Origin of the sequence: Chryseobacterium candidae, assembly GCF_004916905.1 — a bacterium.
GTDB lineage: Bacteria > Bacteroidota > Bacteroidia > Flavobacteriales > Weeksellaceae > Chryseobacterium > Chryseobacterium candidae.
The window spans coordinates 1-57,671 of record NZ_SDLV01000030.1; the positions used below are offsets into that span (position 1 = coordinate 1).

Annotated in this window: 56 protein-coding genes and 1 pseudogene (1 of these 57 running past the window's edge); 41 read left to right on the top strand and 16 right to left on the bottom strand. The window is 36.7% G+C overall.

Annotated elements, in window-relative coordinates; genetic code table 11:
- Window positions 1-50 precede the first annotated feature (50 nt).
- The 9 genes from EK417_RS14585 to gldB all read right to left on the bottom strand — a co-directional run bounded on the left by EK417_RS14585 (window position 51) and on the right by gldB (window position 7,208).
- Entirely contained in the window at window positions 51-1,469 is a 1,419-nt protein-coding gene (locus EK417_RS14585; RefSeq protein ID WP_110366803.1) for a CCA tRNA nucleotidyltransferase, read from the bottom strand.
- Between the two features lie 37 nt (window positions 1,470-1,506).
- Complete coding sequence (locus EK417_RS14590; RefSeq protein ID WP_110366802.1) at window positions 1,507-1,851, bottom strand: nuclear transport factor 2 family protein; 345 nt, start codon at window positions 1,849-1,851, stop codon at window positions 1,507-1,509.
- A 107-nt stretch (window positions 1,852-1,958) separates the two neighbouring features.
- Window positions 1,959-2,507 (bottom strand): L-threonylcarbamoyladenylate synthase, encoded by a 549-nt coding sequence (locus tag EK417_RS14595; protein WP_047378653.1) that lies wholly within the window; start codon window positions 2,505-2,507, stop codon window positions 1,959-1,961.
- 273 nt (window positions 2,508-2,780) lie between these two features.
- Complete coding sequence (tnpA, locus tag EK417_RS14600) at window positions 2,781-3,209, bottom strand: IS200/IS605 family transposase (RefSeq protein WP_110366800.1); 429 nt, start codon at window positions 3,207-3,209, stop codon at window positions 2,781-2,783.
- 271 nt (window positions 3,210-3,480) lie between these two features.
- Window positions 3,481-3,993 carry a DinB family protein gene (locus tag EK417_RS14605; RefSeq protein WP_076596146.1) on the bottom strand — a complete coding sequence of 171 codons (513 nt, stop codon included), beginning with the start codon at window positions 3,991-3,993 and terminating at the stop codon, window positions 3,481-3,483.
- 80 nt (window positions 3,994-4,073) lie between these two features.
- Window positions 4,074-4,526, bottom strand: coding sequence for a GNAT family N-acetyltransferase (locus EK417_RS14610; RefSeq protein ID WP_136522554.1), 453 nt, complete (start codon window positions 4,524-4,526; stop codon window positions 4,074-4,076).
- Window positions 4,527-4,593: 67 nt separating this feature from the next.
- Window positions 4,594-5,736 carry a cystathionine gamma-synthase gene (locus EK417_RS14615; RefSeq protein WP_262709824.1) on the bottom strand — a complete coding sequence of 381 codons (1,143 nt, stop codon included), beginning with the start codon at window positions 5,734-5,736 and terminating at the stop codon, window positions 4,594-4,596.
- Between the two features lie 132 nt (window positions 5,737-5,868).
- On the bottom strand, window positions 5,869-6,192 hold the full coding sequence (gldC, locus tag EK417_RS14620) for a gliding motility protein GldC (RefSeq protein ID WP_076596144.1): 324 nt from the start codon (window positions 6,190-6,192) through the stop codon (window positions 5,869-5,871).
- Window positions 6,193-6,224: 32 nt separating this feature from the next.
- Window positions 6,225-7,208 carry a gliding motility lipoprotein GldB gene (gene gldB / locus EK417_RS14625; protein ID WP_083688849.1) on the bottom strand — a complete coding sequence of 328 codons (984 nt, stop codon included), beginning with the start codon at window positions 7,206-7,208 and terminating at the stop codon, window positions 6,225-6,227.
- Between the two features lie 52 nt (window positions 7,209-7,260).
- On the opposite strand from gldB, the gene EK417_RS14630 reads away from it, so the two are divergent.
- From EK417_RS14630 to EK417_RS14665, 7 genes are all read left to right on the top strand, one after another.
- Window positions 7,261-7,899, top strand: a complete 639-nt coding sequence (locus EK417_RS14630; protein ID WP_136522556.1) for a leucine-rich repeat domain-containing protein — start codon at window positions 7,261-7,263, stop codon at window positions 7,897-7,899.
- A gap of 11 nt (window positions 7,900-7,910) precedes the next feature.
- Window positions 7,911-8,441, top strand: a complete 531-nt coding sequence (locus tag EK417_RS14635) for a GNAT family N-acetyltransferase (RefSeq protein ID WP_076596142.1) — start codon at window positions 7,911-7,913, stop codon at window positions 8,439-8,441.
- A gap of 256 nt (window positions 8,442-8,697) precedes the next feature.
- Window positions 8,698-9,489: an NAD(+) synthase gene (gene nadE, locus EK417_RS14645; protein ID WP_136522557.1), complete on the top strand. Its 792-nt coding sequence runs from the start codon at window positions 8,698-8,700 to the stop codon at window positions 9,487-9,489.
- Window positions 9,490-9,515: 26 nt separating this feature from the next.
- On the top strand, window positions 9,516-10,019 hold the full coding sequence (locus tag EK417_RS14650) for a ribonuclease domain-containing protein (RefSeq protein ID WP_076596140.1): 504 nt from the start codon (window positions 9,516-9,518) through the stop codon (window positions 10,017-10,019).
- A gap of 51 nt (window positions 10,020-10,070) precedes the next feature.
- Entirely contained in the window at window positions 10,071-10,379 is a 309-nt protein-coding gene (locus tag EK417_RS14655; protein ID WP_076596139.1) for a GIY-YIG nuclease family protein, read from the top strand.
- 115 nt (window positions 10,380-10,494) lie between these two features.
- Window positions 10,495-11,076, top strand: coding sequence for a Zn-dependent protease (locus EK417_RS14660; RefSeq protein ID WP_136522558.1), 582 nt, complete (start codon window positions 10,495-10,497; stop codon window positions 11,074-11,076).
- The gene (locus EK417_RS14665; RefSeq protein WP_136522559.1) at window positions 11,073-11,384 is read left to right on the top strand and encodes a barstar family protein; all 312 of its coding nucleotides are present in this window, start codon (window positions 11,073-11,075) and stop codon (window positions 11,382-11,384) included. The genes EK417_RS14660 and EK417_RS14665 overlap by 4 nt, the downstream gene beginning before the upstream one ends.
- A gap of 216 nt (window positions 11,385-11,600) precedes the next feature.
- Here EK417_RS14665 and EK417_RS14670 read toward each other — a convergent pair whose 3' ends face one another.
- Entirely contained in the window at window positions 11,601-12,083 is a 483-nt protein-coding gene (locus EK417_RS14670) for a cytidine deaminase (protein ID WP_076596136.1), read from the bottom strand.
- Between the two features lie 101 nt (window positions 12,084-12,184).
- Here EK417_RS14670 and namA point away from each other — a divergent pair, with 101 nt between their 5' ends.
- From namA to EK417_RS14750, 17 genes are all read left to right on the top strand, one after another.
- Window positions 12,185-13,237, top strand: a complete 1,053-nt coding sequence (gene namA, locus EK417_RS14675; protein WP_136522560.1) for an NADPH dehydrogenase NamA — start codon at window positions 12,185-12,187, stop codon at window positions 13,235-13,237.
- A gap of 30 nt (window positions 13,238-13,267) precedes the next feature.
- Complete coding sequence (locus EK417_RS14680) at window positions 13,268-13,546, top strand: DUF2752 domain-containing protein (RefSeq protein ID WP_076596134.1); 279 nt, start codon at window positions 13,268-13,270, stop codon at window positions 13,544-13,546.
- A gap of 271 nt (window positions 13,547-13,817) precedes the next feature.
- On the top strand, window positions 13,818-14,222 hold the full coding sequence (gene tssD, locus EK417_RS14685) for a type VI secretion system tube protein TssD (protein WP_002977458.1): 405 nt from the start codon (window positions 13,818-13,820) through the stop codon (window positions 14,220-14,222).
- Between the two features lie 148 nt (window positions 14,223-14,370).
- The gene (locus tag EK417_RS14690; protein WP_136522561.1) at window positions 14,371-16,302 is read left to right on the top strand and encodes a type VI secretion system Vgr family protein; all 1,932 of its coding nucleotides are present in this window, start codon (window positions 14,371-14,373) and stop codon (window positions 16,300-16,302) included.
- Between the two features lies 1 nt (window position 16,303).
- Complete coding sequence (locus tag EK417_RS21145; RefSeq protein ID WP_156106421.1) at window positions 16,304-16,474, top strand: hypothetical protein; 171 nt, start codon at window positions 16,304-16,306, stop codon at window positions 16,472-16,474.
- Window positions 16,475-16,535: 61 nt separating this feature from the next.
- On the top strand, window positions 16,536-17,510 hold the full coding sequence (locus EK417_RS14695; protein ID WP_228457943.1) for a DUF2931 family protein: 975 nt from the start codon (window positions 16,536-16,538) through the stop codon (window positions 17,508-17,510).
- 35 nt (window positions 17,511-17,545) lie between these two features.
- Window positions 17,546-18,958: a phospholipase effector Tle1 domain-containing protein gene (locus EK417_RS14700; RefSeq protein WP_136522563.1), complete on the top strand. Its 1,413-nt coding sequence runs from the start codon at window positions 17,546-17,548 to the stop codon at window positions 18,956-18,958.
- 61 nt (window positions 18,959-19,019) lie between these two features.
- Window positions 19,020-20,063 carry a hypothetical protein gene (locus EK417_RS14705; protein WP_136522564.1) on the top strand — a complete coding sequence of 348 codons (1,044 nt, stop codon included), beginning with the start codon at window positions 19,020-19,022 and terminating at the stop codon, window positions 20,061-20,063.
- A 28-nt stretch (window positions 20,064-20,091) separates the two neighbouring features.
- Entirely contained in the window at window positions 20,092-20,580 is a 489-nt protein-coding gene (locus EK417_RS14710) for a DUF4280 domain-containing protein (RefSeq protein WP_136522565.1), read from the top strand.
- 11 nt (window positions 20,581-20,591) lie between these two features.
- Window positions 20,592-23,384 carry an OmpA family protein gene (locus tag EK417_RS14715; RefSeq protein WP_136522566.1) on the top strand — a complete coding sequence of 931 codons (2,793 nt, stop codon included), beginning with the start codon at window positions 20,592-20,594 and terminating at the stop codon, window positions 23,382-23,384.
- Window positions 23,385-23,394: 10 nt separating this feature from the next.
- The gene (locus EK417_RS14720) at window positions 23,395-23,982 is read left to right on the top strand and encodes a hypothetical protein (protein WP_131797511.1); all 588 of its coding nucleotides are present in this window, start codon (window positions 23,395-23,397) and stop codon (window positions 23,980-23,982) included.
- Window positions 23,983-23,985: 3 nt separating this feature from the next.
- Entirely contained in the window at window positions 23,986-24,756 is a 771-nt protein-coding gene (locus tag EK417_RS14725; protein ID WP_136522567.1) for a hypothetical protein, read from the top strand.
- Between the two features lie 68 nt (window positions 24,757-24,824).
- Window positions 24,825-25,607 carry a hypothetical protein gene (locus EK417_RS14730; protein WP_136522568.1) on the top strand — a complete coding sequence of 261 codons (783 nt, stop codon included), beginning with the start codon at window positions 24,825-24,827 and terminating at the stop codon, window positions 25,605-25,607.
- Complete coding sequence (locus EK417_RS14735; RefSeq protein WP_136522569.1) at window positions 25,607-26,167, top strand: LemA family protein; 561 nt, start codon at window positions 25,607-25,609, stop codon at window positions 26,165-26,167. Before EK417_RS14730 ends, EK417_RS14735 begins: the two co-directional genes overlap by 1 nt.
- A complete protein-coding gene (locus EK417_RS14740; RefSeq protein ID WP_136522570.1) occupies window positions 26,148-26,528 on the top strand; it encodes a hypothetical protein in 381 nt (126 codons plus the stop codon). The genes EK417_RS14735 and EK417_RS14740 overlap by 20 nt, the downstream gene beginning before the upstream one ends.
- A 19-nt stretch (window positions 26,529-26,547) precedes the next feature.
- On the top strand, window positions 26,548-27,201 hold the full coding sequence (locus tag EK417_RS14745) for a hypothetical protein (RefSeq protein WP_136522571.1): 654 nt from the start codon (window positions 26,548-26,550) through the stop codon (window positions 27,199-27,201).
- Window positions 27,202-27,302: 101 nt separating this feature from the next.
- Entirely contained in the window at window positions 27,303-28,019 is a 717-nt protein-coding gene (locus tag EK417_RS14750; protein WP_110366782.1) for a hypothetical protein, read from the top strand.
- A 93-nt stretch (window positions 28,020-28,112) separates the two neighbouring features.
- Here EK417_RS14750 and EK417_RS14755 read toward each other — a convergent pair whose 3' ends face one another.
- The 3 genes from EK417_RS14755 to EK417_RS14765 form a co-directional block, all read right to left on the bottom strand.
- On the bottom strand, window positions 28,113-29,903 hold the full coding sequence (locus EK417_RS14755) for an endonuclease (protein ID WP_110366781.1): 1,791 nt from the start codon (window positions 29,901-29,903) through the stop codon (window positions 28,113-28,115).
- Between the two features lie 369 nt (window positions 29,904-30,272).
- Window positions 30,273-30,800: a DUF4136 domain-containing protein gene (locus tag EK417_RS14760; RefSeq protein WP_076596120.1), complete on the bottom strand. Its 528-nt coding sequence runs from the start codon at window positions 30,798-30,800 to the stop codon at window positions 30,273-30,275.
- A 1-nt stretch (window position 30,801) separates the two neighbouring features.
- On the bottom strand, window positions 30,802-30,984 hold the full coding sequence (locus EK417_RS14765; RefSeq protein WP_047434227.1) for a C1orf53 family protein: 183 nt from the start codon (window positions 30,982-30,984) through the stop codon (window positions 30,802-30,804).
- Between the two features lie 40 nt (window positions 30,985-31,024).
- On the opposite strand from EK417_RS14765, the gene EK417_RS14770 reads away from it, so the two are divergent.
- The 5 genes and pseudogenes from EK417_RS14770 to EK417_RS14790 form a co-directional block, all read left to right on the top strand.
- A complete protein-coding gene (locus tag EK417_RS14770) occupies window positions 31,025-31,351 on the top strand; it encodes a hypothetical protein (protein WP_076596161.1) in 327 nt (108 codons plus the stop codon).
- A 246-nt stretch (window positions 31,352-31,597) separates the two neighbouring features.
- Window positions 31,598-32,506, top strand: coding sequence for a 1-aminocyclopropane-1-carboxylate deaminase/D-cysteine desulfhydrase (locus EK417_RS14775; protein ID WP_136522572.1), 909 nt, complete (start codon window positions 31,598-31,600; stop codon window positions 32,504-32,506).
- Between the two features lie 15 nt (window positions 32,507-32,521).
- Window positions 32,522-33,580: a glucosaminidase domain-containing protein gene (locus tag EK417_RS14780; RefSeq protein ID WP_076596118.1), complete on the top strand. Its 1,059-nt coding sequence runs from the start codon at window positions 32,522-32,524 to the stop codon at window positions 33,578-33,580.
- A gap of 76 nt (window positions 33,581-33,656) precedes the next feature.
- Window positions 33,657-34,946, top strand: a complete 1,290-nt coding sequence (gene hemL / locus EK417_RS14785; RefSeq protein WP_136522574.1) for a glutamate-1-semialdehyde 2,1-aminomutase — start codon at window positions 33,657-33,659, stop codon at window positions 34,944-34,946.
- A gap of 660 nt (window positions 34,947-35,606) precedes the next feature.
- Window positions 35,607-36,287, top strand: a pseudogene (locus EK417_RS14790) (amidohydrolase family protein); the annotation flags it as partial.
- 443 nt (window positions 36,288-36,730) lie between these two features.
- Here the strand turns inward: EK417_RS14790 and EK417_RS14795 are convergent.
- Both EK417_RS14795 and EK417_RS14800 read right to left on the bottom strand, forming a co-directional pair.
- Complete coding sequence (locus tag EK417_RS14795) at window positions 36,731-38,140, bottom strand: beta-helix domain-containing protein (protein WP_136522575.1); 1,410 nt, start codon at window positions 38,138-38,140, stop codon at window positions 36,731-36,733.
- A 44-nt stretch (window positions 38,141-38,184) separates the two neighbouring features.
- Window positions 38,185-40,974 (bottom strand): TonB-dependent receptor, encoded by a 2,790-nt coding sequence (locus EK417_RS14800; RefSeq protein ID WP_076596114.1) that lies wholly within the window; start codon window positions 40,972-40,974, stop codon window positions 38,185-38,187.
- 325 nt (window positions 40,975-41,299) lie between these two features.
- Between EK417_RS14800 and EK417_RS14805 the strand changes: the two genes are divergently transcribed.
- The 11 genes from EK417_RS14805 (at window position 41,300) to EK417_RS14855 (ending at window position 56,110) form a co-directional block, all read left to right on the top strand.
- The gene (locus EK417_RS14805) at window positions 41,300-41,974 is read left to right on the top strand and encodes a response regulator (protein ID WP_076596113.1); all 675 of its coding nucleotides are present in this window, start codon (window positions 41,300-41,302) and stop codon (window positions 41,972-41,974) included.
- Between the two features lie 48 nt (window positions 41,975-42,022).
- On the top strand, window positions 42,023-43,054 hold the full coding sequence (locus EK417_RS14810; protein ID WP_076596112.1) for a sensor histidine kinase: 1,032 nt from the start codon (window positions 42,023-42,025) through the stop codon (window positions 43,052-43,054).
- Between the two features lie 134 nt (window positions 43,055-43,188).
- The gene (locus EK417_RS14815) at window positions 43,189-43,785 is read left to right on the top strand and encodes an IS1096 element passenger TnpR family protein (RefSeq protein ID WP_076596111.1); all 597 of its coding nucleotides are present in this window, start codon (window positions 43,189-43,191) and stop codon (window positions 43,783-43,785) included.
- Between the two features lie 227 nt (window positions 43,786-44,012).
- Entirely contained in the window at window positions 44,013-45,362 is a 1,350-nt protein-coding gene (locus EK417_RS14820; protein WP_136522576.1) for an alpha-amylase family glycosyl hydrolase, read from the top strand.
- 130 nt (window positions 45,363-45,492) lie between these two features.
- Window positions 45,493-45,933 carry a hypothetical protein gene (locus EK417_RS14825; RefSeq protein ID WP_136522577.1) on the top strand — a complete coding sequence of 147 codons (441 nt, stop codon included), beginning with the start codon at window positions 45,493-45,495 and terminating at the stop codon, window positions 45,931-45,933.
- 135 nt (window positions 45,934-46,068) lie between these two features.
- Window positions 46,069-46,863: a thymidylate synthase gene (locus tag EK417_RS14830; RefSeq protein ID WP_136522578.1), complete on the top strand. Its 795-nt coding sequence runs from the start codon at window positions 46,069-46,071 to the stop codon at window positions 46,861-46,863.
- A gap of 227 nt (window positions 46,864-47,090) precedes the next feature.
- Window positions 47,091-47,309: a hypothetical protein gene (locus EK417_RS14835; RefSeq protein ID WP_136522580.1), complete on the top strand. Its 219-nt coding sequence runs from the start codon at window positions 47,091-47,093 to the stop codon at window positions 47,307-47,309.
- 25 nt (window positions 47,310-47,334) lie between these two features.
- On the top strand, window positions 47,335-49,845 hold the full coding sequence (locus EK417_RS14840; protein WP_136522581.1) for a M1 family metallopeptidase: 2,511 nt from the start codon (window positions 47,335-47,337) through the stop codon (window positions 49,843-49,845).
- A 170-nt stretch (window positions 49,846-50,015) separates the two neighbouring features.
- Complete coding sequence (locus tag EK417_RS14845; RefSeq protein WP_136522582.1) at window positions 50,016-51,344, top strand: hydroxymethylglutaryl-CoA synthase family protein; 1,329 nt, start codon at window positions 50,016-50,018, stop codon at window positions 51,342-51,344.
- Between the two features lie 495 nt (window positions 51,345-51,839).
- Window positions 51,840-54,635, top strand: a complete 2,796-nt coding sequence (locus tag EK417_RS14850; protein WP_123279376.1) for a SusC/RagA family TonB-linked outer membrane protein — start codon at window positions 51,840-51,842, stop codon at window positions 54,633-54,635.
- 14 nt (window positions 54,636-54,649) lie between these two features.
- Window positions 54,650-56,110, top strand: a complete 1,461-nt coding sequence (locus EK417_RS14855) for a RagB/SusD family nutrient uptake outer membrane protein (RefSeq protein ID WP_136522583.1) — start codon at window positions 54,650-54,652, stop codon at window positions 56,108-56,110.
- A 63-nt stretch (window positions 56,111-56,173) separates the two neighbouring features.
- Here the strand turns inward: EK417_RS14855 and EK417_RS14860 are convergent, their stop codons facing one another.
- Window positions 56,174-57,097, bottom strand: coding sequence for an AraC family transcriptional regulator (locus EK417_RS14860; RefSeq protein WP_136522584.1), 924 nt, complete (start codon window positions 57,095-57,097; stop codon window positions 56,174-56,176).
- Window positions 57,098-57,280: 183 nt separating this feature from the next.
- Between EK417_RS14860 and EK417_RS14865 the strand changes: the two genes are divergently transcribed.
- Window positions 57,281-57,671 carry the beginning of an aldehyde dehydrogenase family protein gene (locus EK417_RS14865; protein WP_136522586.1) on the top strand. Its footprint extends 1,139 nt past the window's final position, so 391 of the gene's 1,530 nt are visible here — the first part of the coding sequence; the start codon lies at window positions 57,281-57,283; the stop codon falls past the right edge of the window.

Consider the following 57,671-nt stretch of genomic DNA (forward strand, 5'->3'; position numbering starts at 1 on the left):
AGCCCGGCGGGATGGAACATCCCGCCGGGCTTGTTCGTATTTGTATTGAATTAGATTGTCAGTCCCAATTTTTTTGCTTCAGCAATAACAAATTTTGTCGCTTCTTCTTTTTCATTAGGAATTTCACCCTCAAGAATAGCTTCTTTCACTTTCTCTTTCAAGATACCAATTTCACGGCCCGGTTTAAGGTTAAACATTTCCATAATCTCTTCTCCGGTGATGGGCGGCTGGAAATTTCTTACCTGATCCTTTTCTTCTACTTCTTTGATTTTTACCGCTACATATTCAAAGTTTCTTTTGAATTTCTCCTGCTTTTTAGGGTTTTTAGTGGTAATATCTGCCTTGCAAAGCGTAAAAAGATCTTCCAGATTTTCTCCGGCATCAAATAAAAGCCTTCTCAACGCAGAATCTGAAGCATCATCAGTAATCAAAGCAATTGGTCTTGATGAAAGCTTTACCATTTTCTGCACATATTTCATATCACTTCCCAAAGGTAATTTTAATCTTTGAAAAAGCGTTTTTACCATTTTTGAACCTAAAAATTCATGTCCGTGAAATGTCCATCCCGTTCCTTCTACAAACTTTTTAGTTGGAGCTTTTCCTATATCATGGAGTAGGGCAGCCCAGCGAAGCCAAAGATTATCCGTATTCACAGAAATATTATCTACAACTTCTAGCGTATGGTAAAAGTTATCCTTATGGGTTTGTCCTTCTACTTCTTCTACGCCTTTCAGTTCGATTAATTCAGGAATAATCAGCTTCATAAGACCGGTTTGTTCCATCAGTCTCAGTCCGATAGATGGTTTTTCAGAAAGCATGATTTTATTGAATTCCACCATGATTCTTTCCATAGAAACAATCTTGATTCTTTCTGCTTCCTGCTGGATAGCTTTCAGAGAGTCTTCCTCGATTTTAAAATTTAAAGTAGAAGCAAAACGCACTGCTCTCATCATCCTCAAAGGATCATCAGAATAGGTTTGCGCCGGTTCTAAAGGTGTTCTTAAAATCTCATTTTCAAGATCTCCGATTCCGTTAAACGGATCAATCAGTTCTCCGAAATTATTTTTATTTAAAGAAATAGCCATCGCATTGATGGTAAAATCTCTTCTTTTCTGGTCATCTTCCAGGCTTCCGCCTTCCACTTCCGGCTTCCGGCTGTTTTCTGTATAGCTTTCCTTTCTTGCTCCCACAAACTCAAGTTCAAGTTCTTTATACTTGATCATGGCCGTGCCGTAAGTTTTGAATACAGAAACCTTTAATTTAGGATCTATATCCTGAGCTACGTTCTGAGCAAGCTCAATACCGCTTTGTTCCGTTACAAAATCTATATCCGTAGAAGCTTTTCTGTTCATCAGAAGGTCTCGTACATAACCGCCCACAATGTATACGGACTGGTTATTCCTTTCTGCCGCTTCAGAAATGATTTTAAATAGTTTTAAATTCTTATTTTGATTAAGATTAATTTTCATCGTTAATAATAGTGACAGTTTCTATGTATGTTACCCATTAATCATAATGAGCATACATTCTACTAATTTTTCCCTCTTCATTAAAAAACATGACTTCAACAGCATTTTTATTCATAATCGACTTATAAAATAATGCTGCCGAATCTACTCCCGCAGTGGAATGTATCAGATCAAAATGAAGATCCGGAAATTTATCCAATGCCTTTCTCCAGTATTCACGAACTGCCTCTTTTCCTTTTAAAGAGCTTTCTTTACCGCCGGTAGCCAGTGCGATCATAGGAGTGGTGATCTCAATATCATCCGAATAATGGGAAAGTATATCCTCCAGATCATGAGAATTCCATGCATTAATCCACAGTTGAGCAAATTCATGATGATCCATAGCAAATAGTTTATGAGTTGAGTTTGCAAAGATAGAATTAAAAAAAAGAAATCCTGCCGATATAAACTGACAAGACTCTAAAAAATTAACATAAAAGTTCAGAATTCTTATTCTCTAAGAACTTTTATCCTGTTGTCATTCCATATTTTGATTACTGATGAACCTGAGTATTTTGAAACCTTTTCTCTGTCTTCTTCCACTGCGTAATCTACAAGGCTGATCATCTCCTCAGAAATATCGGAGAATTTTAGCGGACTTTTCTCCCCACTGAAATTGGCAGAAGTAGATACTAAAGGTCTGTTCAGTTTTGTAATCAGTTTTTTACAGAAATCATTTTTTACCAATCGGATTCCGATGCTTCCGTCTTCTGCAAGAAGTTCTTTGGGTAAACCTCTGGGGTTTTCATAAACAATCGTTACCGGCTTTTCACTCAGATCAATGATTTCCCATGCCATTTCAGGAACATCCACCAGATCCTGTAGTCTTTTTTCAGATTCTACAAGGATAATCATGGATTTGTTTTTTTCACGCTTTTTGATGTCAAAAATTTTATTGACAGCTTCTATATTGGTAGCATCACAACCAATTCCCCATATCGTATCTGTAGGGTAAAGAATGGTTCCGCCGGATTTTAATATTTCAATAATATGTTCCATAATTGTATGTGAATTCAATCAGTGGATAAAGGTAGAAAATCTATGAATTTCAGGCAAAAAATAAGGATATAAATGTGCCCGTATTGATAGGTTTTGGCTAAAGCCAATGGAATGATATGTAACATAAAAACGGGCTAACGCCCGTTCCTACTGATGTTTTTTATTAATCAGTGGAATATTAAAAAAAAACATCGAATATCTAATTCAATAGTAATGGGCTTTAGCCCATTTAAATAAAAAGAGACAAATCCTTAGACTTTAGCCAAAACCTACTCATATCTTAAAACTATATTTCTCAATAAACTCTCTATATTCATCACTAAAACTTTTTTTCTGATGATGCTTCTCCTGATTCTTAATGTAATTTCTTACAGAATCTACCATAGATTCAGAAACGGAGACTGCAAAATATTCATCCTGCCATGAAAACTTTCCTTTTACAAGATCATTCTTATTAATCCAATGTGATGATTCTCCCTTTATTAATTGTACAATTTTTTCAATGTTCTGATTAGAACCCAGAGAAATAAGACAATGACAATGGTCTGAATATCCATTAATCATATCTAAAAATATCCCTTTTTCTGTAGCATATTCTTTAATATGTTTCCAGACCTTAAGACGTATGTTAAATGTATTGAGAAATGGATCTCTATTTCTTGTAGAAAAGACAAGATGAATATAAATTTTGATAAAAGCCATTTGTGTTGTTTTATCAAAAGTAATGTTTTTTAAGTTTCGGCTAAAGCCAATGGAATGGTATGTAACATGAAAACGGGCTAAAGCCCGTTCCTATTGATGTTTTAATGATAAATGTATTATGTTTTGTATAGTGTCATTAAGATATGACTTCATGAATTATTAGAGCTGTTATTCTATTCAATAGAAATGGGCTTTAGCCCATTTAGATAAAAAATTACAAACCTTCTGACTTTAGTCAAAATTTATAATAATTAAAAATCTTTTTAATTTCCTACATCCATCCCAATTTCGATAAATACCTTTCCTCAATAATATTCAGGTGGTGATAATTGTGACCTACAATAAGCTTTCCGATGGTTTCTACCGTAATTTCATGGCCATTGGCTGTACCTGTATTTTGTAGAGCAGAAGGTTGAAGCGTTTCCAGTAGAATCTGAGAAGATTTTCTTACCAGTTTGTATTCCTCCAGAAGAGACTCAAGAGTTCTTTCACTGGCAAAAGATTGGTCTGCATATTCATTCTCGTCAAATCCCGGAAGGTTGTTTTTCTCTCCTCTTGCGAAAGCTAATATTCTATACTGGAAAACTCTTTCTGTATCGGATAAGTGGAGTAGAAGTCCTTTCAATGTCCATTTTCCTTCTGCATAAGAAAAATTAGATTGTTCTTCGGTAAGATTGGAATAAATTCCAATGGTTTTGTCGGCAGATATCTGCAGTTCGTTGATCCAGTTTCCTGATGGAATCTGATCTAAGTATCTTTGAATATATTTTTGAAAGTCGGTCATATCATTTTTTCTTTTTGGGGTACGGGTTTTCTAGTTTCTAGATTCGGCATGGTGAGTGTAATGTATAAATTACTTATTACTCATTGCTCATGATTAGTCCACTCGTAGAAATTTACGGAGTCATACAGTTCAAAGCCACAGGCTGGATAAAGCTGATTTCCGATATCATTGCTTTTTCCTGTTTCTAAAAGAATACCACATGCTTTTGATGAACGGCAGTGTTCTTTAGATTCTTCAATCAGCTTTTTAGAATAGCCTTTTCCTCTGTGGTTTACATTGACGTAAAGGTCGTTCAACAGCCAGTAACGCTGCATTCTTGTAGATGAAAATATGGGATATAGCTGTACAAAGCCTGTCAGGATTCCGTTTTCTTCTGCAACAAAAATTTCGGAGTCCTTATTTTCCAGTCTTTCCTGAAGAAAATTGGCAGCTGCGGGAATATCTGATGTTTTATGATAAAATATTCTGTACTGATCAAACAATTCCGCCAGTTGTGGTAAGTCGGAAAGAACAGCTTTTCTTGTATTTTTCATAGTATTGGCGGTGTTATAATAAAATGAGAAAGATGATGTAATCCTTCTCATTTTAATGTATGGTATGTTAAGAAAAAGCTTTCTCAAGATCTGCAATAAGATCTTCTGCATCCTCAATACCTACGCTTAAACGAACAAGGTCATCGGTGATTCCCAGTTCAGCACGTTTTTCTGCAGGAATTGAAGCATGTGTCATCAAAGCAGGATGATTGGCCAGAGATTCTACTCCTCCTAAAGATTCTGCTAAGGTGAATACTCTTACTTTTTCCAGGAATTTGATCGCATCTTCTTTCTTTCCTGATTTGAAAGTGAATGACACCATTCCTCCGGATTCCTTCATCTGAGATTTTGCCAATGCATATTGAGGGTGAGATTCCAATCCCGGATAAATTACTTTATCTACCGCCGGATGAGTTTCCAAATATTTTGCTACTGCAAGACCGTTATCAGAGTGTCTCTGCATTCTCAATGCCAATGTTTTGATTCCTCTTAATACAAGATAAGAATCGTGAGGTCCCAAAATACCACCACTTGCAAACTGGATAAAGTGCAGCTTTTCTCCCAGCTCAGCATCTTTAGCAATAAGAGCTCCTGCAATCACATCGGAGTGTCCTCCTAAATATTTTGTTGCAGAATGCATTACAATGTCAGCTCCCAAATCAATAGGTCTCTGGATATAAGGCGTAGCAAAAGTATTGTCTACAGCTACTAAAATATCTTTTCCTTTTGCAATATCTACAACCGCTTTGATATCTACTAATTTCATCAAAGGATTAGTTGGAGTTTCTACCCAGATCAGTTTTGTTTTATCCGTGATAACATCAGCAATTTTAGAAGCATCGTCAAAATTCACGAAGGTAAATTTCAGCTGGTATTTTTCAAAAAGTCTGGTGAACATTCTGTAAGTTCCTCCGTAAAGATCATCTACAGCAATCACTTCATCACCTGGATTTAATAATTTCAAAACACAGTCGATCGCAGCAAGACCAGAACCGAAAGCTAAACCTCTCGCTCCGTTTTCAATACTTGCCAAAGAATCCTCTAATGCCTGTCTTGTAGGATTAGCAGCTCTTGAATATTCATATCCGGAATGTATTCCCGGGCTTTTCTGTGCAAACGTAGAGGTTAAAAATACAGGTACATTTACAGAACCAGTTGCAGACTCGTGGTGCTGCCCTCCATGAATTACTTTTGTGTTAAAATTCATAATTTTTTGCTTTAGGCTTTGAACATTAAGCAGATATATCTATTGATTAATGTTCATTGTTTTTAATAAAAGTTGCTCTAGCTGAATGCAAAAAGCTTACCGCTTACTGCCTCCTGCTTATTGCAATTGTATTTTTTACTTAATAGCAGATTTTACCGCAAATTCTTCTGCAATTTCCTCCATCCACTGCGCTACATCCTCTTCTCCGGTTGCTCTCTGATACGTGCTTCCTAAAGATATTAAAATCTGGTGGATAAACATCTTCATCTGGTCTACAGGCATTTCCTTGGTCCAAAGATCAATTCTTAATGCTTCTCTTGTTTTATCATCCCATACGGAAATCATGGTAGCTTTGGTATCTTGTTTTTCTATACCACCATCCTGAGCATTCCATGTAATATTTTCCGGTACGTGATTTTCATCAAGCTCTACATCTATCGTAATCTGAGTCTTTCTCATTTTTCTATTTTTTCTAAATTCTAAAATTTTCTTTATTTAAGTTTCGGTTTATAACCGGATTGATTAAAAATTGTGGTAGCATCCATTTTCAGGAACTCTGTTAACTTCGTTTCAGGTTTTTCCTTAAGATATGCTTTACAGATCTGCCATCCTGTAAAAATCCCGATTTGCGGGGAAGATTCATTGTCGATTTCTGTATAAAACTTCGAGAATGGTCCGGGTGAAATAAAACGTTCTCCCAGTCTAGGATCATCGCCGAAGATCAGATTACTTTCTACAAAATAATTCCAGATATTCGCCTCATTACCGGCAGCCCATTCATATTGCTTCTGAGTATAATTCATTTTCAGATAATCAGGCGTATCCGGAAGAAAAGCATCCTGAAGAATCATTACTTTTCCGTTCAGAATAATCTGATCAATGAATTTCTGATGATCAGGAGATTCTGTGACAATATTTTCTGCAAAAAGCTGTGATACCTTCGGAACAATATTCTGCGGGTTCATCGATTTTTGAAAATACAGCTCCAGTCCTTTATAATTGGGATTTCCATCACCCATAAAACCGGTAACATCTATAAATAAGAGATTCCCTTTTTCATCATAAAATATCGGATCCTGAACCATCTGTAGGGCAGATGAAAACAGATATACTTTGGGATTTTTAAATTGTGGGAAATAATACTTGATGTGCGAAAATAAACTCTGAAGCTCATTTTGCAGCTTTGTCTGATCTATTTTTCCAATAGCTTCCTTGTAGATTTTTATCTCTTCAGCATCCGCTCTTCTTTTTCCAAAATCAGCATCAGAAACACTTCCCTGAAACCACGGGAACTTAGCTTTAAACTGATCCAGAGGAATATCCGGATTGTAAAATTCTTTGGAAATATCTGTGATGTCAACTTTTTGGGCAGTTTGTTTTACTTCTACCTTCCATTGATTTTCAGGTTCTTTTTTGCAGGAAATAAGTCCGGCAGCTAAAAGAGAAGAAAGTGCAATATATCTAAAAATCTTCATTATTTTTACATGGAATTTAAGTTTACAAAAATAAGGATTAAATACACAATTAATGATGAAAATAAAAATATTTACAACCGTTTGCCTTATTTCAGGACTTCCTTTTTTCTATGGACAATCACTTGAATTTAAAGATAAAAACTTTGAAAAAGCAGTACTCGAAAATTTTGACGTGAATAAAAACGGAGTGCTTGAATCCACTGAAGCTGGTATGATTACGAATCTGTTTCTTGTTAAAAAGGGAATTACTACCACAGAAGATCTGCATCTTTTTAAAAATGTAAAAATGATTGTCCTTGATGATAATATGATCCCGAATATTGTAGTAAATAATCTTGATCAGCTGGAATTGTTTTCGTGCACACAATGTAAAATATCCTCATTCAAAGCAGAAAACCTGAAAAATTTAACCTCATTATACCTGGATAATAACCTGTTGGAAAGTATTTCGCTGACAGGAATTCCAAAAATTGATCAATTAACATTATCTTTAAATCAATTAAAAACAATAAATCTGCTTCAGTTTAAAGTATTAAGAAAACTGAATGTAGAACATAATAAGCTTCAGCAAATTGATATTTCCGGTAATTCTGCCTTACAAACCCTTAATATAGCAGGGAATAAGATAAGAAAAACAGATATAAAAAAAAGCACAAAAGCAGAGGTGACCATTTTTGGAGCTGAAGAATAAAACTAATCATTATGAAAATAGAAACTGAACGACTTATTTTAAGAAAGCTCGAAGATGATGATTTTGAACGCGTATTTCTGCTGGATTCCAATCCTGAAGTCATGAAATACATTGGTGTACCGGTTTTGAAGGATATCAATGAATCAAAAAAGGTCATCAGCATGATTCAGAAACAGTATGAGGAAAATGGAGTCGGAAGATTTGGAGTGGTGGAAAAAGAAAGCGGACTTCTGATAGGTTGGAGCGGGTTGAAATTACTTACCCATGAAACCAATGGGTACAAAAATGTATTGGAACTGGGATACCGTTTTCTGCCGGAATCATGGGGAAAAGGGTATGCCACGGAATCTGGAAAAGCTTCTCTGGAGTATGGTTTTAATGATCTTAATGCAGAAGTTATTTATGCGTATGCTCATTCCGAACATGATGCTTCCAACCATATTTTAAGAAAATTAGGATTTGAAAAAACCAGTGAATTTGAAGAACCTGACGGAATTTGCTTCTGGTACGAACTGAAGCGGGAAAACTATAATAAAAAATGATAACAGTATAACAGGAAGAGAAAAAGACGACCAAACAGATTTTTCAATTGGCAGAAGAAGCTTTCATAGAAATGAAACCTGCGAGATTGCCGTGCATATTCTCTTTACAAAAAAACAAGTAATTTTGGAATTTCTTTTCCATTCGATATTCCGGAAGAAAACGGAATGGCTGTAGAATTGGTAAAAGACAGATTAAAAGATAAAAAAAGAGGAGCGAATACCCTCATGAATTTGAAATAGACTAAAAAAATAAACGATGCAGACACAAAAAGTAATAGATCACATTGTAAACTGGTTAAAGGATTATGCTACAAATGCCAAAGTAAAAGGATATGTAATTGGAGTTTCCGGAGGAGTAGATTCCGGAGTTGTTTCTACTTTAGCGGCAATGACAGGCATGAAAACATTACTGATCGGAATGCCGATCCGCCAGAAAGCCGATCAGGTAGATCGTGCGCAGGATCATATGAATGACCTTAAATCCAGATTTCCCAATGTAGAAACAATCTCTGTAAATCTGACCCCGGCCTTTGAAGAGATCTATAAAACCTTTCATGTACATGATGAGGTGTATCCCAATGAGAATTTGACCTTTGCCAACACAAGAGCACGTCTTAGAATGCTTACACTTTATTATTACGGACAGCTGAACGGGCTTCTGGTATGTGGAACAGGAAACAAAGTGGAAGATTTCGGAATTGGTTTCTATACAAAATATGGAGATGGCGGAGTAGATGTGTCACCCATTGCAGACCTTTATAAAACTGAAGTATATGAACTTGCGAAAGGGTTGAATCTGATCAAAAGTATTCAGGAAGCCATTCCTACCGATGGACTTTGGGATACGGAAAGAACAGATGAGCAGCAGATTGGTGCTACTTATCCGGAACTGGAAAAAATCCAGAAAGAATATGGAACTAAAACTGCTGATGATTACAAAGGACGGGATAAAGAAGTATTCCTGATTTTCGACAGAATGCATAAGGCTGCAAAACATAAAATAGATCCTATTCCGGTTTGTGATATTCCTGAAGAATGGAGAGCATAGAAATCATATTACATTAAATTACAACTATGAACGGAAAAATAAGATCTGTTTTTTTTATATGTCTGGGACTTCTTTTCGGAATGTCTGTGATGTATGTCTACAGAAATTTTATTGAAGATAAAAAAGATCAGTCAGATTCTGTAAAAAAAGAAACAGTAAGTTACGGAAGTGCTTCTTCGGAGGGAAATTCCTCTGCTCAGGTTTCTATAGATCAGCTTACGGAAGAAAAAACGGTGATCAGCTATGTAAAACAAAATCATAAGCTGCCGGATTATTATATCACTAAAAATGAAGCCAGAAAACAGGGGTGGAATCCTTCCCAAGGAAATCTTTGTGACGTACTTCCAGGAAAAGCAATTGGCGGAGATCAATTCGGAAACAGGGAAAAACGTTTGCCGGATGGCGAAAAATACTTTGAAGCAGATGTAAATTACCATTGCGGTGGAAGAAATGCTGACCGTATCATCTACACCCAGAATGGCGATGTGTATCTTACCAAAAACCATTATAAAAGTTTTGAAAAGCAGTAGCGTCATTGCGAGGAACGAAGTGAAGAAGCAATCTCTATAAAAGAATCAAAGATGAAAGCAGGATTTGTCTACATCATGACAAATAAAAACCACACTACTCTTTATACAGGAGTGACTTCAAATCTGCCCAAACGTGTTCAACAGCATAAGGAGTCCTGTTATTCTCAAAGTTTTACTTCAAGATATAATTTGTATATACTTGTCTATTGGGAATCCTTTCAGGAAATAGGGGATGCTATATTTAGAGAAAAACAAATAAAAGCAGGTTCCAGACAAAAGAAGTTAGATTTGATAAACAGTATAAATCCTGATTGGAAAGATCTTACGGACGACATTCAACATATTTTAGATGTTTTTTGAGATTGCTTCGTCGCTTTTGCTCCTCGCAATGACCAATGTATAATTTGCATTGTAATTATTATAAATCTTAATTTTGAAAAATTATAACCTTTTTTACTTTACTATCATTCTATTTATGATACTTTCATGTTCGGAAAAGAAAAATGTAGTAAAGGAAAAAGCAGCAAAACCAGCCGTAACAATACTCATTCAGCCGTTTAAAGATATTCAACCGGAGAGTATAGAAAAAGTAACGGAAGGAATAAAGAAAGTATATCCGAATGTAAAAGTTCTGGATGCGATAGAATTTCCTGAAAATACTTATTATAAAGAGAGAAGCCGGTATAGAGCAGATTCAATCATTAAGTTTTTGAATAACAAAACAAAAGAAGGCTTTGTTACAATTGGTTTGACAGCGAAGGATATCAGTGCTACCAGAGGAACGATCAAAGACTTTGGAATCATGGGGTTGGGGTATAGACCTGGAAAAGCTTGCGTGGCTTCAAATTTCAGACTGAATAAAGAAAACCGGGATGAGCAGTTTTATAAAATAGCCATTCATGAGCTGGGACATACTCAGGGGCTGCCACATTGCCCGGAAAAAATGTGTTTTATGAGAGATGCAGAAGGCAAGAATCTTACCAATGAAGAAACGGATTTCTGCAAAAAATGCAAAACTTTTTTAATCAATGAAAATTGGAAATTTAATTCAATATGAAGACAGTATATATAGATTTTACAGACATAGGTGACTATGAAGATTTTTACACCCAGCTAAAGGAGAAAGTTGAGCTTCCTGAGCATTTCGGTGATAATCTTGATGCCCTTTTTGATACGATTACCGGAGATATGGAAATGCCGCTCCATTTAGAATTCGTCAACATGACTGTAGATCAGCTTGAGATATTTGAAGATCTTCTGACAACGCTGGAGGATGCGGAAGAAGAAATTGAAGACTTTAGTTTCAGCTATTATCTCGAGCAGTACGAAGACGAAGATGACAATGTAGAATCTGAAAAAGAATAAAAAAATAAGGGTTGTCCTAATACAGGAGACAGCCTTTTTTATGCTGATCCTTATTCTATAATATTCAAATCTTTATTCTTTAACATACAAACCTAACAGGTTTCCAAAACCTGTCAGGTTTCTTATCTTATTTAACTGTAAGATTTATTTAGGACTAGTCGATGTGAACTTTTTGTTTCACACCCTGTCAGCGCTTAAAAATCAAGTTTTACTTGGTTACAAAAACGTAGAGTCAAAATAGAAAGGAAGAAGGTCTTTCACTGCATGCACTTTTACAACCTCTTCATTCATACTTGAAAAATAAAGATCAATGTTTTCATTCTGTTTGGTTTCATACTCAATTAAACTCTGGCGGCATGCTCCACAAGGAGGAATCGGAGGGTTTTTCTCATGAAACTCTTTAGGACCTCCAACTACAAAAATCTTTTTTATTTTCATATTTGGAAAATTGGCAGCTACCCAAAAAACAGTTGTTCTTTCCGCACAGAGTCCGGACGGATAAGCTGCATTTTCCTGGTTGTTACCGGAATAGATTTCTCCGTTTTCCAATAAAACGGAACATCCTACCAAAAATTGAGAGTAAGGCGCATAAGCATTCTCACGAGCCTCTTTGGCTCTTTCAAATAACTGTTTTTCTATATCGCTCAGTTCGCTGCTATTTTTAAAATATTCGTAACCGATCTGTATGTCTTTTTTCATATATTGTCGACTAAAAAAGGGGGGTAAAAGTAGTTCTTTTTAATGAAGTGGGCAATATTTTATTCTCCCGGCAAAAGTTCAATTTTTTTAAGATTAAAAAAATGTTATACACACCAATAAAATTCAGAAATATAGAGTTGAAAAACAGATGGGTAATGTCACCTATGTGTATGTATTCATGTGAAGACGGAGAAGCTAACGACTTCCATTTTGTACACTATGGAAGCCGGTCACAGGGCGGTACAGGTCTTTTGATGGTAGAAGCTACAGGTGTAGAACCCAAAGGAAGAATTACCAATCACTGCATGGGAATCTGGAATGATGAGCAGGCAGAAAAATTACAGAGAATTGTTGAGTTTGTACACAAAAATTCAGAAAGTAAAATAGGAATTCAGCTGGCTCATGCCGGAAGAAAAGGGTCAACATGGAATAATATACAGATTTCTGTAGAAGAAGGCTGGGAAACGGTGGCGCCAAGCCCTATTCCTTATCATCCCACAGAAAGAATTCCCCATACGCTAACGGCCGATGAGGTAAAAGAACAGGTTCAGAATTTTAAAAAAGCAGCCAGAAGAGCGGTAGAAGCTGGTTTTGATGTTATTGAAATTCATGGTGCTCACGGATATCTGATTCATCAGTTTTTGTCGCCACTTTCTAATATCAGAACAGACGAATACGGCGGAAGTTTTGAAAACAGGATCAGATTTCTGATCGAAATTGTAGATGCTGTTAATGAAGAACTGAATGAAAACACAGCCCTTTTTGTAAGAATTTCAGGAACGGAATATGCTGATAATGGCTGGGATATTCAGAGCAGTGTTGAGCTGGCAAAAATTCTAAAAGAACATGCCGTAGATCTTGTAGATGTATCCAGTGGTGGAAATATTCATGGAGCGAAAATCCCGGTTTTTGATGGCTATCAGGTTCCTTTTTCATCCAAGGTGAGAAATGAGGCTGAAGTGAAGACAGGAGCTGTAGGATTGATTACCAAGGTAGAACAGGCCGAAGAGATTCTTCAGAAAGGGGATGCTGATCTTATTTTCGTAGCAAGAGAAATTCTGAGAAATCCTTATATTGCTGTTCAGGGATCTTTTGAAATGAAAGAAGACTGCTTTTTCCCACATCAGTATACCAGAGCCAAAATCTCTACTTAATGATCACAAATAATCTGTAAAACAACAGAAATGGATATCAATGATTTCATGCTTACCTGCCCCAGTAAAAAATTCCTAGGGGTAGAATGTCTGGGCTGTGGTGCGCAGAGAGCAATCGTATTGGTATTTGAAGGAAAGTTTTCAGAAGCCTTTCAAATGTATCCGGCTGTATACACCTTATTGTTATTCTTTTTGATCCTTGGGGTTAGCTTTATCGATAAAAAAAGAAAATACAGTAATATTTTAATGATTATGGTGGTTGTTAACCTGATTATTATGGTGATTGGGTATCTGTATAAACATTATTAACTATAAAAGTTAAAAATAAGTATTTGATTGTGAACTGCTTTTGTGTTTTGATTTTTTGTTCAACAGTATGTAGGAAAATTTTAATAAAAAATATGATTTATTAGATTAATATTCCCGAATTGTTTTATTGTGTAGAATTTTAAAATGTCGTAGAACTACTACAATTTCTGAAACAGTGCCCTAAAAACTTTTTAAATTAGAACATGACCTTTATCTTTGTTGTATAAATCCTATATCAGGGAACAGTCGTTAATGATTAAAATGTAAGAATATGGCAGGAAATTCAAGAGGAATCTTAAAATTCAATGGAGGTGAAGGTCAGAAGTTGTTAAAGCTTAACTATAGCGTGTCAAGATCTACAGATGTTTCAGGACGTGTAGCATCTGACCCGTCAAACGCATTGATTAAAGTAACCATTGAAGCAACAGAAAAATCTGATGTTTTGGAAAGTTTATTAAACAGTAAATATAAACCAACAAGCGGAGAAATCAACTTTAATAAATCTCACGAAGAAGGAACACTGATCTCTTTGAAGTGGGAAAACGGATATGTGATCCAGCATGAAGTAGACTTCGATGCCATTGATAGCAATAATATGCTGATCAGTTTTGTAGTAAGTGCTGAAAGCATTACGTATGGAAATTCATCCTATGACGGACTTTGGCCAATGAGCTAAGTCTTTCATGAGCTAGAAATAAAAGACTGTCCTTACAAGACGGTCTTTTTTTACCTAAAACTATATTCTGCAGGATCTTTTGTTTTTAATTTTTAAACTCTCCTTCTGTAGAATAATCTTTTAGAAAACTAATCAAATCACTAAAAATATGTCAAATACACCTGGAAACTCACAAGCGACGTCTTTTCGTCCGACGCAGAATGCAGATGGTATTTCCGAAAACCATCACACAGGTATCAACCGTCTGGTAAAGCTTTCTCTTGTCATAGAAGGGAAAATTATCAAGTACTATAAGCATTTCAAGCTTAAGCAAAGTACCAGACGGCATCACGAATTTACGCTGACACTGGCACATGATACCTTGGGAGGCAGACAGACCCATTCATTGGAAGAAGCTAATAAATTCCTTGGGAAACGACTTACAGCTGTTATTTCCTATAAAGATATTGACAACAGCCCGGAACGAACTTTTGTGGGAGTGATTACCGGAGTAGGATTCAGTCAGGAACATATGAGTCTGGGAAATATTGTGCTTACAGGCTACAGCCCAACCATCCTTCTTGACGGTGCACCACATATCCAGAGTTTTGGAGGCAGTCAGTCGGTTAACGTAGGAATTATTGCCGAAGAAGTAATCAAACAGGGAATTGATAAAAGCCGGTTCGATGTAAGAGTAGATGCCAATAATTTTTCCCAGATCATCTACAGCAGCCAGTATAACGAAACCCATTATAACTATCTGGCAAGAATGGCTGAAGCCTATGGTGAGCAGTTTTATTATGACGGTGAAGTTTTACATTTCGGAAAACTTCCTGCTCAGAACAAAGCAATTACCCTTACTTACGGAAGCAGCGCCAATGATATAAAAGTTGAATTGAAAGCTGTACATACAAAGCCTCAGTTCTATGGCTACAACAGTAATAAAAATGAAAGACTGACATCAGGTTCTACACCCATAAAACACGTAAGTGACCTTGCGAAAACAGCATACAGTCATAACGAAACTATTTATAAGACTCCGGCTCTGCAGATGGCTCCCATTAAAGCCACTACACATTTGGATGTGGAGTACTCGCAGAAAAGTGCATCCGGAAGTGAAGCAGTGAATGTTTTTTCTGTTTCAGGAAATACCACGGTTCCTTTCCTGCACCCGGGTTGCGTAGCAGACGTCCAGATGCGTAAGCAGGATTCCAATGAAACCTCTTATTTCACAAGGATAATGATTACAGAAGCAGAACATGAGATTGATACCATAGGCCATTACAAAGGAAGCTTCGTAGGAATAGCGGCAGATACAGGGTTTCTTCCAAAACCGGAATTCACTGTTCCGAAAGCTGAACCACAGACTGCCACTGTAATTTCCAATACAGATCCGGAAGGACAGGGAAGAATACAGGTAAGATTTGACTGGCAGACCAATGATACCACTCATTTTATCCGTATGATGAGCCCTGATGCCGGAGGAACAGATCAGATTACCCAAAACCGTGGTTATGTAGCCATTCCCGAAGTGGGAGATCAGGTGATGGTCAACTTTGTGCACAGCCATCCGGACAGACCTTTCGTAATGGGAGGAATGTTCCATGGAGGAGTGGCATTAGGAGGAGGTGCTAACAATCATCTGAAATCTATTCAAACCAGAAGCGGAATCAGGATTCTGATGAATGATGAAGAAGGAAGCGTAACCATTCTTGATCCAAGCGGAAATACTTATTACATGGACGGACAAGGGAATATCAGCATGAAAGCTCCTAAAAACTTTACTTTAAATGCAGGCGACAACATCAATATCACCGCAGGAAAAGAAATATCAATAGGAGCAGGAGCAAGTATAACCAGTACTGCGAATGACAATATTATTTCCATTGCAGGGAAGGATATGAAACTTACGGCTTCGGGAGACATTACCGAAACATCCGACACCAGAACGGAAATGATTGAAAAAGAATTCAAAAGACAGTCCGAAACATCCAACGAAATTGCAGGTGAAATTTCCATGTTCAGCGAACTGGAAAATATGACCATGCAGAGCGGAAAGATTGTAGAATTCAACAGTGCTGAAAAATCAAAACTTTTCTGATATGGCGATCATCAAAACAGCAACCAATCTGCGCATAACAGTTAAAGATTCTTATCATCTGAGCGTAGGAAAAAAGGTGGAGAAAATAGCAAAGAAAATCAATGTGGAAGCCCATAGAGATAATCTGGTTTTAGCAAGTAACAAGAAGATTATGTCCCATGGCCATAAGTAAATATAACCTGCTGATCCTTTTTATATGGTGTTTTTCATTAACGAATTGTCAGAATAAAAAAATGGAAGAAAAATACAGCTGGCTGGGAACCGTTTCCGCCCCGCAGGAATACCCGATGGAAGTATATGAAGGAGCTATTGTTGCCGATGGTTTTACTTACAGTTTTGATGCCATCTGGGGAACACAGAATACAGGATGGGGAAAAGAAGGCGGTACCATGAACGTCAATACCGAAAGAATGAGTGCTCCTCATGAACTGGAATTTACATGGTATTCTTTGGTGGAAAATAAATTCTACACCGGAAAATGGAATCTGGATAAAGAAAAGATAAAAAGCCTTTTTGATGAAGGGTTTGTTGATCAGGATACGAAAAAGAAAGCCACTTATAATTCCTTCGTGGTAGGATTAGCTCCGCAGGGAAGAGTAGTGCTTTGGATGAAAGGTCCCGGAAACCAGAAAGAAGTAGGAGCTTTCCAGGCTCATGATACAATTATCACCAAAGAAAAAGCCTACGATAATGCTCAGTACATGCTGAAAGAAGGATTTGCAGAAAGAATGCTCAAAGACCCGTCTTACAAGACATTCAAGCCGGAAGTTCGTGAGAAAATTGAAAAAGAAGGCTATCCGCCAGCAGATATTTATAACGTATACAGAGAAAAATACAACTGGAAACCTTCCGTGATTCTTCCTGAAGGAGCTGCATGGATAGATTTCGGTTTTACCAATTATAACGGTGAGCAGGAAAATCTTTTTGATCAGAGCTTAAAAGACAATACTTACAAAAGCAGGGCTATACCAAAATTCTGCGGTTTTTATTGGAAAGATAAAAACAGCAACAGATATGCAGTATGGATAGACGCTTTTGATGACAAAGAAATATTTGATCTGTTTCAGAAATCAGGAAAAGACAAAAATATTGATCTGACCATTAAAGTCAATGAAGATAACACAAAGGTTTTGGTATCCCTTGAGTCTGAAAAAGAGAAGTTTCCGGTAACCAAAGCAAAAATAAGGGTATCTAAAAAGATAGAATGATAGGTTTCACTCAGTCAATTTAAAAATTAAGAACGATGCACAACAATCAATTTGGAAGCTATACACCATCTGTATCCAAAGAGGAAGTACTGGATATTACCATTGGGATTTTTTTTGACGGAACCCTGAATAATAAAACCAATACGGAAGAGAGAAGGAAAGGAACGGATGCCCATAAAAAACATGGCGGAAAAGCTGAAGACAATACCAGCTACAATAATGACTGGAGCAATGTAGCCCGCATGTGGGATAACTATGATAAAAACTTCGGTATTTATATAGAAGGTATTGGTACACAGGATAAAGAAGGAGATGCTACGCTGGGCTACGCTTTCGGAACAGGAGATACAGGGATCAGATCTAAAGTGAGAAAAGGCTGCGAAGAGATTGTAAAAAAGGTGAAAACCATTAAAGCAGAAAAGAAGGCCGATAAAATTGCGGTTCTTACTTTCGATGTATTCGGATTCAGCCGTGGAGCTGCTGCCGCACGTAATTTTGTATACGAAATCGGAAAAGCAAAGTATAAAGCCACTTCACGCACCGTTGCCAACGAAGCGGTTTCGGTGACCACTTATTCAGATGATGACGGCAAAAGTGTAGCATCAGAAGAACTTCCAAAATGGGGACACCTTGGCCTTAAGCTCGAAGAAGCAGGATTAAAGGTAGATGTGTTGAAAGTAAGATTTCTTGGAATCTACGATACTGTTTCTTCCTATTCAAAATATCTGTCACCAGTACCCAATTTCAGCAATGACGTAGAAGAATTAAGCCTGAATGAAATTGGAAAAGCCCAGACTGTAGTTCACTTTATCGCTGCCGATGAACACAGAGAAAACTTTGACCTCACAAGGGTACACATCGGAACTGAAAAAACATTTCCGGGTGTACACTGCGATGTAGGCGGAGCCTATGAAAACGGAAGGGAAACATGGGAAGAAGTGGAAACTTCATGGACTACCAGCAGTAAATTAGAAGCATTAAAGGCAGAGCTTGAAAATGAAGGCTGGTATCATAAAGGTGAACTCACCATTACCCCCGGATTCTATTTGTCGTTAAGAGGAACACGTGATCTTCTGAAGACTTTCAGCTATATTCCTTTACATTTTATGGCAGAATACGGCATTGATAAAAACCTTCCCATCACCTTAAAAAAAATGACAGATGATAAATACTCCATTTTGGATGATCAGTTTTTGATAGGAATTAAAGACCGTCTCAGAACTTACGTAATGGGAGATGGCAAACCTTACTCTTTCAGACATTATAAAGAACTGAGGGATGCCTATGGAGGAAACGAAATTCCGGAAGACCGTCAGGCAGCTTATCAGAAAGAAGTAAAGGAACAGGATGATTTAAGAAAGCTTCGTCACAAATACCTTCACTGGTCAGCCAGAAGAGAAGGGATTGGTATGGATCCGAGACCGAACAGAACAAGGGTTATCCATTAGAATTAAAATCTTTAACAATAAGATTATCATACAGAAAAGAAATTGAAGCAGGAATATTTTTATGCAGAAATATAATATACATACTGTTCAGAAAGATGAAACTTTAAAAAGTATAGCGTCGCTGTACGGGTTGGATAAAGATGCATTAAAACTTTTCCATAATAATCACTGCGCTGTTAAAGACATGATCCTGATCAATCTTAACGGGCAGAAAGAGCTTTTTGTTCCGAGAACTGCAGTGGCAGATAAAAACCTTTTGGTACAATTCAGAAAAGGAAATAGTCTTACCCTTCAGCCAGAAAAATCATTGCGAAGATACAGTGTAGTCATTACCATTGAAAAAGGGGAATCCAAAAACGAATTAAAATATGAAGCATCTGTTCGCTGGCTTACAACAGAAAAAGGGCATCATTTTTTTGAGATAGACAGAACATCAAAGCTCTATCTTAATGAAGAAGAAGTAAATGAAATTGCAGATCTGCTGGCCTACAGAACCTCAGGTGTTTTATATCCTTTATACATAAGTACAGATGAGCATGGGAAATTTGAAGCGGTAGAAAACGCTGAGGTATTTTCCAAAAGATGGCCCGCTGTAAAAGAAGAACTCTATAAAGAATTTGAAGGCGAAACCGTAGACGAATATTGCGGAAAGATTGAAAAAGTGATCAGCCAGCCTGAAGCCGTCAATCTTTATATCAAAAATGATTATTTCATCCGTGCCTTGTTTTTTGGAATCTATCAGAGTTTCGGAAAGGATTATAGAACTGAGATGACAGAAACTTTTCCTGTAACAGACAATGCAATTGAACCCAGATATAAACTGACCCTGGAAACAGATCCTGTTAAAGGAGAAACAGGGCTGATTACCATAGAAGGAGCAGGAAAGTTATATGAAGAAAGGGATATTGATGATTTTATAAGAAAATCACCTTTTTCATTGATTATAGAAGACGACCCTGTGATGAATGAAGAAGGAAATTTCAGACTCATAAGCTATCTGAAAGGAGAAACTTCACTTCCGGAATCTCTTTACCTGGAATGCAGTATCATGCTGCAGGAAGAAAAAAAGATTTCAGTATCAGTTTCAGGAATTGATAATAAATAAACGACCACTTCACTAAAGATAAATTAATATGGCAGAAAAACATATTGTAGTACAGGGCGCCCTATGCAAATGCCAGTTCGGGCAGGCTCCGGACAAGCTGAAAGTACTTACACACCAAAAAGAATATGCCAATGATAAAAGCGCTTCCAAAAAACTGATCGTTACCACGAAAGAAATTGGAGCAGCCACATTTGAAAAAAATACATTCGGGAACTGTACCAAAATGGGAGGACCGCCGCCTCCATGCAAAATTATGATTACAGAATGGCAGAATTTTTATGATAAAGTACAGCTCAGCAACGGTGGATACATCATTGTAGAAGACAGCAAAGCCGTATGTGCGGTTGCGGGAACTCCATGTATTGAGATTATAGACCACGGGCAGAGAGCAGAAGCCAGCCAGCAGAACTTTAAAAATGCCGACAAAGACGTTCAGCAGCAGATCAATCCGCTGGTAGATTCCGAAGAAATGTATAATGAACAGCCTTCAGGAGGAGGGCAGGATGGTGCAATCTAAATGATAAGAAAATGGCAAAAGGCGTAAAAAAAATAAAAGTTGTAAGCGGCTTGTATTACCCGAAAATGTCTGTATTAGGGCAAAGGATTACCATAAAGCCGGATCAGTGGGTGCAGTTTGGTGTGGATGAATGGCTGCCGGGAACTACAGATGCAGACAAAAAGAAACCTCTTACGTGGATGAGGCAGAACAGCAGCAAAAAAATTATTATCAATCAGATTACCTCTGCTACAGGATATAAATTTTTAATTGGCAAGCAGTACTGCGGAAGCTATCAGTTTTATATTGAAGCCAGTCTTTCAGGAGTTAGAGATCCTAAAGGTAATACAGGGCTATATGTAAAAGGCTGGTGTGAACCTAAAATTGTAAGCAGCAAATGGTCTACGCAGAAAAACAGCAAAAGCATAAAAAACAATAAAAAAAACGAATACATTTCCTACGGCCATATTGTTCACCTGAACCTGATGACAGAAGGGCTGAATGGAAATACAGTCAGTATCGAACTCTGGAATCAGCAGACAGCCAAGGCAGATAAACTGGTACATACCTACAACAATGTACAGGTAATAGATGGTGAAGTCAATCTGAAAATAGAAAATACCTTTGCCTGGATGGCCTTTGTAGACAATATCCAGAATGTAGAGGAATTCTATGTTAAAGTGAAAGATGTTGCTTCCAGACAATACATCAAAGATAAACTGGGTGATGATCTTCATGCCATCTATCTGAATGTTAAGAATAAAGTTGCCACTACCAATACCAATGGTGCTCAGAACCAGACACCAACTAAGGTTTATAAGCCGGATGTCAACTCCGTCAGACTCGAGCCGTGTAAATTTGAAGTCATTAAAATCACGGAAAATGAAACAAAAGACGGCAAAGCCAGCAATACAACCGTTAAAGTTTTTGACAATGGTAATGGTGTCAAACTGATAAAATCTGCTGCATTACAGGAACATATTCAGAGAACAATCTATTATAAATTTGATTCCACAGTTATTGATAAAGACGGAGAAGCCACCTTGAATAATGTGCTCAAATTTCTTCTCGAACACAAAGATGCCACCATGAATCTCAGCGGGTATGCCTGTGTTATCGGAAAAGAAAATTATAACAAAGGGCTTTCCCAAAGAAGAGCTGATGTTGTGAAAAAATTCTTTGCAGACGGCGGATTAGATCCAAGAAGAATTATCTCCGTAGGAAAAGGGGAAGTAGATCCTACCGATGATAAAATGGGAAGAGATAATATCAGATACAAAAATGAGAAAGACTACGAAAATAACCGTAGAGTAGATATCTCATTTGTATTCAATGCTCATGATGCGCAAACTGTTCATTATGAAGTAACAGCACCTAGTGTGTCTACAAAGAAAAATCTGATCATTGATGTTACCGGCTTTGAAACAAAAGAATGTTTCAGAGACAGTAAAGGAAAACATAAAAAACAGATACAGATTGTAGATGTAGGACAGGCAATAGATAATGGAGATACGGTAAAAACATTTACGGCTCCTTCCTTTACTTATGGAGTATATTCAGATTTATCACAATTCAATGCTTTTCCTATACAATATATCTGGCCTGCCGGAACAAACCCGAATCAGTTTCATTTGCATGTACATACCTGCAGATACTATAGTAATGAGAAAAGGACTACGGTATTAATAAAAGCCTATCCGGACGTCAACTGGACACTGAGTTTTACATTGAATCTTACCAATGATCTCAGCGTAAAATGGATGAATATGGATCCCCATGAGCATAAAGAGCTGCAGAAAAGAGCAGGCAAAATGGGTGCTGAAAAAAGATGGAAGCAAAAAGATGCTTCATTGGCATTTAGTTTAAAGGCAAAATGGAACAATGATCAGCAGGAAAAAGAGCTAAAATATCAATACGAAACCAAGTTTAAGAAAATATATGATACATTTGCTGCCATAGGAGCGCTGTCGGATGGAGTTCTTAATCAGGCCAAAGGAAAAGTACGCTCCATTTCTCCTAAAGGCATTCCGGTAAGCTTTGCTGTGAAACCTCCTAATATGGAATTGTCAGGTAACTGGCTTTTAAAGCATCCTAAGGATAATAATGCCATTATTGGTACAGATGTAGCTATAGGTTTGAAAGCAAATCCGCTGATTGGTCTGGAAATGACAGTTGATCTTCTGGGAGCACTGGTATTTGGTATTTCCGGAGCGGTAAGCGGAGGAACAGCTGCGCCGGGAGTCACAAGGCTGTATCAGGAAATTCAGGGAAAACTGAAATCCGGAATAGATGTAGGGAATGATAATGCAGGCTTCAAGGCATCTGTTGATATCTTCATGGATCTTATTATTTCCAGTACGATAGAAGTGGAATCCGAATTTAAATTTAATACGGCAGGAAAACTCAAAGATTCCGAATTTAAAGTCTCAAGTAAGAGTAAACTTAAACTGGAATTGAAAGTAGGAGTGAAAATTCAGGGAGAAGTTTCACTGGCTGTTATTAAAGCAGAGGCTTATTTTGAAGCTTCAGCATCAGGAAGTGCTTCCATAACGTATGGACATGGTATCAACTACGATGAAAAAGGATTGTATTACCGTCCTGTTCTCGGATTTGACGGTCTTGATGCCCAATATGTAGTTACAATAAGTGTAGGTCTTGCTATTAAAATTGCAAAAAATAAACATAAAGTGGAGGAAAGCAGAGATGGAAAATATGAAATTGCCAAAGGGGATTTTAAAAATGTAATTCCTCCTTTTGATGTGATAAAAGAATTAGAGTCCTTATTTGGAATGAGTGCAAATATTCCGTTGATTAAAAATGATTAATATTCATACAATGAAAAATCTTATCTTATTATTTAGCTTTTTGGCTATTGTGTCCTGCAACGGACAAACCGATCTGGAATCTTTAAAATTTGATGAAAAAGTATCGGATAATATTACGAAGGGAGAAAAAGAAACAGAAGCCAATTACGGATTATTATCATATAAACAGGCCGATGTTAAAAACTATAAGCTGGGAACTGTATCATTTTCTGAATATACTGTACCCAAAGGATATGATTATTCCAACAACAACCTTGCGCTTTTTGTAAACTCTTACCAGAATAATCAATACCTCGGATTTATACTGAACCTTGCTAAAGAAGACGAAGGGAAAAAGCTGATTGATTATCTGACTAAGACCTATGGTAATCCAGAAAAAAGATCCACAGATAAAACAGGAGCTGCTTACTTCTGGGATGCATCAGCTAAAAATAAATGGATATTTTTAACCCAAACTCAGGAACTGACACAGGACAATACAAAATATACCAATACCAAACTGATTGTAGTAAAGAAAGGAACCAGAGTGGAGAATTCTTCAGATGCCGGCACTTTCTCCATCTTAGACAGTTTTACCCTTGCTTATCCTAAAAAATAAAAGATGAAACCTTATTACGAAATAGATTTTAGTGCGGTAATGTGTTCATTTCAGATCAAAATTAATGATGTGGAATTAATTTCATTGAGTATTGAGGGACAGACCAGATCAGATTTTCCCATCAATCATCTTATTCTGGAAGGAGGTAAACAAACAATTGAAGTGAAAGGACTTCCAATGGATGGGCATAAAGAATTGCATGAAGATTCTTATATAAGATACAGAGTAAATCTCTACGATATGTCTTCCGGAGAATATGCTTTTGTAAAGCAGTTTGATGAATATTTTACCAAGAAGCCAGATAAAAATATACCGTTTATAGGACATGTAAGTACATTTGAAGCCGAAGTACCCTACAAACTGGAGGCATGGCAAAACGGAATAGATCTTAAAGGTGCTAAATTCGATGTTAAAGAAAAATTGATCAAAAAGTATAACGAAATTATAAAGCTGATCAATGGAGGCAATTACAGTTCATTCATTGATCAATATCAAAAAAGAGAAAATAATAACGCTTTAGCCATGTATCTTAGCAAAAGTCAGGCAGAAGCCAGAATGCAGGGTATTATTTCCGATATGCAGAATGGATATAAAGCGCAGAGCATTCCGGATGATATTCAGGTAGAGTATTCAGCCTACGGAAAGCTGGCCGCACTAAAATGTACAGATATGATGTCTGCATTACGTCTGGAAAATCCGGAAAGTGAGGAAGAATTAGTTCTGCCCATAACATTTTATATTCCCGAAGGGAAAGATGAGTTTGAGATTATATAGCAATCTTTAAAAGAAAAAAACACTGGAAATAAGATCTAGGTATTTCCACCAGTTTTATAACAGAATAAATGGGAGTTAAAAAGGAAAGACCATACATCGTATATAGTATTTTAGGAATAATAGCCGCAGGCTTTATTTACTTTATTCTGTGGATTATTTTCAAAGATAGAATGCCGCTGCATGAATATGCTTCTGAAAATTCCAATAACTATGACAGCTATGCAGAGAAAGCGATCGTTTTTTTTCCTTTACTTTTTTTTGTTTTCATTTTTATTGTTTTAATGAAGCCTACTGCTTCAAAACGTTTTTTACGCCTGCAATCCTCACTACCTACCTCTAAGATCCATTCTGTAGCAAAAGGACTGGCAGAAATTGAAGGAACATTGGTGATGAAAACTCCTTTATTCTCACCGGTAAATAATGAAGCATGTATTGGATATTACTATACGATTGAGGATATTGACAGAGATTCAGACGATAAAGAAAGCTACAGAACCATTCACAGGGAAACAAAATGCAATATCTTCCGGATTAAAGATGACACAGGAATCATAGAAGTAGAACCGGAAGGAATAGAGCTGGTTTTATTAGAAGAAACCAATGTAAGCAGCTACGGCGGTAAAAGGTACAAAGAAACTCTTTTAAAAGATGGTCAGAAGATGTTGTTGGTAGGCTATGCCGATTCCAGAAACGGAATACCTTTCATGAGAAAAGATGAACATTATAAAGTCCTTGGGATTACTTCCTCATCAGGAATCACGGTTTGGAATAAATACCAGCCATTGCTGAGGTCATTTATGTTTACCTGTTCCATCATCCTTTTAATAATTATTTATATACTTACACAATAATGAATCAGACGGTCGCTATCATATTACTTATCCTGCTTGGGGTAGTTATTATAAGTTTTCTGATCAATCTGTACAACAAATTGGTTATGCTGAAATTTAATGTTGACAAAGCATACGGCAATATTGATGTGGTGCTGAAACAACGTGCGGATGAAATTCCCAATTTGGTCACCGTTGCCAAACACTTTATGAACTACGAAGAAAAGCTGCTTACCCGCCTTACAGAGCTCAGAACTTTTTACAATAACAGTACTGATGCCAATAAGAGAACCGAGATTGCCAATGAAACCTCAAAAGCGCTTTCTTCATTCTTTGCGGTTTCAGAAAACTATCCGGAACTGAAATCTAATAATAATTTTCTTGAACTGCAGAAAAGAATTTCCGATCTGGAGAACAAAATAGCAGACAGAAGAGAATTTTTTAATGACAGCGTGAATCTTTACAACATTGGGATTCATGAATTTCCCAATGTGATACTGGCAAAAATGTTAGGCTATAAAGACAAAACGTTACTGGAAATTACAAACGAAGAAAAACAGTATGACGGGGTTCAGTTTTAATACTTTTTTCGGATTAGAAGGCAAAATAGCTGCTTACCCGGAAGCAACCATTTTCGGAGCGATGTTAGTACCCATTTTGCTGCTTATTCCGATAGCAGTGATAGGATGGATCTTTAGAAAACTGAAATTCAATATGTACATCATTCATGTATTGATGTATACTTTGCTTTTTACATTTATAATAGGAACACTGACCATATTTATCCTTTTCTTTATTACTGATAAAAATGGAGTGAAACTGGCCTATTGCTGGCTTACGATACTTACGGGAATGTTTGTTTTCAGTTTAATCAATGCCAATACCATTACCAAAATGTTTACCGATTGGTCTAAAATAATTAAAGAAAAAGAAAATCAGTAATTTTGAAAAAACATTTAGCATGAGGAAAAAAGCAAGAGTGCTGGTATTGATTTTTGTTGTATTGATCAATATCTGTTGTGGAAATAAATCATTTGATCTGTCTTCAGTTTCCTTGGGCGATGATGCAGAGAAATATGATTTTGAAAACAAAGACTTATTTCTGAAAGATGCCGTAAAAACAGATATTATTCAATATTATGCTGATGAAAATAAAGGGATAACCTACGGAAATATACCCTTAGACAAGACAATGGGTACAAGAATTACCGTATACAAAGGAAAAGTAGGAGCCGTTGATACCAATGCTGCCGAAAAGTACTCTCTGGAATTTGTAGAAAAAATAGTAAAAAAACATGGAAATCCTACCGCTTCTATTACAGACAAAGCAACCGTAGATGCCAAATTAGTAAAACCAATTTTTGAAAAACTTAAAAAACTTTCTCCGGAAAAAGTCTCATGGAATCAAAATGAGAAAAATTCCTTTACTTATCCAACTTCTTTTTTCTGGGATGATGGGAAAAATTATTCCGTACTAAGTATCTCCATTGAAGATGATGGGAAAATAAGAAATAAATATATTTCTGTATCAAAAGATGCTTACCGTAATAATGCTGTATTTGGATTAAAATATCCTACCCCTCCGGCTTCTCCATGGTACAAGTACATGAATTAAAAGGCGGCAGTCAAGAGAAGAGTAATAAAAGAACCGTTTCCTGATACTTAAATCCTGTTTTTTCTGTTTATTATTAATAACCGGATATTAACACTAGCATTATGAAGAAATTGAAATATGTATTAATACCAGTAATCTGCCTGAGTCTTGCATCATGCAGCCAGCAGAAAAATAAAGAGGGTGAGTCTTTGGTTGAAACACAGGGAGGTACACAAACAGAGCCCTTTAATCTTGCACAGCTTAAAGCAGGACAGAATATCAATGAAATTTTAAAATCTGCCGGAGCAACGGCTAAGGATGCTTTACGTACCACTGACGTTACGCTGATCGGAAATGAAAAGCTGGCTTTTTCATCAAAAGAATTATTACATTTCAACGGGATAGATTTAGAAGGAAAAAATAATAAAAATATCAATAAAGTCCTTCTGCATTTTGGAAAAGTAGATCAGGAAATCGGCCCGCTTGCTAATGAAAAAGAAAATGAATTGGGAATGTATCAGCTAGATATTTATACAGAGCATGAAAAAAAAGCGCTTTTGGATAACCTGAATAGAACACTTCAAAAACCGAGTTTTGATACAATCCGTGAAGGTTTTGAATCTGAAGTTAAAGACAATGAAATCATTCAGACTCATAATAAATTCAGACAGGAAGTTGCCATCTGGAGAAACAGAGATATGCTCTATTACTACTGTGAAACCAAAATAGATAATAAACCGGACGAATACCGCTGCAATCTCTTCGTTTTCAAAAATAAAGAATGGAAAGACCTCTTAAAAGGATCAGGATATCCGGATCTGGATAAGATTTCTTTATAACGTTCAATACGCAAAAATCTACAGGAGTTTAATAGAAACATAAAATGCCGGTCCAAAAAGAACCGGCATTTTTATATCAAATCAGTATTTGAATTATTTTACTAAGAACTGCATCGTTACCTGATCCAGCTTCAAAATATAAACTCCCTGACCAAGATTTCTGGTTTTAATAGAGTTTCCATTTCTGAAAGGCTGGTCAATCGTCTGAAGAGTTTTCCCCTGAAGGTTATAAATCTCAGCTTTTCTTACCTTCTCAAGATCTCCTTTTACAAAGATTTCCTGATTGGTGATAGGGTTAGGAGAGATTTTAAAACTGTTAGAAGTAGTTTCAGTAGCTGTGCTTTGAGCCATTCTTGCACTTGATCCGGAATAACATGTCCATGCAAGATCATCAATAGCCACTCTGTTGCTTGATGAATTATTAACAAGGCTTACCACTACATTTCCGGAAAGATTGATGTTATTGATGGTCGTCGTTGTAGATGAAGTACTGTAAGGGATTGTCCCTACGGTTGTTCCGTTTACTTTTACATCAAAAGTACCATTGGTTCCTGAGAATTTAAGCTGTGTAGTTACCGTCAAAGAGCCAATACCGTTTGCTGAAGTGCCGGAAGTTAAAGAACCGTTTCTTACCGTAATCGCTTTATTGTTAATAGTCTGATCTGTTCTTGCATCCGTTGCTGTCCAGGAAATACCACCATTGCTCCATGTTCTGGTTGTATAGGTAGAACTGGCTGCAGGGATTGTTTCAAAATTTTCATTGGCACAGTTCGTACCTGGAGTAGTCCCTCCTGAATTAGTAGTCCCGGAAACCGTTGAACTGTTTGATGAAGAATTTCCTGCCGCATCCTTCGCTACTACATAAAAACTGTAAGTTGTAGAAGGAGTAAGCCCTGAAATGGTTGTTGAAGTTGAACCCGTAGTTGTTTGAAGACTTCCGTTCATATAAACATTATAAGCTGTTACGCCTACGTTATCGGTAGAAGCATTCCATGCAAGAGAAATACTGCCGGAAGTTGTTCCTGAAACATTCAGACCTGTTGCCGCAGTAGGTGCCTGAGTGTCACCTGAGGGCTGCTGAGAACCCCATATAAGGTTAACATAATTCGGGTTATCAATAAAAGGGTTTCTGTTCCCCTGAAAAGTATAGGATGCATTATTTCTTTTGATCTCAGCCTGAGAAACCGGATCCTGATTATGCCATGCCAGTAGAACATTCAGTTCCCAGGTCTGTAATCCCGGGAATGTAGAACTTCCTAACATATTTCCTGATGAGAAAGTAGAAAGTTTGCTTTGGTAACGTGTTACAAAATAAAAAATCATACGGGCCACATCTCCTTTAAACTCATCAATCGGCTCAAATACCGTCCCTGAATATCCTGAAGAAACAGAGGTGCCAAGTTTTGAACCATTCTGAGAAGTAAAAGAAGCACTTCCTACCTTTCCGAAAGGATAATTGCTTCTCATTCCGTTTACTTTTCCGTCTGTAGCTCTGATAAAATGAATATCCGCTACCATTGGAGATGCCTGATTGAAAAGACTTTGAGGCACAATATGCTCTCTGTTATAACAATTTCCCTCAGTAGAATACGTTCCACACTGGTTGGTCCCCGGATTATACTTATAAGGATCTGTGCCTGAAGGCTTTTCAGAATAAATATCAAGGATAGTACCATCATTCTCATAGTCCTTATCAATATCCGTGGTTTTATACGCTGTCCACAGTCCACTGTATCCTTTATCAGTATGTCCGTTGGTGATAATGCTGCTTAATTCAGATTTTAGTGCTGCGCCACTCAGTCCGTTGGCAGAATTGTAATATCCTGCAGGTGCCTGAGCATGGGCAAGCCCTGCAAATACAGAAAATAAAATGATTTTTTTCATAATTAATATTAAGTTTCAGCAAGAATACTACAATTTTTGTGAATAAAAAATTACGAAATCGTTAATTTTAAATGCACTGCATGTAAATATGTGATGAGTAATGAATAATGAGGTTTTGTATGAGATTCCGTTTTATATTTGAATTATGACTTTTATAATCTATCCTCAATATTGGATATTCAATAGCACCGGGCTTTAGCCCGGTTTAAAAATAAACGATTTCATTTGGCTTTAGCCGAAACTTAAATAATGAAAGATTATATCCACAGCTATCAGTGCAAATCTGTGCTATCTGCGGGATAAACAAATAATTATCCATAAAAAAAGCCGATACAAAAAGTACCGGCTATATAATGGATGATATTAATGTTATTTTCTTTGTGGCGGATAATTTTTCATAATCTCAGCCATAATCTCTGGAATCTGTCTCTGTTTTGCTTTTGGAGAATCAACAGAAATTCCGCTTCCGATACCCTGCCAAACCAGTTTGTTGCTTTTTGCATCAATAAGGTCAACAATCAGAGCGCCTTCATTGTAGTTGGTTGTCCATGTTCTGTTCATGCCAACGCCCCATCCGAATGGTCCGCCCCAACCCCACATTCCGTAAGGAGAAGAAGAATTGATATCAGTAATCTTTTTATGATTTGCTTTTACGTTGATAATCAGATCAGGGTTTTCTCCGGACTGAAGTCCTTTGCTCTGAAGCTGTCTCGACAGTTCATTCAGTACTCTGTCTTTATCAATATCATTCAGTTTTAGATCATCAATTCTGATTTTATAGGTTTTATAAGAATTGAAATTGGCGGTTTCAGCATAATCTGAACGTATCTGAAAAGGGCTACAAGAAGTTAAGCCTAATGTAGCAGATGCCAACAAAATAAAAATATATTTTTTCATTTTATTTATTTTTTTTATCACTTTTAATGAATGTATCAGTCTTTTTATCATACCCGTAAGGACAGTGTCTGCAGCCGCTTTTACAGCAATATCCTCTTTTCAGATGAAATTTTTCTGTAAAAACCTTGTACCCCTGTTCATTATAGTAGAAGTCTTCACCTTCTTTGATGTCATAATGGGCCATAAGTTAAATGCTTGTCAAAAAACTTTTTATATTTGTTACTATGATAATTGTATGCCAAAAGCCTTTAAAAAAATTAAAAATTAATGGCATCGCTCTCTTTCCCTTTATCTTCATTAGGAAACCCGAAGATAAGGAAAATAATGTATTGATCAATCACGAAAAAATTCATTTACAGCAACAACTGGAAATGCTCATTATTTTCTTCTATATTTTCTATGTTATTGAATACTATTACTGGTTTTTCAAACTGAAAGACGGTTATGTGGCTTATAGACGAATCTCCTTTGAAAGAGAAGCTTACGCCAACGAAAACAGCATGAATTATCTCAAAGAAAGAAAATTCTGGAACTTCAGGAAATATTTGTAAAGTGAATGTTGGGGTTTGGGATTTGGTTTTTGGATATCAATTTTGATGTTCTTTATATTCAATAGGAGCGGGCTTTAGCCCGTTTATCAAATAAATAAAAAATTCAGTCGGCTTTAGCCAAAACCTAAAATTATCAAAACAGTCATCCGCGAAAATCTGTATGATCTGTGGGAAAACAAACAAAATCCCGCAAGATTAAATCTTTTCCTACTTTTGCAAAGAATAATCTTGTGTCGTAAAACTGAAATGCTATTAAAACTTCCCACAGAACCTGTTTCTATCCAGGAAATTCTTATCGAGAAAAACATTAGGCTTTTTATTAAAAGGGAAGATCAGATTCATCCGTTGATTTCAGGGAATAAATACTGGAAACTCTTTCACAATGTGAATCACTATCTGGAAAAAGTTCCTGATAATCCATACATCATTACTTTCGGAGGCGCTTTTTCCAATCATATTGCAGCGGTTTCTGCAGTAGGTAATATGGCAGGTATTCCAACACTGGGAATCATCAGAGGAGAAGAACTGGAGCATAAATGGCGTGATAATCCTACTTTGCTTTTTGGGAAAAGAAACGGGATGAACCTGAAATTTGTCACCCGTGAAGAATACCGTCACAAAGAAAAACTGACAGAATTCCTTCAGCAGGAGTTTCCTGAAGCTTTGATAGTTCCTGAAGGAGGAACCAATAAAGACGCTGTAGAAGGAGTGAAAATGATGCTCAATGAACAAACAAAAGATTTTGACTATCTTTGCACCGCAGTTGGAACCGGAGGTACCATTGCAGGAATTTCAAAATTTTGTGAAGAGAATCAGAAAGTTATAGGATTTAAAGCCGTTAACGATGCTTCACTGGAAAATAAAATTTTTGAATTAACTTTGAGACAGAATTTTAATCTAATAGATTCATGTTTTGGAGGTTATGGTAAAATAAATGATGCAAACGTTCGTTTTATCAATGATTTCAAGGAGAGGTACGGTATTCCTTTGGAACCGGTTTATACAGGGAAAATGATGGAGAAAGTTTTTGAACTGATAGAAGAAGGATATTTTCCTGAAAACAGTAAGGTTTTGTGCTTTCATACTGGTGGTTTACAGGGAATTGAAGGAGCTAATTTACTGTTGGAAAAACAGAATAGAAATTTAATTATATAAGTAAAATTGAAAAACATGAAAAGACTTTTTCTATCCATAAGCCTTTTAGTTTTATCAAAATTTTCAGCCCAGACTTGGGCAACCGAAGATCAGTATATTCAGAAGTTTGCTAAATATGCAGTAGAAGAAATGGAAAAATATAAAATTCCGGCTTCTATTACCCTTGCACAGGGATTATTGGAAACCGGGGGCGGACAGAGCAGACTGGCACAGGAAGGTAAAAATCACTTCGGTATAAAATGTAAAGAAGACTGGACCGGTAGAACAATGAAACATACCGATGATGCACCTAACGAATGCTTCCGTGTGTACGATGATCCAAGACAGTCTTATGAAGACCACTCTATATTTTTATCCACAAGAAAATATTACGCCAACCTTTTCAAACTGGATATGAAAGATTACAGAGCGTGGGCAACCGGCTTAAAAAAAGCAGGGTACGCTACCAATCCGCGCTATGCTTCCATTCTTATCTCCAAAATTGAAAAGTATAAGTTATATGAATACGACAATACCAATTCTAATGAAGTATTGTATGCTGTTCTTAAAATGTACCCGGATCTGAAAGACGACAGAACTTTCATGGCACAGCTGGAACCTTCAAAAGCAACCAGAAAAGTGAAAGAACCTGTTACCGTTGAAGTCCCTTACAAACAAACCTCTTACGCACAACAACAAAAAAGAGTAGAGAGAATTAAAACGAAAGCTGAAATTCTGAATTCTATTCTTATCAAAAGCCACCCGAATGATGGGCTGAAATATATTGTAATTCCTGAAGATACCGATGTGAAATTCATTGCCAACAAATTCAAAGTAAGCGAAAGCAGACTGATGAAGTGGAATGAGCTGGAAAATGAAACGTTAAAGAAAAATGACATCGTTTTCCTTGAGTCTAAAAATTCTACCGGAAATACAGCCACCTATAAAGCTGAATACGGAGAAGATATGCATGATATTGCACAGAAATTCGGAATCAAATTAAATAAATTATACGCTAAAAACAGAATGGATGAAGGACAGCAGCCATCTGCAGGACAGCTTATTTATTTAATAGACAAAAAACCACGAAACTAATTTAATTTTTTTTGTTGAGAGTTTATCGTTGACAATTACATGCCAACCAGCAGCTGTCAGCACCAACTAAATATATATGAAGTATCAAAGAAGTTCGGCTTTATTTGATGAAGCCTACAAATACATTCCGGGAGGTGTAAACTCTCCGGTAAGAGCATTTAAATCCGTAGGAGGAGTGCCTGTTTTTATGAAATCGGCAAAAGGGGCTTACCTTACCGATGCAGATGACAATACTTACATCGATTATATCAACTCATGGGGCCCGGCCATTTTAGGACATACTCATCCTGAGGTACTGGAAGAACTGAAAATACAGGCTGAAAAAGGATTCTCTTTCGGTGCTCCTACAGAACTGGAAACAGAAATTGCAAAATTCATCATTGAAAATGTTCCGAATATCGACCAGATAAGAATGGTTTCTTCAGGAACAGAAGCTTGTATGAGTGCTATCAGACTGGCAAGAGGATATACAGGAAGAGATAAAATTGTAAAATTTGAAGGCTGTTATCATGGGCATTCGGATTCATTCCTGATTAAAGCGGGAAGTGGTGCAGCTACTTTTGGAAATCCAAATTCTCCGGGCGTAACAGCTGGAACAGCAAAAGATACTTTGTTAGCGCGTTATAATGATTTTGAACAGGTTGAAGATTTATTCCGTCATAATCAGGGAGAAATTGCAGCGGTAATTATAGAACCTGTTGCGGGAAATATGGGTTGTGTATTGCCGGAAAACGATTTTTTACAAAAACTGAGAAAGATCTGTGATGAAAACGGAGCATTATTGATCTTTGATGAGGTGATGACTGGTTTCAGATTAGCTTTCGGAGGAGCTCAGGAACTTTTCAATGTAAAAGCTGATCTGGTGACTTACGGAAAAGTAGTCGGAGGAGGGCTTCCGGTAGGAGCTTTCGCTGGTAGAAATGAAATCATGGATCATCTTGCACCAAAAGGCGGTGTTTATCAGGCGGGAACATTAAGTGGAAATCCTTTAGCAATGAGAGCCGGATTAAAAACTCTTCAGCTTATTAAAAATGATTCTGAGTTTTTCAGCAGATTGGAGAAAACAACAGAAACATTGGATTTTGAGATCGGAAAAATCTTAAATGAAAAAGGAATCGCTCACAGAATCAACAGAAAAGGTTCTATGATGTCTGTATTCTTCCATATTAAAAGCGTTTCCAACTTTGATGAAGCACAGGAAGCAAATCATTCTTTGTTTAATAATTTCTTCCACCAGATGCTTAAGAATGGAGTCTATCTTCCGCCAAGCGGTTATGAAACTTACTTCATCAGCGATGCCATCAAGGATAAAGAAATTGATATGACACTGGAAGCAGTAAGAAAATTTGAATATTCAAATAAATAATAATGAAACCGGATTTAAAATCCGGTTTTTTTATGGAAAAGAAAGTTTAGGTTGAAAAAAAATCAACGCAATCTCTGTCACTCAGTAGGAGTTTCACCAGCATAAAAACAGCATAATTTGGATTCCTGCAGAATGACAAGTGTTGTGGATATTTTTATACTAATCATAATTGCTAGTCTTAGTTTTATACAAAAAGTAAAGGCTGCCCCTTTGTCACTCCGTAGGAGTCTCAACAGCGTAAAAACATCATAATCAGGATTCCTGCGTAATGACAGGCGTTGTGGATATTTTTATATTAAACATACTTGATACAGATAGTTTAGCCGGTCTATTTGTCACTCCGTAGGAGTCTCAACAGCGTAAAAACATCATAATCAGGATTCCTGCGTAATGACAGGCATTGTCGATATTTTTATATTAAACATACTTGATATAGAAAGTTTAACCGGTCTATTTGTCACTCCGTAGGAGTCTCAACAGAGTAAAAACATCATAATCAGGATTCCTGCGTAATGACAAGAAGCGTTGTGGATAAATTAAGTAGACCATAAAGCATTCCCCTAAGGAATCAACACAAAGCATAAATCATACAGATTTTGTAATAAACCATACACTTCGTTCAGAGTACTTCTTTTTAATTTTGTCTTAAATAGATTGGAAATGAAGACCTCAGACAATAAGATCCCCCGTAAAGATTTCATCCGAAACTCAGCGTTGGCTGTAGCGGGGCTCACTTTAATACCCAATATCATGACTGCATCGCCTTTCGATGAGAAAAATCTTTCAGTAAAAGGAAAAATGAGCCTTAAAAATGTTCGTCTGGAAACAAGGTTTGAATACCAGGATGGAGAAGTAGCTTCTACCAAAACAGATCTGTTTTATGTAGAAGTTGAAAAAGGAAAAATCACAAAGATCACACCCAATCAACCCAATGCTAAAGCTGTAGATGCAAAAGGACTATTGATGCTTCCTGCATTTAAAGATATGCATATTCACCTTGATAAAACCTTCTATGGAGATCAGTGGCAGTCCGTTAAAAAAAGAGCCGGAGGAGTAAAAGGAATGATAGAACTGGAGCAGAAAATGCTTCCTGAGATGCTGAAAAAATCAACATTCAAAGCTGAAAAACTGATCGAGCTATTACAATCGAAGGGAACTTCCTATGCAAGAAGCCACGTGAATATTGAACCGACTTCCAAACTTCAGTCATTAAAAAATCTGCAAAAAGCGTTAGAAAATAAAAAGAAAAGCTTTGGAGCTGAGCTGGTAGCCTTTCCACAGCATGGTGTTTTCTATACGGATTCCGTACCTTATTTGAAAGAAGCTGCGAAGATGGATATTTATTCTGGAGAAACTAATCAGAAGTATATATATTTATACACTTGTTTTTTGTAATGCCATCGGAAGCTTTTCGGGTGGCTTTTTTTGAATGGGTTCCGGAGTGCGGGTTTAGACTTTTCGTGATCCTGGTTTTTATTTTCCGGATCAGAGTTTCAGATGGTGAATTTCGAGATTGTTTATATTCAATAGGAACGGGCTTTAGCCCGTTTGAATGGAAAAAGATATTCCTCCGGCTTTAGCCAAAACTTATCAAGGAAGGGTATGTGTCTAAACATAAAAATAATTGTTCAAATTGCAATCCGGTATTTTTACAATGTGAACATCTATTCATATTCAAAATTCCTAATATTGGTAATATCTCATAATAACGATAAAAAAAGCCCCCGGAAATACTTCCGGAGGCCTTCTATTTGAAATTAAATCTAGGTACTTATATGATGATGTTATAAGTTAAAGTTTGTCCATCCTGCATACCAGGTATCGTTCGCATCTTTTACAGCACCTTTGTAAGTAACCTGTGTAAACCAAGTCGCTAATTTAGGGTTAGTAAATGCACCTCCTGTTAATAATGGAGAACCTGAGCCAGGAGCGAAGTTTGGTGTAGTTCCTGCAGGAGCCCATGCGTTGGCAAGCTTTACATCAGCAGTAGAAGCAAGGATTGTGTTTCCTTTAGCATTAAACCAGGTTGTAAGATCTGCTAACGTATACGTTGTTGGAGTAGAGGTAGATGGTCCGAACTTTAAAGGAGTTTGCATTCCTGCTAAAACGTTGTTTTCAAAGAATAGTTTATTACCTACAATATTGTTATCTGTTGGAGATCCTTTTGTAGCATCAATGAATAATCCAACAGGGAATCCTGTGAATACAGAGTTGAAAACAGAGATAGAAGAATTTCTTCTGATTTGTAATGCATTCTGGAATAATGCGTTGATAGAACCAGAAGCCGCAGAGTTGATTGGCCCGATAATCGTCATATTAGAGAATATAGCAGATGTCTGAGGATTTAAAGTAGAACCGTTGGCGTCATTATCAGATTCAAATGCGTTAGAACCTGAAACGTCTGCTACCTGAGAATCTCTTACTGCGATACCAAACTGTACCTTTCCTGAGAAACCGTTATCTGTATCAAAATCGTCATCAAGACCTTTGTAAGAAATAAGGTGAGAACAGTTTACCGTACCTCCGAACCACTCAAAACTGTCATCATTAGCATAAGCAACTTCTACATAGTCTACTGTAGTTCCGCTACCTACACCCCCGAACGTAATTCCGTTGATCTCTTTATCCGGTAAGAATGCATATCCTGCATATTCTATTCTTACATATTTTAATACACCACTGTTGTCAGCAGCGTTGGTTCCGCCATAAAGTCCAAGACCTTCAGAGTTGTTAATACCTCCTTCAATTTCTCCAACTCCGTTTGCTCCTCCGAAAGATGCATTAGTAGGAGCGTTTCCTAAGATTACTACACCTGCCCAGTCTCCTCTTTTAGGACTTGGTTTCTCTGAAGTGAAGATAATAGGGTTGGCAGCAGTTCCTTCCGCCATGATTTTGCTCCCTCTTGTAATGATCAAAGCTCCGTTTTTATCAGCTTCACCTACAATCTTTGTACCTGGCTCAATAGTTAAAGTAGCTCCGTTAGTTACATATACCAGTCCTCTCAGCTTATAGATTTTATTGGCTTTAAGTGTAGTATTGGAAGTGATTTTTCCTGAAAGAATAAGGTTTTCAGTTTCTCCGTTTCCGTTACCTCCATTTTGAATAATGGTAGGTCCATCTTCTTCTATATTTCTACAAGCGGTAGTTGATACTAGAGCGCCAAGCATTAAAGAATATAAAACGAACTTTTTCATGTTATAAAGAATTAAATTATTTATTAGATTATTTGTTGAGTGAATTAAAAATTGTATCCCAGTGTTAAACTGATATTGGTTCCTGTAAGTCTTTCAATAGCAAGAGCATCTTTGCTGTCATACTTACCATTGTCGTTCAGGTCATGGTAGAATTTAGCACGACGGTTCAGGATATCTGAAACATTCAGCTTGATTTCTCCTTTGTTGCTCCATAATTTTTTAGCAAGCTGGAAGTCTAAAAGAGGTCTGGGTGCTTCCCAGATTGGTGGAACCTGATCGTTTCCTACATATAAGATTCTTCTTCCGATCATGTTGAATAATAGAGTAGAAGACCAACCTGATTTTTCAGTATCGTACTGAAGACTTAAGTTAACCGTGTATGGAGACTGTCCCTGCATTGGTCTGTCTATGTTGGTAGCTTCGTCCGTTACTCTGTTTTTAATTAATGCTACGTTTCCACCCAGCGTAAAGTTTTTAAGAGCACTTACAAAATCCAGTTTTTTTCTCGCTTCCACTTCTAATCCATAAGCATCAGCTTTATCTACGTTAAGGTAGTTGAAAGTGTTACTGGTTCCTACCCCTGATTGGTTGAAGTATAATTCGATCGGTTTTTTGAAGTTTTTATAGAAACCTGCCACGGATATAATTTCTCCGTTTCTTGGATAGAATTCCCAACGAAGGTCAGCACTCGTGATTTTAGTTCTTTCAATAGATTTGTTACCGATTACAGTTGCTCCAAGGTCAAAATCATAATAAGCCAAAGGAGAAACCTCTCTGAATTCCGGTCTTACAACAGTTTGTGAACCTGCAAGACGGATATTCATTTTAGGATTTACCTTGAATGTCAAGTTCACAGCAGGTAAAAAGTCTGTCACTCTTGTATTGACAAAACGGTCATCACTCTTTTTTGTGCTTCCTACCAGCTGGTCAAAGTTTTCAACTCTTAATCCCCAGACTGCTCTTAACCATGGTGTGAAGTTGTTGTCAAACTGTAAATATCCTGCGTTAAGGATCGTATTGGCAATATATCGGTATTGGTTTCCTGCAATTTCATCAAATGTAAATCCTCCGTTAGTTCCAAAATTACCAGGATTGAAGATCGTTTCAAAAGGCTGAGAAAGCAATCCCTGATTGAAGTTTTCAAGTCTTACAGAGAACGGTCTTGAGTTGTATATTCTGTCTTTTACCTGGAATAAATACCCACCTTTGATCGTTTGTTTTTGTCCGAACATCGTAAATGTTTTGGATACATCACCTCCTGCATTATATAAATAGTCACTTAGCGTAGAGTAGAATACACTTCCTGATTTTTGAGAAAGACCATTAGAAATCAAAGCTAAATAAGGGCTTCCCGGCATGTTCGTATATTGGTTATACTGCAAACGCTGTAGCAAAGGGATGTATTGATCAAGAATCCCGAAGCTTCCGTACCAGTTTACGGTAAGACCGCCAAGAATATCAAGTTTATGGTTACCGGAAAGGGTAGAGTTATAGAAAGTGGTTTCTTTAAATCCAATTTCCCTTGCCATGATATTTGTTCCGTTAATAGGATCAAATTCAAAGTCCTTTCCAGTTCTGAAGGACATGTGATTTACTGTATTGTTGGTGATGATATTCTTCAGGGAAATTTTATTGTTGCTGTTCAGCTTTAAAGAAAGGTTCAACATCCCTCCTAAAATAATATCATTGCTGTATTTTTCTGTAAAATAATCGAAGTTGGTATCAGCAAGCTGATTGTTGATGGTAAAGAAACGGTTGGTAGATTCAGTTCTTCTTTTGTTATTACTGTAGTTTAAAACAGCAATTACTCCTAAATCTTTTCCGAATAACTTCGTGTTGAAACCTCCGTCTAACTGTAAACTTAAGTTTTCAGGGTAACCGATACTGTTGTATCCAAGATTCTTTGTATATCCTTTGCCGATCTCTGTTTTCTGTGCTTCAGTCAGAATACTGAAAGCGTTTTTTGCAGGCATATTGGTAGGAAGTTTTCGGTAACCGTCATCAATTCCTAAAAAGTCCCATTTTCCTCCTTTCTGCATATGGAATTCCTGCCCCATAGTAGCGGTGTTTCCTCCTACGCCTACCTGTACATTGAAGAAATTTTTATTAGGAATATCTTTAGTATTTACCTGAATCAATGCACCTCCCCATTCACCTGTATATTCAGGAATGAAAGTTTTGTTGATCACAAGGGTTTCGATAACGTTAGCAGGGAAAAGGTCAAAAGAGAAAGTCTTTCTGTCTGGTTCCGTACTGGATAACTGGATGCCGTTCAGCATGGCCTGATTGTAACGGTCTGATAAACCTCTTACTACAATATATTTTCCATCAAACAAACTCACCCCGGAGACTCTTTTCAGAACTTCACCCGTATTTCTGTCCGGACTTCTTTTAATAGCTTCAACACCAATAACCTGAGAAACTACACCCGCATTCTTTTGTAAACCGATGGTAGAGGCTATGGTTTCTTTTCTTGCATTTGATTTTATGACAACACCCTCAATTTCTTTTTCTTTGGTAGATGGCTTATCCAGAACAATATCAAGGTGAGTATTACCTTCATTTTTGATAATCACCTCACTGATCTCTTTTCTGTTATACCCATTGGAGCTTACCGTTACAATGTAATTGGCACCGGGAGAAAGGTTGATAGAGTAGTATCCGGAAATGTCAGTGGTTACTTCCTGACCGTTTACCTTTACTTTTACACCTTCTATAGGAGTATTATCTTTCTCGTCCAATACCCTACCTTCCAAAATCTGACTTTGTGCAAAAGCATAGCCAGCAGAAAACAAGGCAAGTAGCATGATGCTCTTGTGGAGTTGTTTTTTCATTATTACTTCTTTTACTTCTTTTTCAAGGGCAAAATAAGGGCTAAGTTTTTAAGAAAACTTTAGGAGAATCTTAATTAATTATGAAGTTTGTATTAACGAATGAATGGATTTTATAGTTATCGATGTTTTGTTTATATAATTATAATTTTTGTTTTAATATTGAATATTATTCCTTATATTTGATTTTTATATATTTATTTATTGTTTTTTTTATTGATTTTGTAATTTGTGTTTAAAATGTTGTTTTTTAATAATTAGTTAACATTTGGCGGATAGATGAAATCAATTGAAATAATTAATTTTGTGGGAATTCTTAAACTAGAAGATGAGCAAAAAAATTCTTTTAATAGATGATGAACTGGACATTTTAGAGATTCTGTCTTACAATTTGGAAAAGGAAGGGTACGATATCTATACCGCTACCAATGGTAATGAAGGTATAGAGAAAGCAAAGGAAATTGTTCCGGACCTTATCTTATTAGATGTCATGATGCCTGAAAAAGATGGTATAGAAACCTGTCAGGAACTTCGTAAAGTGAAAGAACTGCAAAAAACACTTATTGTGTTCCTTTCTGCAAGAAGCGAAGAATTTTCTCAATTAGCAGGTTTTCAGGCGGGTGCTAATGACTATGTCGTAAAACTGATCAAACCGAAAATCCTTATCTCTAAGGTAAATGCATTATTGCAGCTAACCTCTCAGGTTTCTGACAATGCTAAACTCATCGAAATCGGAGACCTTGTTATCGACAAAGATAACTTCAGAGTTTCCAAAAGCGGACAGCAGTTTCTTCTTCCCAAAAAAGAATTTGATTTGCTTTACCTTTTGGCCTCTAATACTGAAAAGGTTTTCAAAAGAGAAGAGATTCTGGAAAAAGTTTGGGGTAATGATGTGATTGTAGGAGAAAGAACCATTGATGTTCACATCAGAAGACTAAGAGAAAAATTAGGGATCAATACCATTCAGACATTAAAAGGGATTGGATATAAACTGATCGTTTAATTATTTAAAAATCTTAACTTTACGTTCAATCATTAAAACGTTGTAAAATTGAAATTTTACAGACTTACCCTCGTTGCCTCCTGTCTGCTGACACTGGTAATGCTCCTTTTAGGTGTCGTATTCGATTCGCTGAAAGATATCTACTATAAGACCCCTTTGTTCAAAACGGGTCTTTTCATCTGTATTGTCCTGATCTTCCTGATCAACTGTGTAGTACTGGAACTCCTTTTCAATTACTACAGCAGAAAACAGGTAAAAGGTCTTTCAGGATTTCTTCCGCAGGAAATAGTACAGAATCATGATGAAAATATCACCATCAAAGAGTTAGGTGAAAGATTTTCAGATCTCAATCAGCAGCAGGTATCTGAAATTGATATGATGAAAGAGATGGAAAGCTACCGTAAAGAATATATCGGAAATGTTTCCCATGAACTGAAAACCCCTTTATTTTCTATTCAGGGATATGTAGAAACCCTAAGAGAAGGCGGAGTAGACAATCTTACGATCCGGGATAAATATCTGGAAAGAATTGATAAATCGGTAGAAAGACTTATTGCTATTGTAACCGATCTTGATATGATCAATAGGCTGGAAGCTGGCGAAATCAACCTTACCGTTTCAAAATTTGATGTCAACCTTCTGATCAAAGAGATTTTTGACCTTCTTGATCTTGAAGCTGAAAAACGAAATACAACTTTACAGATTCAGACCCTTCATCCACAGATTTTTGTAGAAGCTGATAAACAGAAGATTTCTCAGGTTTTTATTAATCTCATCTCCAATGCCATTCATTATGCTAACAGACAGGAAGCAAAAGTGATTGTAAAAACCAGTATCCTGAAAAATAAGGTGCTGATAGAGGTCATAGACAACGGAATGGGGATCAAATCCGAAATTCTTCCAAGAATCTTCGAAAGATTTTATCGTGTGGAAACCAGCAGAAGCAGAAGAGAAGGCGGCTCCGGGCTTGGCCTGGCTATTGTAAAACACATCCTTGAAGCTCATAACGAAAATATTACCGTAGAAAGCGTTTACCTTGAAGGCACAAAGTTTAGTTTTATGCTTGAGAAAAGTAAATAATTCCGGCAAAATGTAAGAAAAAAAAATATTTTAAAAAATCCTGAAATATTTTTTTGTCACATGTCATTTATTATATATTTGCAACAGAGATTTATCATAATTATAAAGGCAAAAAAGTAATTTAAGAAACTGATATGGTTTACAAAATCCGCGTAATATTAGATGCGAAAGAGGATATTTTCCGTGATATTGAAGTTAAGGGAAAACAAACGTTATGGAACTTACATTTAGGAATTAAAAGTGCATTCAGTCTGCAGGGAGATGAGCTTTCTACATTTAATCTGTTGGAAGACGACGGAACGATCGTAAAAAGTGTCCCATTGGAAGATATGAGTGATGATGGTGACGGCGAAATTATGTCAGATGTTTACATTGATGAGGCTTTTGAAAATGTAGGAGACAAAGCACAGTTCCAGTATGGGCTTCTTGATCTTTGGGAATTTTTCTGTGAGCTCATTGAAGTAATTGAAGAAACAAAAGGCGTGAACTATCCAATCACGGTATACAGATTTGGAAATGTTCCGTTGAAAGCTCCTGGCAAAAACGGAAGCGCAGGTGGCAAAAAGAAATCAGCAATGCCATTGGTAGATGATGAATTCGGCTTCGATGATGATTTTGGAGCAGGAGGAAATTTTGCAGATGAAGATGATGACAGCTTCGATGATGATGAGGAAGAAGACTACAATGATGATGTCTTTGATGATGAAGATGATAATGATGACGAAAGATAGTCAACAACAATATACTGCCCTGGATTTTGATCCGGGGCTTTTTTATGGCAAATGCATAACGATTAAAATAATAAACTGGTAAATAAGTAAACGGATTTCCTCTGCCTTTCCATAAATAAGCTTTTCATAAATTTACCATTTAGTAATTTTGCCTTTTTACCTTTACAATTTTGTTCTTTTCCCGCTTCCCTCCAAAAACAATCCTTACTTTTGTTAAAAATAGTTTAATGAAAAAATTACTTTTGTTAGCTGTAATTGGTCTGGGAATTGTTTCCTGTACCACTCAAAAAAATACACGGAAGATGACAGAACTGCCAAAAGATTGGAAACATAATACAAATATCTACGAAGTAAACATAAGACAATATACTCAGGAAGGAACTTTCAAAGCATTTGCAAAAGAAATGCCCCGGCTGAAATCTATGGGCGTAAAAACACTTTGGTTCATGCCCATTACCCCAATTGCCCAGCAGAATAAAAAGGGAAGTCTGGGAAGTCCTTATGCCGCTGCAGATTACACTTCCATCAATCCTGAATTCGGGACACTGCAGGATTTTAAAGATATGGTGAATGAGGCACACAGACTGGGATTTAAAGTAATCATAGACTGGGTGGCCAATCATACAGGCTGGGATCATGTGTGGACAAAAACACATCCTGAATTTTATCTTAAAGATCCGGATGGAAAATTCCATATAGCTTCCGGAATGGACGATATTATTGAGCTGGACTATAAAAATCAGGAAATGCGTCAGGCTATGATAGATGCCATGAGATTCTGGGTGCAGGAAACCGATATTGATGGTTTCCGATGTGATCTTGCTTCATGGGTAGAAGTAGACTTCTGGGAACAGGCACGTCCTGAAGTGGAAAAAATAAAACCTCTTTTCTGGCTGGGAGAATTTGATGAGCTGGAAAGCCCGGAATACGGAAAAGTTTTTGATGCCAGCTATTCCTGGAAATGGATGCACAAATCTGCCGACTATTATAAAAAAAACGAACCTCTTCAGGAGCTCAAGGATTTGTTGAGACAGTATTCTAATATTGGAGACGCCTCCATGAGAGCCTGGTTTACCACAAACCACGACGAAAACTCGTGGAACGGAACCGAATATGAAAAATATGGCGTCATCACAAAACCAATGGCTGTATTCTCCGCCACATGGAATGGTGTTCCGTTATTATACTCAGGGCAGGAGCTTCCGAATATGAAGAGACTGGAGTTTTTCGAAAAAGATGCCATCAAATGGACGAATACCTATCAGGTTGCTGATTTCTATAAAACAGTATTGGATTTGAGAGCTTCGAATCCGGCTTTAAGAGGAGGAGATACCAACGTTACAACTTACCTTCTTAATACAACAGCAAATGATAAAATTCTGGCTTATGTAAGAAAAAACGGCAATGATGAAGTTTTGGTTGTTCTGAACATGTCAAAAGAACCGGTTAACTTTTCTATTGAAGACGAACATCTGTCGGGAACATTCAGAAATGTTTTTGATAAAACCAAAAGAGATTTCAGCGATGGAAAAGATTTTAGCTTTAAAGTATCTGATTTTGCTGTATTTGAAAAATAATATTTAGATCTTTGGCTTTATCTTAATGAATAGCCACTAAGCAGTACTTAATTCCCCTCCGCTGGAGGGGTGTCAAAATCTGTGATTTTGACGGGGTGGTTTATCTACCCGCAATAAAAAAGATCATCCAATGAACAAACAGGAAATAATCAATATCATTAAAGCAAAAGCAGCAGACAAAATCCGGTATTTTGAAAACCTGATCGCAGAAACACGGGCATCCAACAATGACACCAAAAGCTCAATGGGGGACAAATACGAAACCGGAAGAGAAATGCTTCAGCAGGAAATCAATAATCTGCAGAGACAGCTTAACGAAGTGTTGAGCCAACAGGCTGTTTTGCAGAAAATAACTTCGGATCCTTCAGAAAAAGTTCAGAACGGAGCATTGGTAAAAACCGATAAAGGATTGTTCTATATTGCTGCTTCCATGGGAGAAATTGTTTTTGAGAACCAGAAAATCATGACCGTTTCTGCAGAATCACCCTTAGTGAAAGTTATGTACGGAAAAAAAACAGGAGAAACATTTACAGTCAATACCATTCATCAGACCATTGAAAATATATGGTGAAATTAATTTCTGTTAGATGGCAGATATACAGCTGTTTAATAGAAAATAAACATCACCGCTATAAAATGCATTCATAAAAGTGAGTGCTTTTTTTAATGGTTTTTACTAAATTTGAAACTTAAAATCTCATTCAAAATGCAAAACTACCTGGACCTTTTACAGCATATTTTAGACAACGGAACTGATAAAACCGACAGAACCGGCACTGGAACAAGAAGTGTTTTCGGATATCAGCTGAGATATGATCTGTCAAAAGGATTTCCTTTGGTAACCACAAAGAAAGTGCATTTAAAATCCATTATCTATGAGTTGCTTTGGTTTCTGAAAGGAGATACCAATATTAAGTATCTTAATGATAACGGAGTAAGCATCTGGGATGAATGGGCGAATGAAAATGGAGATCTGGGACCTGTTTACGGAGCACAATGGAGAAGCTGGAATGGAGCAGACGGAAAAATTGTAGATCAGATTACAGAAGTGATCGATCAGATCAAGAAAAACCCGGATTCCAGAAGACTTATCGTATCAGCATGGAATGTTGCAGAAATTCCAAACATGGCTTTGGCTCCCTGTCATGCCCTGTTCCAGTTTTACGTAGCGGATGGTAAATTATCCTTACAGCTGTATCAGAGAAGTGCTGATGTTTTCCTTGGAGTACCTTTCAATATTGCAAGTTATGCACTACTTTTGATGATGGTAGCGCAGGTTTGTGATCTTGAAGTAGGTGATTATGTTCACAGTTTTGGAGATGTTCATATCTATAATAACCACTTTGAGCAGGTAAACAGACAGCTTGGAAGAGAACCAAGAGCACTTCCGGCAATGAAATTAAACCCTGAAATTAAAAATATCTTTGATTTCGATTTCGAGGACTTTACTTTAGAAAATTATAATCCGCATCCGGGGATCAAAGCTCCTGTAGCCATTTAATATTCTTATATCGCTTTATTTTTTAAATTTACGTCTATTTTTTTATTAATAGATGCCATTATCTGCGGTCATAAACTAAGGAATCGGAATATAAATCCTTTAGTACACTTTCTTTTGGCAATTGTTTCTTACATTTGAATGAACAATTCCGGTTCGTTGGATTCTTTTTGTAAAGGGATCCGTTGGCTGACAGGAAATCATAAATATCAAATACTTAAGAATAAATTATGAAGTATTTAAAAATTAATATAGAAGAAAATGCAGATGTTGAAGTACTGAAAAATGCAGTACTTCAGTTGAAAGGTGTAGTATCAGCAGAAATAGTGGATGACGAAAATCCTGAAAGTGAACTCAAAAAAGCCTTTGCAAAAACAAAAGAACAGCTTAAAAAAGGTGACTATGAAACTTTAGTCAATGACATTTTCGACATCATCATAAAAAAATAATTCTAAAAAATAATAAAGCAGACCGATGAGAAAGGGCATTTTATCAATTGCTATACTTGGAATTTTATTTTCCACAAATGTATCAGCACAAACCGAAACTTCAGGAAGAGAAAAAATATACAGAGCTACTCACACGAAAGTAACGGAGCTTAAGCACACAAAACTGAAAGTGAATTTTGATTATCAGAAAGAACAGATGAATGGGGAAGAATGGCTTACCGCTTCACCTTACTTCTATGCCACCAATGAGCTTATCCTTGATGCAAAAGGAATGCTGATTCATGAAGTGGCTCTTGATAACAACGGCAAAAAGTCTCCTTTAAAATACGAATACAAAGACGACATTCTAAAAATTACTCTCGATAAAACCTATCAGAAAAATCAGGAGTATACAGTGTATATCAAATATACATCCCGCCCGAATGAAGTGAAGCAGCAGGGAAGCATGGCAATCAATGATGCAAAAGGGCTGTATTTCATCAATGCTCAGGGAACAGATCCGGATATGCCAACCCAAATCTGGACACAGGGAGAAACGGAATCTTCTTCTGCATGGTTTCCTACTATTGATAAACCCAACCAAAAGACAACCCAGGAAATCTATATGACAGTTCCTGATAAATATGTAACATTATCCAATGGTATTATGAAAGATTCTCAAAAAGAATCCAACGGACTCAGAACAGATCATTGGGTGATGGATAAAAGACATTCTACCTATCTTTTCTTTATGGGAGTGGGAGAATATGCCGTTGTAAAAGACAAATGGAAAAACATTCCGGTTGATTATTATATTGAAAAGGAATACGAGCCTTATGCTAAACAGATCTACGGAAATACACCGGAAATGATCGACTTTTTCTCTAAAAAACTGAATTATGACTATCCCTGGGCGAAATATGCTCAGATTTCCGGAAGAGATTATGTAAGTGGTGCAATGGAAAATACCACAGCCACTCTTCATGGAAGTGATATTCTTCAGAAGCCGGGACAGCTCATCGATGAGAATACGTGGGAAGATACTATTGCTCATGAACTCTTTCACCATTGGTTTGGAGATCTGGTAACTGCAGAAAGCTGGAGTAATCTTACCGTTAATGAATCTTTTGCCAATTATTCCGAATACCTTTGGAATGAATACAAGTACGGAAAAGATCAGGCCGATTATCACCTCATGACAGACGTAAATCAGTATATCCATAATCCTTCAGATTTTAATAAAAATCTGGTAAGATTCAACTATGAATCCAGGGAAGATGTTTTTGACCTCGTAACATATCAGAAAGGTGGCGGGATTTTAAACATGCTGAGAAATTATCTTGGAGATGATGCCTTCTTTGCAGGAATGAATGATTATCTGAAAACCAACGAATATCAGAACGCAGAAGCACACCAGTTAAGACTTTCTTTTGAAAAAGTATCGGGTAAAGACTTAAACTGGTTCTTTAACCAATGGTATTTCGGAAGCGGAAATCCTAAAATTAATTACTCATCCACCTTTGAGCCGGTAAAAAAACAGGTGGCTGTAACCATTAATCAAACTCAGGAAAAACCCTTTGAATTTCCTCTGGCCATTGATATCTATGACAACGGAAAACCTAAAAGATACAATGTCTGGGTAAATGCAGAAGCAAAAAATACATTCAGTTTTGATGTTTCTAAAGCACCGGATCTTGTTAATATCAATGCAGACGGAGTCTTACTGGCTGATATTACCGATACTAAAACTCCGGAACAGAATCTGATGCAGTTTACCAGCTCTAAGGAATTTAAAAGCAGATATCTGGCTTTAAACGGAATTAAAGATCAGACCGGGAAAAGCCCTGCAGCTGTAAAATTATTAGCAGCAGCATTGAAAGATCCTTTCTTCAGGGTAAGAATAAAGGCTTTGAATTTAATAGATCTTACTAATCCTGAACAAATGAAGGCGCTGGGTACTGAAGTTGAAAAACTGGCTTCCAATGATCCTAAAACATTGGTACAGGCGGCAGCTATTGCGGCTTTAGGAAAGACAAAAGATAAAAAATATCTTCCGTTATTTGAAAAAGGAGTGAATGCAGTTTCGAATGCAGTGAAAGGAAGTTCAATGAGTGCCCTTCTTTCTATTGATCCGTCAAGAGCAAACAGCCTGGCTGATAAAATTGATATGAAAGGAGCTTCTGATGCGTTGCAGGCACAATTGCTCCCGATTATTGTTAAGAACAAGATTACTTCGCAGATCGAAAATATTGCACCTCTTGCTACTTTTTATCCCTTCATTAAATTCCAGAATCCGGAATTGGGAAAAGCCGCAGAAGATGGTTTCAACTGGATCATGACTTCCGACAACCTGAAAGCAACAGAAAGCATAACAAAAATAGCAGGATATGCCAAAAACCAAATGGCAGACAATCCGCAGGCTAAAATGATGATGGTTCAGATGCTGAAAGATGGTTTGAGTAAAAAAATGGAACTGCTCAAACAGAATCCACAAAACGCAGCAAGTATCAATAAGCAGATTGATGTCATTAATAAAGCAATTGAAAACTATAAATAAACAGATAAAGCCGGCAGATTTGCTGGCTTTCTTTGTATGATGAAGATGTATATAAACTACAGGATTATATTTTTAAATACATTGATTTTTAATGATATTGCAAAAATTAGCATTTTTTACCACCGTTTTTTGTGTTATCTTTCATAAATTCGTTTAAAATTTAGACAATTATGAGTTTTGGAATTGAAGCAGCGGGGTATTATGTACCTGGTTTATATTTGGAGATTAAGGATTTAGCAGAAAAAAGAGGAATAGAACCAGCGAAATTGGAAAAAGGCTTAGGCCTTCATAAAATGGGACTTTCTGACGTTCACGAAGATGCTGCCACTTTTGCAGCAGAAGCATTACTGAAGCTTATAAAAGACTATCAAATCAATCCTGAAGAAATAGCAAGAGTATACCTTGGGACAGAAAGCGCAGTGGATGCTGCAAAACCTACAGCTTCCTATGCTGTACAGATGGTAGAAAAAGTATTGGAAGAAGAATTTGGAACAAGATGTTTCAGAAACTGTGACGTACTTGATATGACTTTTGCCTGTGTAGGGGGAGTAGATGCTTTACATAACGCTCTGGACTTTGTAAGAGTAAATCTTGATAAAAAAGCAGTAGTAATTGCCAGTGATTATGCAAAATATGAATTGGCATCATCAGGAGAATATACACAAGGAGGCGGTGCTGTGGCTCTTTTGATTTCCTCAAAACCGGATCTTCTTGAAATAGAAAATAATTGGGGAGTAGCCTCAGAAAGTGTCTTTGATTTTTTTAAACCGAGAAGATCATATAAAAAAGAAGACTTGAATGGAGCTCCGGAAACATTTCCTGAAAAGATTGAAATTTTTACAGACGAACCAGTTTTTGACGGACAATATTCTAACCAGTGCTATCAGGATAGAATAAAAGAAGCTTATTATCATTATAAAGAAATAACCGGGCAGGAAAAACCGTATGAAAACTGGCAGTATATTATTTTCCACCTTCCTTATGCGTTCCATGGGAAAAGGGTTTTTACCGAAATCTACAGCCTTGAGAATGGCCTTTCCTATGAGACAGCAGATGAACAAAAAGCAGTGGCTAAATCAGAAAACTATCTTAAATTAATTAATGATAAGATAGAAAAGACCCAGAGAGCCTCTTCAGAAATAGGAAATATGTACACAGCTTCCATATTTATGGCGCTTCTTTCAGCATTACAGACATCTTTTAACGAAAATGAAGAACTTTCCGGAAAAGAAATTGGTTTTGTAGGGTATGGAAGTGGCTCAAAATCAAAAGTATTTGCTGGAACAGTTGCCGGGAACTGGAAAAAAGTAGTAGAGAAATGGAATTTGTTTGAAAGTTTGAACCAAAGAACTGCTGTAAACTTTGAAACCTATGAAAAACTTCACAGAAAACAGTTGAAAGATTCTGTAAATAAAAATTACAAAGGCTTTGGACTTGTCTCTATTGAAACAGAAAATCCGGTTTTAATAGGAGCCAGATATTATGGGTTTCAGAAATAAGTGTATTCAATAAAATTATATAAAAGCATCTCATACTTTGGGATGCTTTACTTTTTTTATCAATGAAACCCCTGTAAATTTTAATTGTTATGATGAATAAGAGATCATGGAAAAGGAATTCTCAGCTTGTAGAATACTGTTTTTTATATAAAATTTAAGAAAATAAGCTGTTTTTTGCTCCATTTTCTTCAAATTGGTAAATTATTTTAGTGTAAATTTTACTTAATAAATGATGTTTAAAGTTTATTTTTTTAATCATTTTTTTTAAATCAATGTAAATTGATTTAAATTTTAAAATTTATTAAAATTCTGTTAATATATAAATTGACTTATTTTTTGTTAATTTTTTAAATATATTCAAAATGATTCTTTATCGTTTTTTTAAGATGAATGTGAATCTCTCCGTTCTTGAAGCGTGTTTTCAGCATTCAACGAATTGATGTTATAGATATTTATCGACATATTTGTCGCTTGAATATATTAAAATCTGTTAATATGAATGTGAAGTTACATGTATTAAGTGCAGGAGCTTTGTTTTTTTTAGGACAAGCTGCTTTTGCACAAAAATCTAAGAATGATTCTGTTCTGAAGGAGAATAAGATCGATGAGGTAATCGTTACTGGATACCAGAAGAAAAAAGCAGATGAAATTACCCAGGCTCAGGCTGTTGTTGGGGGTGACGAAATCAGAAGAAACTCTCCTACTACATCTATTGGTAACTCTTTACAGGGTAGAGCTTCAGGGGTATTTGTACAAAGTACTACCGGGCAGCCAGGTGCTGCTGCTACCATTCAGGTAAGAGGTATTGCCGGTGTTGGTGGTTCTTCAGAGCCTACTTATGTAGTAAACGGTATGTATATGACTGCAAGACAGTTCAGTGCAATCAACCCTGCAGACGTAGAGTCTATTTCAATTCTTAAGGATGCTGCTGCGACAGCACAGTATGGTGCGAGAGGAGCAAATGGAGTAGTAGTAGTAACTACTAAAGCCGGAAAAGCTGGGAAAACTCACTATTCATTTGAAACTAAGTTTGGTTTCAGTGAAAAGCTGAGAGACAAAAATTACACCATGATGAATTCCAGGGAGTTGATGGATTTCCAGAATCAATTAGGGTACCTTGGATTTAAACCAAGAACTCAACAAGAAATGGATGCACTTGCTGCCTATGATCACAACTGGCAAAAAGATCTGTTAAAGCCTTCAAGCATTCAATCTTACTTATTCAGCGCACAGGGAGGATCCAGAGAAAGTACTTTCTATTACTCTTTAGGATATGATTCTGATAACGGGATTATCAGAGATATCGACGGACTTAAGAGATATACAGGTAACTTTGGATTTACCAATAAACTGAGTGAAAAACTAAACGTAGGGATTAACCTAGGTGTTCAGTATCAGGAAACTCAGAATTTCAGAGACAGAAACAATACGCAGAACCCATTTGGAGCCATGTATAAATATGCTCCCTATGAGCCGGTTTATAACGCGGATGGAAGTTATAATCAGACAATGAGAGCTGGTTCTAACGTTGTTGAGCAGATCCGTAACTATAGATTAGATGATCAGAGACTGAGAATTCCGGTTACTTTATTCGCAGAATATAAAATTATCGATGGTCTGAAGTTTAAAACAAACTTTAACGGACTTTTTGATTGGTACATGGGAACTCAGTGGTTGAAAAAAGGTTCAAATCTGGATATCACAGTGAACAAAGTTCCTACAGGTTCATTGAACAAAAATTCATTCTATACATTTAACTACACTTGGAATAACTCCATTAACTATAAAAAATCATATGGAGGCCACAACTTTGATTTCTTAGGATTTATCGAATATAACGATAACTACAACGAAACAATGAATGGTGGGGCTTACGGATTGAAATCTCCTGTAATTAATGTTCCATCTATTACAACACCTTCTGACAGAAATACATTTACCGGAGTTAAGGTAAGAAATACTTTATTCAGTTTAGCAGGTTTACTAAACTATGATTATGAAGGAAGATATTTGGTAACAGGATCATTGAGAAGAGATGCTTCATCAAGATTTGGTGCCAATAACCAAAGTGGTATTTTCTGGTCTGCAAGTGCAGCTTGGAATATTGCGAAGGAAGACTTCATGAAAGGTGGGTTTATTAATGATTTAAAGCTTAGAGGATCTTACGGTACAACAGGTAACGATGGTACTTTGCCTGATTACTATAATGTCAATAATATCAGCTACGGTTTATATGGTACTAACGGTACTTCATATCCTAGTACGCTTTCACAAGGTAATTTTATTATTGGGAACAGCAATCTTAAATGGGAGTCTAATGCGATTACCAACTTAGGGGTTGATTTCACAATGTGGAACAGAAGAGTTCGTGGATCCGTAGAAGTATATCAGAACAAGAGAAAAGATTTCGTACAGCTTGTGCCTTTGGATAAACAGGAAGGTGGATACTACCAGTATATCAATGCAGGAGATATGTCTCAAAAAGGTCTTGAAGTTGAATTGAGTGTAGATGTAATCAAGCAGAAAGATTTCCAATGGAATCTACATGCTAATATTTCTTTCCAGAAGTCTGTTCTTGACAAGTTAGCAGATGGTCAGTCGGAAAGAAATTTAGGAGATACTTATCTTAAAGTGGGAGAAACTCCATATGTATTCTATAATGTTAGATTTGCCGGAGTAGATCCAAGCAATGGAAAAGCATTATATTATGATAAAGCAGGAAATATTACTGATGTTTACAGTGCTTCCAATGCAGTTCCTCTTACCGATAAATCTCCATTCCCAAAAAGTTTTGGTGGATTCGGAACTACAGTTCAATATAAAGGACTTGATTTCAGTGCTGATTTCGCATTTAAGCTAGGTGGATATACTTATAACAACATGTATGCTGCTGCTGTGGATCCAACGTTGGCTGTTGCAGGTAGAAATATGGCTCAGGCGGCTGCTCAGGTTTGGCAAAACCCTGGAGATACAGGAGTATTCCAGAAAGTTGACTCAAACGGTATGCGTGATTCTGATCAGTGGATTGAAAAATCAGATTACTTAAGATTAAGATCACTTACATTAGGATATACATTTGATAAAGCATTCCTTGGAGAAGGATCACCAATTAATAAGCTTAGAGCATATGTACAGGGACAAAACTTATTTACAGTGACTAAATTCCACGGAGAACCTGAGGTTTCAGTAGGATCCGGTGAATCTACAGCATTGTTTGTTCCAGGAGCATATAACCTTTATACTTACCCTGCTGTAAGAACAATCTTGGTAGGACTGCAATTAGAATTTTAATATTGAATAGCTTTATGAAAAAGAATATAATAAAAATAAGTTTAGCTGCGTTAACCATGTTTGTTACGTTAACGTCTTGCGACAGAAATCTAGATCAAATTTCATCAATCAATGAAGATCAGGAGCAGGCAATGACCAGACCTGAAACCTTCAGACAGGCTATGGATGGAGCCTATACAGCTCTTAAAGGAGCTGGGTATTATACTGGTGATACAGGGAATCAACTTATCATGGGAGATCTTACTACAGATAACCTTGTTCGTGTAACTACAGGAAGAAATACCAATTTTGCGGCATCAAACTTCGAGTTTTCATCAGATAATTCACAAACAACAGGATTGTATAGTGCTGCCTATCTTGTAATCAGCCGAGCTAACTTTGTTTTGAAATATATCAACAATGGTGTATTATCCGGAACACAGAAAACGAATTTGGAAGCTGAAGCAAGAGCATTAAGAGCAATAGCTCATTTTGATATTGTAAGAGCGTATTCTAAGATCCCGACTCAATCTGCAGATGCAAAATCCAGTGTGGGGATTTATTACGCTGAAAAATATGAGCCTCTTAACAATACAGGATCTAGAAATTTAACTGTTGAGCAGGTTTATGATAAGATTATAGCTGATTTATTATTTGGTGCTGATAATATTACACAAAATGATGCAGATAAAGGAAGACTGAGCAAAGCTGCCATCTATGGATTGTTATCAAGAGTATACCTATACAAAGGAGACTATGCTAAAACTATAGAATATGGAGAGCTTGCATTAGGAATGTCGCCAGGCATCACTGAAAAGAAAAATTTTACTTCTCTGTGGAAAGAAGAAAATAATGCTAAGAATGTGGACGGAATTTTATTCCAGGTGTTAAATGCGGCATCAGAACAAAATACAGTAGGTGTTGCATATAATCAATCAGTCCCTGCCTTAAGATCAGAGTTTGTTGTAGATTATGATCTGTATACCTCATATACAGATAATGATGTGAGAAAACCTGTTTATTTCACTACCAGTGTATATAGCAAACAAAACTATAATCATGTAACAAAATATTCAGGAAACGGAGGGCCTGCTAATATTGTTTCAATTAAATATTTAAGAGGAGCTGAAGTATTACTAAACGTTGCTGAAGCATATTACAGAACAGGTAATGGAGCACAGGCTTTAGTTCTTTTAAATAAATTAAGAGCTGAAAGATATACTGTATTTACTCCTGGTACAGAAACAGGACAGGCTCTTTTAGATGCGATCCTGAAACAAAGAAGATTAGAGCTTGCATTTGAAAATGACAGATGGTATACATTGAAGAGATTAAACCTTCCTGTTCAGAGATCAGGTAAAGGAGATCTTTTTGACGGTACAGGTACCCCTGCTGTTACGCAGACTCTTGCAGCTGGAAGCTTCAAATGGCAGTGGCCAATTCCTATTACTGCTATTCAGGCAAACCCGAATATTCAGCAGAATGACAAATATTAAGATTTAATTTTAATATATTTTTTAAGAAGAGTCCCGGAAATGGGACTCTTTTTTGTTGTAAAGCTATCGTAGAAGCATCCTGTCCTGATAACTTTTCGGAGTCACTCCTTCCAGCTGCTTAAATACCCTTGTAAAATAGTTCGTATCTGAAAATCCCGTCTGAAAAGCGGTTTCCTTGATGCTGGTCTGGCTGGCTAACAATTCTTTGGCTCTGGTAATTCTTTCCTGCAAAATAAAATCATTAGGGGAAGTTCCCAGCTCATCTTTGAACATTTTAAAGAAGTTAGACTTGCTTACATAAGCCAGTTTGGCGATACTGTCAATAGACAATTTCTGGTGCAGATTTCTTTTAATATAATCTACCACAAAACCTATTCTGGATTTATTCTTAACAATATTTTTTTCTACCATGCCTCTTGCCTGGGTCTGCATCAGTCTGATCAGAAGCTCTTTCAAAGCAAAATCGGCCATGATATCCTTTTGTGAGTTATCATCCATGGCAATTCTCATGATATTGTTGGTAGCCGAAGCCAGCGCTTTATTATTAAACAGAAAATACTCATCCAGCTGAATATTCCATTGCGAAGTTTCATCCACTTTAGGAAGATGATAATTCAGATAATTGAGAGAATCCTCAATAAAATCAGGATTAAGGCTCAACGAAATACATTGTGTAGGCGTTTCATCTGCTTCCGGAAAATCAATGACCATTGTTTCTCCCGGTGCTACCAGAATACTTTCCCCCGGATAGTAATCAAAATAACTGGTCTTCTTATCCAGTTTCATATGTTTTTTACCTCTCAGCATCGCTGTAAATGCAATGTTCTCGAAATGAAGCTTTACATCAAAAGCTGCTTTATGAGTCTCATAAATGCTGAATTCACAATTGTTTAGATTGAATTTCGTCTGGTTTTCAACAAGACTCAATAGTTGGTTTTCCTTACGTAATTCAGGAGTATTTAATAAAATCTTACTATTGTTATTCATTTCTAAATTTTTTTGAATCGGAGGTAACTCAAATATAGAAAATTTGAGAGTATGTTGCTGTTAATAAAATACTAAAATTGAACCCCCTGCACTATTTTCCACTTTTTTAATACGATTGTGCTATACTCTTTTGGGCTTCTCAGTGTAATTTGGCGTTATCGAAAAAATAAAAACAATACTAATATGAGCACTATTACAGAACCAAGATCAACCACACTTTTACAGCGTCCGGAATTTAAAAGCAGATATGATAACTATATTGATGGAAAATTCACTCCGCCTGTTAAGGGACAATATTTTGACGTCGTTTCCCCGGTTGATGGAAAAAAATTTACTCAGGTAGCACACTCGTCCAAAGAAGATTTGGAGTTAGCGGTAGACGCAGCTGAAAAAGCATTTCAGACATGGAAGAATACTTCCCCCACAGAAAGAAGCATTATCCTGAATAAGATTGCAGACAAAATAGAACAGAATTTAGAATACCTTGCTACAGTAGAAACAATAGATAACGGAAAAGCAGTGAGAGAAACGCTGGCAGCAGATATGCCTTTAGCCATTGATCATTTCAGATACT

Coding starts and splice junctions, on each gene's coding strand:
- EK417_RS14585 (WP_110366803.1), bottom strand. CDS start 1,469: ATGAAAATTAATCTTAATCAAAATAAGAATTTAAAACTATTTAAAATC.
- EK417_RS14735 (WP_136522569.1), top strand. CDS start 25,607: ATGAATCAGACGGTCGCTATCATATTACTTATCCTGCTTGGGGTAGTT.
- EK417_RS14605 (WP_076596146.1), bottom strand. CDS start 3,993: ATGACCGACTTTCAAAAATATATTCAAAGATACTTAGATCAGATTCCA.
- EK417_RS14830 (WP_136522578.1), top strand. CDS start 46,069: ATGCAAAACTACCTGGACCTTTTACAGCATATTTTAGACAACGGAACT.
- EK417_RS14780 (WP_076596118.1), top strand. CDS start 32,522: ATGAAAAGACTTTTTCTATCCATAAGCCTTTTAGTTTTATCAAAATTT.
- gldB (WP_083688849.1), bottom strand. CDS start 7,208: ATGAAGATTTTTAGATATATTGCACTTTCTTCTCTTTTAGCTGCCGGA.
- EK417_RS21145 (WP_156106421.1), top strand. CDS start 16,304: ATGGCGATCATCAAAACAGCAACCAATCTGCGCATAACAGTTAAAGAT.
- EK417_RS14825 (WP_136522577.1), top strand. CDS start 45,493: ATGAACAAACAGGAAATAATCAATATCATTAAAGCAAAAGCAGCAGAC.
- EK417_RS14835 (WP_136522580.1), top strand. CDS start 47,091: ATGAAGTATTTAAAAATTAATATAGAAGAAAATGCAGATGTTGAAGTA.
- EK417_RS14665 (WP_136522559.1), top strand. CDS start 11,073: ATGAAGACAGTATATATAGATTTTACAGACATAGGTGACTATGAAGAT.
- EK417_RS14800 (WP_076596114.1), bottom strand. CDS start 40,974: ATGAAAAAACAACTCCACAAGAGCATCATGCTACTTGCCTTGTTTTCT.
- tnpA (WP_110366800.1), bottom strand. CDS start 3,209: ATGGCTTTTATCAAAATTTATATTCATCTTGTCTTTTCTACAAGAAAT.
- EK417_RS14680 (WP_076596134.1), top strand. CDS start 13,268: ATGGATATCAATGATTTCATGCTTACCTGCCCCAGTAAAAAATTCCTA.
- EK417_RS14710 (WP_136522565.1), top strand. CDS start 20,092: ATGGCAGAAAAACATATTGTAGTACAGGGCGCCCTATGCAAATGCCAG.
- EK417_RS14650 (WP_076596140.1), top strand. CDS start 9,516: ATGAACGGAAAAATAAGATCTGTTTTTTTTATATGTCTGGGACTTCTT.
- EK417_RS14730 (WP_136522568.1), top strand. CDS start 24,825: ATGGGAGTTAAAAAGGAAAGACCATACATCGTATATAGTATTTTAGGA.
- EK417_RS14660 (WP_136522558.1), top strand. CDS start 10,495: ATGATACTTTCATGTTCGGAAAAGAAAAATGTAGTAAAGGAAAAAGCA.
- EK417_RS14740 (WP_136522570.1), top strand. CDS start 26,148: ATGACGGGGTTCAGTTTTAATACTTTTTTCGGATTAGAAGGCAAAATA.
- EK417_RS14610 (WP_136522554.1), bottom strand. CDS start 4,526: ATGAAAAATACAAGAAAAGCTGTTCTTTCCGACTTACCACAACTGGCG.
- EK417_RS14750 (WP_110366782.1), top strand. CDS start 27,303: ATGAAGAAATTGAAATATGTATTAATACCAGTAATCTGCCTGAGTCTT.
- EK417_RS14770 (WP_076596161.1), top strand. CDS start 31,025: ATGATAATTGTATGCCAAAAGCCTTTAAAAAAATTAAAAATTAATGGC.
- EK417_RS14765 (WP_047434227.1), bottom strand. CDS start 30,984: ATGGCCCATTATGACATCAAAGAAGGTGAAGACTTCTACTATAATGAA.
- EK417_RS14755 (WP_110366781.1), bottom strand. CDS start 29,903: ATGAAAAAAATCATTTTATTTTCTGTATTTGCAGGGCTTGCCCATGCT.
- EK417_RS14795 (WP_136522575.1), bottom strand. CDS start 38,140: ATGAAAAAGTTCGTTTTATATTCTTTAATGCTTGGCGCTCTAGTATCA.
- EK417_RS14845 (WP_136522582.1), top strand. CDS start 50,016: ATGAGTTTTGGAATTGAAGCAGCGGGGTATTATGTACCTGGTTTATAT.
- EK417_RS14720 (WP_131797511.1), top strand. CDS start 23,395: ATGAAAAATCTTATCTTATTATTTAGCTTTTTGGCTATTGTGTCCTGC.
- EK417_RS14860 (WP_136522584.1), bottom strand. CDS start 57,097: ATGAATAACAATAGTAAGATTTTATTAAATACTCCTGAATTACGTAAG.
- EK417_RS14840 (WP_136522581.1), top strand. CDS start 47,335: ATGAGAAAGGGCATTTTATCAATTGCTATACTTGGAATTTTATTTTCC.
- EK417_RS14670 (WP_076596136.1), bottom strand. CDS start 12,083: ATGAAAAAAGACATACAGATCGGTTACGAATATTTTAAAAATAGCAGC.
- EK417_RS14690 (WP_136522561.1), top strand. CDS start 14,371: ATGTCAAATACACCTGGAAACTCACAAGCGACGTCTTTTCGTCCGACG.
- tssD (WP_002977458.1), top strand. CDS start 13,818: ATGGCAGGAAATTCAAGAGGAATCTTAAAATTCAATGGAGGTGAAGGT.
- EK417_RS14595 (WP_047378653.1), bottom strand. CDS start 2,507: ATGGAACATATTATTGAAATATTAAAATCCGGCGGAACCATTCTTTAC.
- gldC (WP_076596144.1), bottom strand. CDS start 6,192: ATGAGAAAGACTCAGATTACGATAGATGTAGAGCTTGATGAAAATCAC.
- hemL (WP_136522574.1), top strand. CDS start 33,657: ATGAAGTATCAAAGAAGTTCGGCTTTATTTGATGAAGCCTACAAATAC.
- namA (WP_136522560.1), top strand. CDS start 12,185: ATGTTATACACACCAATAAAATTCAGAAATATAGAGTTGAAAAACAGA.
- EK417_RS14700 (WP_136522563.1), top strand. CDS start 17,546: ATGCACAACAATCAATTTGGAAGCTATACACCATCTGTATCCAAAGAG.
- EK417_RS14745 (WP_136522571.1), top strand. CDS start 26,548: ATGAGGAAAAAAGCAAGAGTGCTGGTATTGATTTTTGTTGTATTGATC.
- EK417_RS14655 (WP_076596139.1), top strand. CDS start 10,071: ATGAAAGCAGGATTTGTCTACATCATGACAAATAAAAACCACACTACT.
- EK417_RS14635 (WP_076596142.1), top strand. CDS start 7,911: ATGAAAATAGAAACTGAACGACTTATTTTAAGAAAGCTCGAAGATGAT.
- EK417_RS14695 (WP_228457943.1), top strand. CDS start 16,536: ATGGAAGAAAAATACAGCTGGCTGGGAACCGTTTCCGCCCCGCAGGAA.
- EK417_RS14705 (WP_136522564.1), top strand. CDS start 19,020: ATGCAGAAATATAATATACATACTGTTCAGAAAGATGAAACTTTAAAA.
- EK417_RS14820 (WP_136522576.1), top strand. CDS start 44,013: ATGAAAAAATTACTTTTGTTAGCTGTAATTGGTCTGGGAATTGTTTCC.
- EK417_RS14805 (WP_076596113.1), top strand. CDS start 41,300: ATGAGCAAAAAAATTCTTTTAATAGATGATGAACTGGACATTTTAGAG.
- EK417_RS14775 (WP_136522572.1), top strand. CDS start 31,598: ATGCTATTAAAACTTCCCACAGAACCTGTTTCTATCCAGGAAATTCTT.
- EK417_RS14850 (WP_123279376.1), top strand. CDS start 51,840: ATGAATGTGAAGTTACATGTATTAAGTGCAGGAGCTTTGTTTTTTTTA.
- EK417_RS14725 (WP_136522567.1), top strand. CDS start 23,986: ATGAAACCTTATTACGAAATAGATTTTAGTGCGGTAATGTGTTCATTT.
- EK417_RS14855 (WP_136522583.1), top strand. CDS start 54,650: ATGAAAAAGAATATAATAAAAATAAGTTTAGCTGCGTTAACCATGTTT.
- nadE (WP_136522557.1), top strand. CDS start 8,698: ATGCAGACACAAAAAGTAATAGATCACATTGTAAACTGGTTAAAGGAT.
- EK417_RS14760 (WP_076596120.1), bottom strand. CDS start 30,800: ATGAAAAAATATATTTTTATTTTGTTGGCATCTGCTACATTAGGCTTA.
- EK417_RS14630 (WP_136522556.1), top strand. CDS start 7,261: ATGATGAAAATAAAAATATTTACAACCGTTTGCCTTATTTCAGGACTT.
- EK417_RS14590 (WP_110366802.1), bottom strand. CDS start 1,851: ATGGATCATCATGAATTTGCTCAACTGTGGATTAATGCATGGAATTCT.
- EK417_RS14715 (WP_136522566.1), top strand. CDS start 20,592: ATGGCAAAAGGCGTAAAAAAAATAAAAGTTGTAAGCGGCTTGTATTAC.
- EK417_RS14815 (WP_076596111.1), top strand. CDS start 43,189: ATGGTTTACAAAATCCGCGTAATATTAGATGCGAAAGAGGATATTTTC.